At 76.2% G+C, this 55,978-nt stretch carries 58 protein-coding genes, 3 tRNA genes and 1 riboswitch (2 of these 62 cut by a window edge); of the genes, 42 read left to right on the forward strand and 19 right to left on the reverse strand.

The window, feature by feature from the left end:
- From HC251_RS10085 to rpoD, 4 genes are all read left to right on the forward strand, one after another.
- A protein-coding gene (locus tag HC251_RS10085) for an MFS transporter (protein WP_219945163.1) crosses the window boundary here: on the forward strand, window positions 1-762 show its end. The gene continues 2,301 nt to the left of window position 1, outside the view; only the last 762 of its 3,063 coding nucleotides appear in the window; its start codon lies beyond the left edge, outside the window; it ends in the stop codon at window positions 760-762.
- Window positions 763-855: 93 nt separating this feature from the next.
- A complete protein-coding gene (locus HC251_RS10090) occupies window positions 856-2,559 on the forward strand; it encodes an ABC transporter substrate-binding protein (protein ID WP_219945164.1) in 1,704 nt (567 codons plus the stop codon).
- 137 nt (window positions 2,560-2,696) lie between these two features.
- Window positions 2,697-4,469: a DNA primase gene (gene dnaG, locus HC251_RS10095; protein WP_219945165.1), complete on the forward strand. Its 1,773-nt coding sequence runs from the start codon at window positions 2,697-2,699 to the stop codon at window positions 4,467-4,469.
- Window positions 4,466-5,635: an RNA polymerase sigma factor RpoD gene (gene rpoD / locus HC251_RS10100; RefSeq protein WP_255566669.1), complete on the forward strand. Its 1,170-nt coding sequence runs from the start codon at window positions 4,466-4,468 to the stop codon at window positions 5,633-5,635. The genes dnaG and rpoD overlap by 4 nt, the downstream gene beginning before the upstream one ends.
- Before the next feature lie 167 nt (window positions 5,636-5,802).
- Here rpoD and HC251_RS10105 read toward each other — a convergent pair whose 3' ends face one another.
- Window positions 5,803-5,961 (reverse strand): hypothetical protein, encoded by a 159-nt coding sequence (locus HC251_RS10105; protein ID WP_219945166.1) that lies wholly within the window; start codon window positions 5,959-5,961, stop codon window positions 5,803-5,805.
- Window positions 5,962-6,028: 67 nt separating this feature from the next.
- Between HC251_RS10105 and HC251_RS10110 the strand changes: the two genes are divergently transcribed.
- From HC251_RS10110 to HC251_RS10125, 4 genes are all read left to right on the forward strand, one after another.
- Window positions 6,029-6,104 (forward strand) — tRNA-Asn (locus HC251_RS10110).
- A gap of 140 nt (window positions 6,105-6,244) precedes the next feature.
- Complete coding sequence (locus HC251_RS10115; protein WP_219945167.1) at window positions 6,245-7,093, forward strand: DUF4352 domain-containing protein; 849 nt, start codon at window positions 6,245-6,247, stop codon at window positions 7,091-7,093.
- Window positions 7,094-7,278: 185 nt separating this feature from the next.
- A tRNA-Ile gene (locus HC251_RS10120) sits at window positions 7,279-7,352 on the forward strand.
- Window positions 7,353-7,402: 50 nt separating this feature from the next.
- Window positions 7,403-7,636: a hypothetical protein gene (locus tag HC251_RS10125; protein WP_219945168.1), complete on the forward strand. Its 234-nt coding sequence runs from the start codon at window positions 7,403-7,405 to the stop codon at window positions 7,634-7,636.
- On the opposite strand, the gene HC251_RS10130 is transcribed toward HC251_RS10125, so the two are convergent.
- Window positions 7,633-8,202 carry a hypothetical protein gene (locus tag HC251_RS10130; protein ID WP_219945169.1) on the reverse strand — a complete coding sequence of 190 codons (570 nt, stop codon included), beginning with the start codon at window positions 8,200-8,202 and terminating at the stop codon, window positions 7,633-7,635. The genes HC251_RS10125 and HC251_RS10130 overlap by 4 nt on opposite strands.
- A gap of 89 nt (window positions 8,203-8,291) precedes the next feature.
- Between HC251_RS10130 and HC251_RS10135 the strand changes: the two genes are divergently transcribed.
- The 4 genes from HC251_RS10135 to HC251_RS25975 all read left to right on the forward strand — a co-directional run bounded on the left by HC251_RS10135 (window position 8,292) and on the right by HC251_RS25975 (window position 11,137).
- Window positions 8,292-9,065: an inositol monophosphatase gene (locus tag HC251_RS10135; RefSeq protein ID WP_219945170.1), complete on the forward strand. Its 774-nt coding sequence runs from the start codon at window positions 8,292-8,294 to the stop codon at window positions 9,063-9,065.
- 9 nt (window positions 9,066-9,074) lie between these two features.
- Complete coding sequence (locus HC251_RS10140) at window positions 9,075-9,593, forward strand: NUDIX hydrolase (protein WP_219945171.1); 519 nt, start codon at window positions 9,075-9,077, stop codon at window positions 9,591-9,593.
- A 55-nt stretch (window positions 9,594-9,648) separates the two neighbouring features.
- Window positions 9,649-9,725 (forward strand) — tRNA-Val (locus HC251_RS10145).
- 107 nt (window positions 9,726-9,832) lie between these two features.
- Complete coding sequence (locus HC251_RS25975) at window positions 9,833-11,137, forward strand: diguanylate cyclase (RefSeq protein ID WP_304608309.1); 1,305 nt, start codon at window positions 9,833-9,835, stop codon at window positions 11,135-11,137.
- Between the two features lie 68 nt (window positions 11,138-11,205).
- Here HC251_RS25975 and deoD read toward each other — a convergent pair whose 3' ends face one another.
- Both deoD and HC251_RS10160 read right to left on the reverse strand, forming a co-directional pair.
- Window positions 11,206-11,919 carry a purine-nucleoside phosphorylase gene (deoD, locus tag HC251_RS10155; protein ID WP_219945172.1) on the reverse strand — a complete coding sequence of 238 codons (714 nt, stop codon included), beginning with the start codon at window positions 11,917-11,919 and terminating at the stop codon, window positions 11,206-11,208.
- 92 nt (window positions 11,920-12,011) lie between these two features.
- Window positions 12,012-12,209, reverse strand: a complete 198-nt coding sequence (locus HC251_RS10160; RefSeq protein ID WP_219945173.1) for a hypothetical protein — start codon at window positions 12,207-12,209, stop codon at window positions 12,012-12,014.
- 104 nt (window positions 12,210-12,313) lie between these two features.
- Here HC251_RS10160 and queG point away from each other — a divergent pair, with 104 nt between their 5' ends.
- From queG to HC251_RS10210, 10 genes are all read left to right on the forward strand, one after another.
- The gene (gene queG / locus HC251_RS10165; protein WP_219945174.1) at window positions 12,314-13,516 is read left to right on the forward strand and encodes a tRNA epoxyqueuosine(34) reductase QueG; all 1,203 of its coding nucleotides are present in this window, start codon (window positions 12,314-12,316) and stop codon (window positions 13,514-13,516) included.
- Window positions 13,513-14,643 carry a glycosyltransferase family 4 protein gene (locus tag HC251_RS10170; RefSeq protein WP_219945175.1) on the forward strand — a complete coding sequence of 377 codons (1,131 nt, stop codon included), beginning with the start codon at window positions 13,513-13,515 and terminating at the stop codon, window positions 14,641-14,643. The genes queG and HC251_RS10170 overlap by 4 nt, the downstream gene beginning before the upstream one ends.
- Before the next feature lie 67 nt (window positions 14,644-14,710).
- The gene (locus tag HC251_RS10175; RefSeq protein ID WP_219945176.1) at window positions 14,711-15,886 is read left to right on the forward strand and encodes a hypothetical protein; all 1,176 of its coding nucleotides are present in this window, start codon (window positions 14,711-14,713) and stop codon (window positions 15,884-15,886) included.
- Entirely contained in the window at window positions 15,883-16,416 is a 534-nt protein-coding gene (locus HC251_RS10180; RefSeq protein ID WP_219945177.1) for a hypothetical protein, read from the forward strand. Before HC251_RS10175 ends, HC251_RS10180 begins: the two co-directional genes overlap by 4 nt.
- The gene (locus tag HC251_RS10185; RefSeq protein ID WP_219945178.1) at window positions 16,409-16,888 is read left to right on the forward strand and encodes an SRPBCC family protein; all 480 of its coding nucleotides are present in this window, start codon (window positions 16,409-16,411) and stop codon (window positions 16,886-16,888) included. The genes HC251_RS10180 and HC251_RS10185 overlap by 8 nt, the downstream gene beginning before the upstream one ends.
- Window positions 16,885-18,105: an ArsA family ATPase gene (locus HC251_RS10190; protein WP_219945179.1), complete on the forward strand. Its 1,221-nt coding sequence runs from the start codon at window positions 16,885-16,887 to the stop codon at window positions 18,103-18,105. Before HC251_RS10185 ends, HC251_RS10190 begins: the two co-directional genes overlap by 4 nt.
- Window positions 18,102-18,428 (forward strand): hypothetical protein, encoded by a 327-nt coding sequence (locus tag HC251_RS10195; RefSeq protein WP_219945180.1) that lies wholly within the window; start codon window positions 18,102-18,104, stop codon window positions 18,426-18,428. Before HC251_RS10190 ends, HC251_RS10195 begins: the two co-directional genes overlap by 4 nt.
- Window positions 18,429-18,437: 9 nt before the next feature.
- Window positions 18,438-21,116 carry a DUF4766 domain-containing protein gene (locus tag HC251_RS10200; protein WP_219945181.1) on the forward strand — a complete coding sequence of 893 codons (2,679 nt, stop codon included), beginning with the start codon at window positions 18,438-18,440 and terminating at the stop codon, window positions 21,114-21,116.
- Window positions 21,117-21,262: 146 nt separating this feature from the next.
- Window positions 21,263-22,381 (forward strand): hypothetical protein, encoded by a 1,119-nt coding sequence (locus HC251_RS10205; RefSeq protein WP_219945182.1) that lies wholly within the window; start codon window positions 21,263-21,265, stop codon window positions 22,379-22,381.
- A 23-nt stretch (window positions 22,382-22,404) separates the two neighbouring features.
- Window positions 22,405-23,373: an ROK family protein gene (locus HC251_RS10210; RefSeq protein WP_255566719.1), complete on the forward strand. Its 969-nt coding sequence runs from the start codon at window positions 22,405-22,407 to the stop codon at window positions 23,371-23,373.
- 32 nt (window positions 23,374-23,405) lie between these two features.
- On the opposite strand, the gene HC251_RS10215 is transcribed toward HC251_RS10210, so the two are convergent.
- Entirely contained in the window at window positions 23,406-23,906 is a 501-nt protein-coding gene (locus HC251_RS10215; RefSeq protein ID WP_219945184.1) for an inorganic diphosphatase, read from the reverse strand.
- A gap of 65 nt (window positions 23,907-23,971) precedes the next feature.
- Between HC251_RS10215 and HC251_RS10220 the strand changes: the two genes are divergently transcribed.
- Window positions 23,972-25,150 (forward strand): aminotransferase class I/II-fold pyridoxal phosphate-dependent enzyme, encoded by a 1,179-nt coding sequence (locus HC251_RS10220; protein WP_219945185.1) that lies wholly within the window; start codon window positions 23,972-23,974, stop codon window positions 25,148-25,150.
- A gap of 254 nt (window positions 25,151-25,404) precedes the next feature.
- Here HC251_RS10220 and HC251_RS10225 read toward each other — a convergent pair whose 3' ends face one another.
- Window positions 25,405-26,037, reverse strand: a complete 633-nt coding sequence (locus HC251_RS10225; RefSeq protein ID WP_219945186.1) for a TetR/AcrR family transcriptional regulator — start codon at window positions 26,035-26,037, stop codon at window positions 25,405-25,407.
- Between the two features lie 147 nt (window positions 26,038-26,184).
- On the opposite strand from HC251_RS10225, the gene HC251_RS10230 reads away from it, so the two are divergent.
- On the forward strand, window positions 26,185-26,868 hold the full coding sequence (locus tag HC251_RS10230) for a hypothetical protein (RefSeq protein WP_219945187.1): 684 nt from the start codon (window positions 26,185-26,187) through the stop codon (window positions 26,866-26,868).
- Window positions 26,869-26,908: 40 nt separating this feature from the next.
- Window positions 26,909-27,034 (forward strand): hypothetical protein, encoded by a 126-nt coding sequence (locus tag HC251_RS25565; RefSeq protein ID WP_255566670.1) that lies wholly within the window; start codon window positions 26,909-26,911, stop codon window positions 27,032-27,034.
- A gap of 47 nt (window positions 27,035-27,081) precedes the next feature.
- On the opposite strand, the gene glpK is transcribed toward HC251_RS25565, so the two are convergent.
- Window positions 27,082-28,575, reverse strand: a complete 1,494-nt coding sequence (glpK, locus tag HC251_RS10235) for a glycerol kinase GlpK (protein ID WP_255566671.1) — start codon at window positions 28,573-28,575, stop codon at window positions 27,082-27,084.
- A gap of 142 nt (window positions 28,576-28,717) precedes the next feature.
- Between glpK and HC251_RS10240 the strand changes: the two genes are divergently transcribed.
- Complete coding sequence (locus tag HC251_RS10240; protein ID WP_219945189.1) at window positions 28,718-29,746, forward strand: 6-phosphofructokinase; 1,029 nt, start codon at window positions 28,718-28,720, stop codon at window positions 29,744-29,746.
- 19 nt (window positions 29,747-29,765) lie between these two features.
- Here the strand turns inward: HC251_RS10240 and HC251_RS10245 are convergent, their stop codons facing one another.
- From HC251_RS10245 to HC251_RS25980, 5 genes are all read right to left on the reverse strand, one after another.
- Window positions 29,766-30,329: a GerMN domain-containing protein gene (locus HC251_RS10245; RefSeq protein ID WP_219945190.1), complete on the reverse strand. Its 564-nt coding sequence runs from the start codon at window positions 30,327-30,329 to the stop codon at window positions 29,766-29,768.
- Window positions 30,326-31,744, reverse strand: coding sequence for a HAMP domain-containing sensor histidine kinase (locus tag HC251_RS10250; protein WP_219945191.1), 1,419 nt, complete (start codon window positions 31,742-31,744; stop codon window positions 30,326-30,328). Before HC251_RS10250 ends, HC251_RS10245 begins: the two co-directional genes overlap by 4 nt.
- Window positions 31,745-32,425 carry a response regulator transcription factor gene (locus tag HC251_RS10255; protein WP_255566672.1) on the reverse strand — a complete coding sequence of 227 codons (681 nt, stop codon included), beginning with the start codon at window positions 32,423-32,425 and terminating at the stop codon, window positions 31,745-31,747.
- A 77-nt stretch (window positions 32,426-32,502) separates the two neighbouring features.
- Window positions 32,503-33,303, reverse strand: a complete 801-nt coding sequence (locus tag HC251_RS10260; protein WP_219945193.1) for an inositol monophosphatase family protein — start codon at window positions 33,301-33,303, stop codon at window positions 32,503-32,505.
- Entirely contained in the window at window positions 33,300-33,674 is a 375-nt protein-coding gene (locus HC251_RS25980; protein WP_219945194.1) for a hypothetical protein, read from the reverse strand. Before HC251_RS25980 ends, HC251_RS10260 begins: the two co-directional genes overlap by 4 nt.
- 111 nt (window positions 33,675-33,785) lie before the next feature.
- Between HC251_RS25980 and HC251_RS10270 the strand changes: the two genes are divergently transcribed.
- The 5 genes from HC251_RS10270 to HC251_RS10290 all read left to right on the forward strand — a co-directional run bounded on the left by HC251_RS10270 (window position 33,786) and on the right by HC251_RS10290 (window position 37,614).
- Complete coding sequence (locus tag HC251_RS10270) at window positions 33,786-34,556, forward strand: polyprenol monophosphomannose synthase (RefSeq protein ID WP_370651278.1); 771 nt, start codon at window positions 33,786-33,788, stop codon at window positions 34,554-34,556.
- Complete coding sequence (locus HC251_RS10275) at window positions 34,553-35,125, forward strand: NUDIX hydrolase (protein ID WP_219945196.1); 573 nt, start codon at window positions 34,553-34,555, stop codon at window positions 35,123-35,125. The genes HC251_RS10270 and HC251_RS10275 overlap by 4 nt, the downstream gene beginning before the upstream one ends.
- A 99-nt stretch (window positions 35,126-35,224) precedes the next feature.
- Window positions 35,225-35,764, forward strand: a complete 540-nt coding sequence (locus HC251_RS10280) for a hypothetical protein (RefSeq protein WP_219945197.1) — start codon at window positions 35,225-35,227, stop codon at window positions 35,762-35,764.
- Window positions 35,728-37,098, forward strand: a complete 1,371-nt coding sequence (locus HC251_RS10285) for a DNA polymerase IV (RefSeq protein ID WP_255566673.1) — start codon at window positions 35,728-35,730, stop codon at window positions 37,096-37,098. Before HC251_RS10280 ends, HC251_RS10285 begins: the two co-directional genes overlap by 37 nt.
- A gap of 132 nt (window positions 37,099-37,230) precedes the next feature.
- Window positions 37,231-37,614 (forward strand): DUF3040 domain-containing protein, encoded by a 384-nt coding sequence (locus tag HC251_RS10290; protein ID WP_219945199.1) that lies wholly within the window; start codon window positions 37,231-37,233, stop codon window positions 37,612-37,614.
- A 258-nt stretch (window positions 37,615-37,872) separates the two neighbouring features.
- Here HC251_RS10290 and HC251_RS10295 read toward each other — a convergent pair whose 3' ends face one another.
- Genes HC251_RS10295 through HC251_RS10305 form a run of 3 tightly spaced genes read right to left on the reverse strand, consistent with a single transcriptional unit; the run spans window position 37,873 to window position 42,406 of the window.
- Window positions 37,873-40,212, reverse strand: a complete 2,340-nt coding sequence (locus HC251_RS10295; RefSeq protein WP_219945200.1) for a DUF3488 and transglutaminase-like domain-containing protein — start codon at window positions 40,210-40,212, stop codon at window positions 37,873-37,875.
- Window positions 40,209-41,402, reverse strand: a complete 1,194-nt coding sequence (locus HC251_RS10300; protein ID WP_219945201.1) for a DUF58 domain-containing protein — start codon at window positions 41,400-41,402, stop codon at window positions 40,209-40,211. The genes HC251_RS10295 and HC251_RS10300 overlap by 4 nt, the downstream gene beginning before the upstream one ends.
- Window positions 41,399-42,406, reverse strand: a complete 1,008-nt coding sequence (locus HC251_RS10305; protein ID WP_255566674.1) for a MoxR family ATPase — start codon at window positions 42,404-42,406, stop codon at window positions 41,399-41,401. Before HC251_RS10305 ends, HC251_RS10300 begins: the two co-directional genes overlap by 4 nt.
- Before the next feature lie 101 nt (window positions 42,407-42,507).
- Between HC251_RS10305 and HC251_RS10310 the strand changes: the two genes are divergently transcribed.
- On the forward strand, window positions 42,508-43,371 hold the full coding sequence (locus HC251_RS10310) for an ROK family protein (protein ID WP_219945202.1): 864 nt from the start codon (window positions 42,508-42,510) through the stop codon (window positions 43,369-43,371).
- A 164-nt stretch (window positions 43,372-43,535) separates the two neighbouring features.
- Here HC251_RS10310 and HC251_RS10315 read toward each other — a convergent pair whose 3' ends face one another.
- Window positions 43,536-43,805: a hypothetical protein gene (locus HC251_RS10315; RefSeq protein ID WP_219945203.1), complete on the reverse strand. Its 270-nt coding sequence runs from the start codon at window positions 43,803-43,805 to the stop codon at window positions 43,536-43,538.
- A gap of 55 nt (window positions 43,806-43,860) precedes the next feature.
- Here HC251_RS10315 and HC251_RS10320 point away from each other — a divergent pair, with 55 nt between their 5' ends.
- A complete protein-coding gene (locus tag HC251_RS10320) occupies window positions 43,861-44,100 on the forward strand; it encodes a hypothetical protein (RefSeq protein WP_219945204.1) in 240 nt (79 codons plus the stop codon).
- Here the strand turns inward: HC251_RS10320 and HC251_RS10325 are convergent.
- Genes HC251_RS10325 through HC251_RS10335 form a run of 3 tightly spaced genes read right to left on the reverse strand, consistent with a single transcriptional unit; the run spans window position 44,054 to window position 47,588 of the window.
- A complete protein-coding gene (locus HC251_RS10325) occupies window positions 44,054-44,887 on the reverse strand; it encodes an ECF transporter S component (RefSeq protein WP_219945205.1) in 834 nt (277 codons plus the stop codon). The genes HC251_RS10320 and HC251_RS10325 overlap by 47 nt on opposite strands.
- The gene (locus HC251_RS10330; RefSeq protein WP_219945206.1) at window positions 44,884-46,488 is read right to left on the reverse strand and encodes an ABC transporter ATP-binding protein; all 1,605 of its coding nucleotides are present in this window, start codon (window positions 46,486-46,488) and stop codon (window positions 44,884-44,886) included. The genes HC251_RS10325 and HC251_RS10330 overlap by 4 nt, the downstream gene beginning before the upstream one ends.
- On the reverse strand, window positions 46,485-47,588 hold the full coding sequence (locus HC251_RS10335; RefSeq protein ID WP_219945207.1) for an energy-coupling factor transporter transmembrane component T: 1,104 nt from the start codon (window positions 47,586-47,588) through the stop codon (window positions 46,485-46,487). Before HC251_RS10335 ends, HC251_RS10330 begins: the two co-directional genes overlap by 4 nt.
- Before the next feature lie 124 nt (window positions 47,589-47,712).
- A riboswitch (cobalamin riboswitch) is annotated at window positions 47,713-47,784 on the forward strand.
- Window positions 47,785-47,876: 92 nt separating this feature from the next.
- On the opposite strand from HC251_RS10335, the gene HC251_RS10340 reads away from it, so the two are divergent.
- The 9 genes from HC251_RS10340 to HC251_RS10380 all read left to right on the forward strand — a co-directional run.
- On the forward strand, window positions 47,877-49,610 hold the full coding sequence (locus HC251_RS10340; RefSeq protein WP_219945208.1) for a hypothetical protein: 1,734 nt from the start codon (window positions 47,877-47,879) through the stop codon (window positions 49,608-49,610).
- The gene (locus HC251_RS10345; RefSeq protein ID WP_219945209.1) at window positions 49,607-50,665 is read left to right on the forward strand and encodes a hypothetical protein; all 1,059 of its coding nucleotides are present in this window, start codon (window positions 49,607-49,609) and stop codon (window positions 50,663-50,665) included. Before HC251_RS10340 ends, HC251_RS10345 begins: the two co-directional genes overlap by 4 nt.
- Window positions 50,666-50,799: 134 nt before the next feature.
- Window positions 50,800-51,294 carry an HNH endonuclease gene (locus tag HC251_RS10350; RefSeq protein WP_219945210.1) on the forward strand — a complete coding sequence of 165 codons (495 nt, stop codon included), beginning with the start codon at window positions 50,800-50,802 and terminating at the stop codon, window positions 51,292-51,294.
- Window positions 51,291-52,400, forward strand: a complete 1,110-nt coding sequence (locus HC251_RS10355; RefSeq protein WP_219945211.1) for an enolase C-terminal domain-like protein — start codon at window positions 51,291-51,293, stop codon at window positions 52,398-52,400. The genes HC251_RS10350 and HC251_RS10355 overlap by 4 nt, the downstream gene beginning before the upstream one ends.
- Window positions 52,382-53,065 (forward strand): hypothetical protein, encoded by a 684-nt coding sequence (locus HC251_RS10360; protein WP_219945212.1) that lies wholly within the window; start codon window positions 52,382-52,384, stop codon window positions 53,063-53,065. Before HC251_RS10355 ends, HC251_RS10360 begins: the two co-directional genes overlap by 19 nt.
- 225 nt (window positions 53,066-53,290) lie before the next feature.
- A complete protein-coding gene (locus HC251_RS10365) occupies window positions 53,291-53,803 on the forward strand; it encodes a division/cell wall cluster transcriptional repressor MraZ (RefSeq protein ID WP_219945213.1) in 513 nt (170 codons plus the stop codon).
- Window positions 53,804-53,807: 4 nt separating this feature from the next.
- A complete protein-coding gene (gene rsmH, locus HC251_RS10370; RefSeq protein WP_219945214.1) occupies window positions 53,808-54,818 on the forward strand; it encodes a 16S rRNA (cytosine(1402)-N(4))-methyltransferase RsmH in 1,011 nt (336 codons plus the stop codon).
- Window positions 54,819-54,821: 3 nt separating this feature from the next.
- A complete protein-coding gene (locus HC251_RS10375) occupies window positions 54,822-55,328 on the forward strand; it encodes a hypothetical protein (protein WP_219945215.1) in 507 nt (168 codons plus the stop codon).
- Window positions 55,325-55,978 carry the 5' end (the start) of a penicillin-binding transpeptidase domain-containing protein gene (locus tag HC251_RS10380; RefSeq protein WP_219945216.1) on the forward strand. The gene runs 1,566 nt beyond the window's last position, so the window shows 654 of its 2,220 coding nt (coding positions 1-654); it begins with the start codon at window positions 55,325-55,327; its stop codon lies off the right edge, out of view. Before HC251_RS10375 ends, HC251_RS10380 begins: the two co-directional genes overlap by 4 nt.

Below are 55,978 nucleotides of genomic sequence, written 5' to 3' on the forward strand. Positions count from 1 at the left end.
GGCATCAAGGCCGTCGACGGCGTCACCCTCGAGGTCGCTCCCGGCGAGGTCGTGGGCATCATCGGCCCCAACGGCGCCGGCAAGACCACCCTGTTCGACCTCATCAGCGGGTTCACCCCCTCCGACGGCGGCCGGGTCGAGGTCCGCGGGCGCGACGTCACCCGGCTCTCGGCCAGCGCCCGGGCCCGGGCCGGGCTGGGCCGCTCGTTCCAGGACGCCCGCCTGTTCCCGGCCCTCACCGTGGAGGAGGCGATCGCCGTCGCCCTCGAGCGGTGGGTCGAGGTGCGCGACCCCCTGAGCGCCGCCCTCCACCTGCCGGCGTCGTTCGACTCCGAGGAGGCGGTCCGGACCCGGGTGGACGCCCTGATCGAGCTCCTCGGGCTCGAGGCGTTCCGGTCGAAGTTCGTGCGCGAGCTCTCCACCGGTTCCCGCCGCGTCGTCGACCTGGCGTGCGTCGTCGCCCACCGTCCCACCGTCGTGCTCCTCGACGAGCCCTCCAGCGGCATCGCCCAGCGCGAGACCGAGGCCCTCGCCCCGCTGCTGCGGCGCATCGCCGACGAGGTTGGGGCCGGCGTCGTCGTCATCGAGCACGACATGCCGCTGATCACCGCCGTGTCGGATCGCCTGGTGGCCATGGACCAGGGCTCCGTCATCGCCGTCGGCGCCCCCGACGAGGTGCTCCACGACCCCGCGGTCGTGGCGTCGTACCTCGGCACCACCGCCAGCGTCATCGCCCGCTCCGGGGACCTGGTCGCACCGTGAGCGAGCGCAGCGAACGAACCGACGAGACGACCGGGCCCCGCCCCACCCCTCTCCAGCCCCCGACCACCGTTCCCCGATCCAGGAGGACCACCGATGTTGCCCAGCAGTGACGGACCCGAGGCCGACCGGAGCAAGCTGCTCCGGCGATGGGGGCCCCTGGCCGCCCTCGCCGTGGTGGCGGTGATCGTCCTCGCCGTGCTCGTGGTGGGCGGCGGCTCCGACGACGACGAGGAGGCGGCGGGCGACGACACGCCCGCCAGCGAGGCCGAGGCGCCCACCGGCGCCGTGTCGTGGAGCCAGGCCGAGGAGGAGGGCACCACCGACGAGCTGACGTGGCCCGAGACCTGCGACCAGGAGACGGGGCGGGTCGCCATCCCGTACCTCCTCGCGTCGGAGTGCTACGCCGACGTCGAGGGCGACAACGGCGGCGAGACCTCGCCCGGCGTCACCGCCGACTCCATCAAGGTCGTCGCCTACGTGTCCCCCGAGAGCGACCCGGTGATCGAGTACGTCACCCAGGCCATCGCCAACGACGACACCGTCGAGCAGGTCAGCGAGACCGTCCAGGGCTACATCGACATCTTCAACGCGACGTACCAGACCTACGGGCGCCAGGTGGACCTCGAGATCCTCGTGGGCACCGGCTCGGCCAACGACGAGGTCGCGGCCCGGGCCGACGCGGTGACCGCGGCCGAGGACATGGGCGCCTTCGCCGTGCTCGGCGGGCCCACGCTCACCAGCGCCTTCGCCGACGAGCTGGCGGCCCGGGAGGTCGTCTGCATCGGGTGCACCGGGGGTGACCCCGAGTTCTTCGACGAGCGCTCGCCCTACCTGTACTCGACGGGTCCGAACTCCGACCAGGTCCTCATCCACCTGGTCGAGTACATGACCAAGAAGCTGGCCGGGAAGCCGGCCGAGTTCGCCGGGGACGAGGCCCTCACCGACCAGGAGCGGTCGTTCGGCTACCTGTGGATCGAGTCCAACGACACCTCGGCCGCCCAGGCCGAGCGGTTCGAGGACCTGCTCGGCGAGGAGGGCATCGAGCTGACCGAGAGCGTCTCCTACACGCTCGACCCGGCCCGCCTGCAGGAGCAGGCCACCAGCGTCATCACCCGGCTCAAGCAGGCGGGGGTGACCACCGTCGTCTTCTCCGGCGACCCCGTCGCCCCGGGACCGTTCACCACCGAGGCCACCGCCCAGGACTTCCACCCCGAGTGGGTCCTCGGCCCCCAGGTCCTGGTCGACACGGTGGCCTTCTCCCGCACCTACGACCAGGAGCAGTGGGCCCACGCCTTCGGGCCCAGCCCGCTGACGGTCAAGCCGGACCAGGCCCAACGGTCGCCGTTCGTGCTCTACGAGTGGTTCCACGGCGAGCTGCCGCCCGCCGCCGACACCAGCGCCGTCATCGTGCCCAACCCGTCGCTGTTCTTCTCCGCCGTGTCCGCCGCCGGTCCCGAGCTGACGCCCGAGACGCTGCAGGCCGGCCTCTTCGCCCGGCCGCCGACGCCGTCGTACGAGTCCGAGCCGTCGCTCTCGTTCGGCGACCACGGCTTCTGGCCCTACCCGGACTACAACGGCGTCGACGACGTCACCGAGATCTGGTGGGACCCGGAGGCGACCGGCGAGGACGAGATCGGCCGCGAGGGGACGGGGATGTGGCGCTACGTCAACGGCGGCCAGCGCTACCTGCCGGGGGAGTGGACCGAGGACCTGACGCTCTTCGACGAGGAGGGCACCGAGACGATCCTCGACGCCCCGCCCGAGGGTGAGGTCCCGCCCGAGTACCCGTCCCCCTGAGGGTCACGCGGGCGTGGAGGGGCGGGAGGTCCGGCCGGCGGAAGCCGGGCCTCCCCCCGTCCGGCGTCCCGCCGGGGTGTCGTGGGGCGCTGGTACCTTCCGAGCCATGAGCGTGACGTCGGCGGTCGGGGCCTGACATGGGCATCACCGACGAGACGGTGGCCGAGGTGCGGGCCAAGGCGGACATCGTCCACGTCGCCCAGAACTTCATGCAGCTCAAGAAGGTCGGGCGCCGCTACAGCGGCCTGTGCCCCTTCCACGGCGAGAAGACCCCCAGCTTCTCCGTCAACGCCGAGGACGGGCTGTACTACTGCTTCGGCTGCCAGGCCAAGGGGGACACGATCACGCTGGTGCGCGAGCTCCAGCACCTCGACTTCGCCGAGGCCATCGAGTGGCTGGCGGCCCAGAGCGGCGTGCAGGTCCGCTACACCGAGAAGGGCCAGGGCGAGCAGCGCCAGCGCAAGACCCGCCTGACCGAGGCCGTCGAGCGGGCGGTCGACTGGTACCACGACCGCCTGCTGACCGGGCGGGACGCCGGCCCGGCCCGGGCCTACCTGCGCCACCGCGGCTTCGACGGCGACACCGTCCGGCGCTACCGGCTGGGGTGGGCGCCCGACGACTGGGACCAGCTGTGCCGCCACCTCGACCTGCCCGACAAGGTCCTCGTCGACACCGGCCTCGGGTTCATCAACCGGGCCCGCCGCCAGCAGGACTTCTTCCGGGGCCGGGTCCTGTTCCCCATCTTCGACGCCCAGGACCGCGCCATCGGCTTCGGCGGCCGGATCATGCCGGGACAGGAGGGGCCCAAGTACCGCAACACCGGGCAGACCCCGCTCTACGACAAGAGCAAGGTCCTCTACGGGCTCAACTGGGCCAAGAGCGACGTGGTGAAGGCCGAGGAGGTCATCGTCTGCGAGGGCTACACCGACGTCATCGGCTTCGCCGACGTCGGCGTCCCGCGGGCGGTCGCCACCTGCGGCACGTCGCTCACCGAGGACCACGTCCGCCAGCTGCGCCGCTTCGCCCGGCGGCTGGTGCTGGCCTTCGACCCCGACGCCGCCGGGGCGGCCGCCGCCGAACGGGTGTACGCTTGGGAGCAGGCCCACGAGCTGGAGGTGGTGGTGGCTGACCTGCCCCCGGGCCTGGATCCCGGCGATCTCGCACGCTCCGACCCGGACCGCCTCCGCGCCGCCGTCGAGAACCCCACCCCGTTCCTCGGGTTCCGCGTCGAGCGGGCCCTCGCCGGCGGTCGGCTCGACACCCCCGAGGGGCGGGCCCGGACGGCCGAGGCCGCCCTCGACGTGATCGGCGAGCACCCCAGCGACTTCGTCCGCGACCAGTACGTGATGGAGGTGGCCGACCGCTGCCGCATCGACGTCGAGCGGCTGCGGGCCTCGCTCCGCCCCGGGGGACGGCCGAGCGTCCGGGTGGCCGAGGCCCCGCGCCGGGCGGCGCACTCGGAGGACCCGGAGGTGTCGGCGCTGCGGCTCGCTGTGGACGCCGACCACCGGTCCGAGATGCTGCCGCTCCTGCACGAGGTCCTCTTCGCCGACGATCGCCACGCCGTGGCCTTCCGGGCCCTGCGCGACGCCGAGGGCGACCTGCACCGGGCCATCGACGACGCCGACCCCGACACCGCCGAGCTGCTGGCGCGCCTCGCCGCCGAGGACGATCCGGGCGACCCCTCCGACGTGCGCCGGATCCTGCTCCGCGCCCAGGGCCAGCGGGAGGTCGCCCTGCTGCGCCGGCAGCTGCGGGGTGCGTCCGACCAGACCGCGGCCGAGCTCAACCCGATCCTGGCCTGGCTGCTGACCCGCCTCCAGGCCGTCGCCCCCGATGCGCGAACCGGGAGAGATGTCGAGGACCAGTTGCTAGCGTGGCTCGCCGAGAGGGCCGAGGAGAGGTCATGACCGGAGCCACGGGGGCCGTGCCCCCTGATGTCGCTCCCGATGTGGAGCCAGAGGCACCGGACGAGGCCGCCCCGGCACCGATCGCAGCCGCCCCCGACCTGATGGCCCCCGAGGCGGTCGCCTCCCGACCCGCCCTCGACGCCCGGGTCATCGATGCCCGGCCCCGGCCGAACGTGCACCCCGGAACCGGGAAGCGCCCGGCGGTGCGGGCGCCGACCACCGACCGGGGGAGCGGGTCGGCCGACTCGGTGCGCATCTACCTGCGCGAGATCGGCCGGGTGCCGCTGCTCACCGGGCCCCAGGAGGTCGACCTGGCCCAGCGCATCGAGCGCGGCGCCGAGGCCGCCCTCCGGCTCGCCGACCTGGCCGCGGCCGACGGCCTCGACGCCCTCGGGTTCGCCGAGCGCCGCCGTCTCGAGCGCCAGTGCCGCGACGGCGAGGAGGCCAAGTCCCAGCTGATCCAGGCCAACCTGCGCCTCGTCGTCTCGGTGGCCAAGCGGTACGTGGGCCGGGGCATGCAGCTCCTCGACCTCATCCAGGAGGGCAACCTCGGGCTGATGCGGGCGGTCGAGAAGTTCGACTGGACCAAGGGCTTCAAGTTCTCGACCTACGCCACCTGGTGGATCCGCCAGGCCATCACCCGGGCCATCGCGGACCAGTCCCGCACCATCCGCATCCCGGTGCACATGGTCGAGTCGATCAACAAGGTGCACCGCATCCAGCGCCAGATGCTCCAGGAGCTCGAGCGCGACCCCACCGTCGAAGAGCTGGCGGCCAAGGTCGACATGTCGCCGTCGCGGGTGCGCGAGATCCTCCGCATCGCCCAGGACCCGCTGTCGCTCGACTCGCCCGTGGGCGAGGCCGACGACTCGAACCTGTCGGACTTCATCGAGGACCTCCAGGCCGAGGCCCCGGCCGACGCCGCCGCCCGCACGATGCTCGTCGATGCCGTGGTCGAGGCCATGAGCGAGCTCAACGAGCGCGAGCAGCAGGTGGTGCGGCTCCGCTTCGGTCTCGAGGACGGGCAGTCCCGGACGCTCGAGGAGGTGGGCAAGGAGTTCGGTGTGACCCGCGAGCGGATCCGCCAGATCGAGTCCAAGACGCTCGCCAAGCTCCGCCACCCGCACCGCAGCCAGAAGCTGCGGGACTACCTCGAGGCCGACTGAGCCCAGGCCGGCCGGGTCGGGCGGCGATGGCGCCGCTCGGTTCTGTCGCGATGAGCGGTCACGGGTGACGCCTGGCCGCGACAGAACCGACGGGAGGTCGGGCCAGATCGGTTCTGTCGCGGCACGCGGTCATGGGTGACGCCTGGCCGCGACAGAACCGGGTGGGCTCAGTCGGTGAAGGCGCTGACGTCGACGGCGACGCGGTCGGGCCCGGGGTCGGCCGGGGCGGGGGAGCCGGCGCTGAGGGCCGGCCCTCCGGGGCGCACGAGGCGGATGGCGGCGGCGCCCGCGAGCGCACCGGCGACGAGGGCGAGCAGGACCTTCACCCCGCGAGCATCGCGCGCCGAAGGAGGTGGGGCGGCGGCGGGGGCCCCTGCTACGTTGGCGATTCCTTCCGGGGTAGCTCAGCTGGCAGAGCAGCTGACTGTTAATCAGCTTGTCGTGGGTTCGAGCCCCACCCCCGGAGCCACGCTGGCGGCGGCAGCAGCGGAACGAGCACCACCGCTCTGCCCGCTGCCTGCCGCCTCGGCCATCCCTCGCGAGGTCGAAGGTCCCGGCGCCGCACGTCCGATGGCCCCTGCCCCCCGCCGGTCCGGGCCGTCACGATGCGTGAGCGGGCCAGTCCTCAGAGGGAGGGGTTCAGAGATGCTGACCTACGAACGACAGATGCCGCCCGGGTGGTACCCGGACCCGATGCAGGCGGGGCACCAGCGGGAGTGGAACGGGCAGCAGTGGATCGGCCCGTCCGTGCCCGTCGGTGGTCAGGAGAAGCGCGGGTTCCCGAAGGTCCTCATCCCGGTGTTCGCCTGCCTGGCGCTGGCGTTCGTCGCGGTCGTCGGTGGGGCGCTGGCGGGGACGCCCGAGGACGAGGTGGCCACCGTCCGCGCCGATCAGCCGACCACGACCGAGCCGGCGACGACCACATCGCCAGACGAGGCGGCAGCAGAGACCGAGGAACCGGCCACCGAGCCGGCCACGACCGAGCCGGCCACGACCGCAGCCCCCACGACCGAGGCACCGACGACGGCGCCGCCGGTGACGGAGCCCGAGCGGGAGCAGTACGAAGGGCAGGACCTCTACCGGGTCGGCGAGACGGCGACGTCCGGTGACTTCGACATCACGGTCCACACGGTGGAAGACCCGTACATCTCGACCAACCAGTTCGAGGTGCCACCCGACGGTCAGCGGTTCGTCGCGGTCGAGATCACGATCACCAACAACACGAGCGAGGCCGAGCCGTTCTCCTCGCTCCTGAACGTCGAGGTGAAGGACAGCGAGAACAGGGTGTGGGATGCGGCGTTCGCCGGGTTCGATCGTCCGCAGCTCGACGGCCAGGTGGCGCCCGGCGCGAGCGTGCGGGGTTGGGTCACCTTCGGTGTGGGTTCCGACGTGACGGGCCTCGTCATGCGGATCCGCGGGAACCTGACCGCCACCGGGTCGGTGTTCGCACTCGGCTGATCCCCCACCCGAGGGCGTGACGTCACGGGCACGCACCCATCTCGCGGTGCGTGCCCGTGCGCGGTCTGACCCCGGCAGCTGCGGGCCTCTGTCCGTCGCCCGTGTCTCCACCCCGACCAGGACCGTTCCGCGAGCGGGTACCGTGCGCCGGTCGACCATCGGACCATCGCGAGACGGGTCGACCCGGGGCTGTAGCTCAGTTGGTCAGAGCAGGGGACTCATAATCCCTCGGTCGTGGGTTCGATCCCCACCGGCCCCACCGAACCGTCCGCGGGCGTGCCGACCCGGGGGTGGGGTAGGCAGCCACCGATGGGCCCGCTCCGCGACCTCGACGATCCGGCGTTCCTGCGGTGGCCGAACCTGCAGATGGTGCTGGCGGTCGGGCTGGCGGCGGGATCGGCCAACGGGCTGTGGGACGCCCTCACCCACGGCTGGGCCGGCGTGAACGTGCCGTGGATGGTCGGGACGGCGCTGTGGGTGCCGCTGGCGCTGGTGGGGCTCCACCTCGTCCTGCGCAGGCGGGCGGGCCGACGGACCCGCTAGTCCTCGGTGGGGAGCCAGCCCTCGCAGCGCTCGAGGAGCCAGCGGCTGACCTCCATGGCCCGGTCGAGCTCGTTGCACAGCAGCTCGCGCTCGCCGACGAAGACCTCCGACAGCGACACCTCGACCCGACCCACGATGCCCACGCTGCGGTCGGGGGCGTCGGTCACCGACGCGAAGGAGTCGATGGCCGACACCTCCAACGGCAGGTCGGTGCCGCCGACGCCGGCCAGGTCGGTGGCCAGCACGAGCAGGTCGGGCCCGCTGGCCAGAGGGGGGAGCGACCACGAGAAGTGCAGCGGGAAGTGGTGGAGGTCCGGTGGGTCGGCGCCCTCGTCGAGCTCCATCACCAGGTCCTCGAACGAGAGCAGGACCCGCGGGTCGACCTCGAGGGCGAGGTGGATGTCGAGCGGCCCGCCGCAGGCCTCCTCGGGGTGGAGGTCGACCTCCCACGCCTGGCGCAGCGAGTAGGTCTCCACGAAGTGCCGCTCGTCGTGCACGTGGAAGCCGTGCGCGATGGCGTGCTCCTTCTGCTCGGCCACGAAGCCGGCGACATCGATGACGGCCACTCGGGTCCTTCCTCGGGGAGGGCCCAGCCTGCCATGCCACCGGCGAGGCCCGGAAGCCGTTCCCCCGGCCCCGGCTACGGTCGCACGCCGTGACCGACGACGAGCTGCTCGAGGTGCTGGTCGCGGCGTCGGCGGCGATCGCCGAGGCCCTGTCCTCGACCGACGACTGGGGTGTCGCCGACACCGTGCCGGGCCAGCACCACAGCGACCTGGCGGCCGACGCCGCCGCCCTCGACGTGCTGCAGGAGGCCGGGCTGGCCGTCTACAGCGAGGAGAGCGGCTGGACCGACCGGCACCAGGGCCTGACCGTCGTGATCGACCCCCTCGACGGCAGCACCAACGCCTCCCGGGGCATCTCGTGGTGGGCCACGTCGCTGTGCATCGTCGACGAGGAGGGCCCCCGGGTCGCCGTGGTGGACGACCTCGTGCACGGTTCCCGGGCCGTGGCCATCCGGGGCCAGGGCGCCCACGTCGACGGTGACCCGGCGGAGGCCAGCGGCTGCGCCGACCTCCGGAGCGCCATCGTCGGACTGAACGGGCTGCCGGCCCGGCACCTCGGCTGGGCCCAGTGCCGCGCTCTCGGGGCGGCGGCGCTCGACATGTGCGCGGTGGCGGCGGGCCGGCTCGACGCCTTCCTCGACTGCAGCGGCGACGGCCTGGCCCCGTGGGACTACATGGGGGCGCTGCTGATCTGCCGCGAGGCCGGGGCCACCGTCGTCGCCTTCGACGACCGGCCGCTCCACGACCTGACCGCACCGGTCCGCCGCCCGCTGGTGGCCGCCGCGACCCCCGCCCTGGCCACGACGCTGCGCGACCGCTACCGCTCCGTCGGCCCGCTGCCCTGGGGGGGATGGGAGCCGTAGGCTGCCCCGATGCACCCCGGCCTGCACCGCACCCTGCTCAGGCTGTTCCGCGCCCTGCCCACCGGGGCCCGTCGGCGGGTCGTCCGCACCATCGCCCCGTCGTTCACCGTCGGCTCGATGTGCTTCATCGAGAGGCCCGACGGAGCCCTGCTGCTGGTCCGCCACGTCTACCGACGCCGCTGGGGCGTGCCCGGGGGCCTGCTCGAGCGCGGTGAGGAGCCGGCCGAGGCCGCCGTGCGCGAGGTGCGCGAGGAGGTCGGCCTCGACATCGTCCTCCTCGGCGAGCCCGCCGTCGTGGTCGACCCCGAGCCCCAGCGGGTGGACATCGTCTACCGGGCGCGCGTCGCCCCCGGCGTCGACTGGCGCGACGCCGCGCCCCGCAGCCCCGAGATCGGCACGGTCGAGTGGTTCCCACCCCGCGACCTGCCCGAGCTCCAGCACGAGACGGCCGGCGCCTTCGTCGCCCTCGCCCGGGTGCGCGGGGCCGGCGAGGGCGAGCAGCCGCCCCGCGTCCCGTCGGCCCGCTGAGCGCCCGATCGGGGAGGCGACCGCCGGCGCCGTCCCGTAGCGTGCGGTGCTCCGAGGGGGCGTAGCTCAGCTGGAGAGAGCGTCCGGCTTACACCCGGAAGGTCGTCGGTTCGAGCCCGGCCGCCCCCACCACGGTCCCCGCCGGCGCGTCCGGTGGGCCGGCCCGTCGCGGCTACCGTCGTCGCCGATGCTCACGGCGCCACCCAGGGTGCCGATGGGTGGTCCCGATGGGTGAGGCAGTGGGTGCAGACACGGGTGACGCGCACGGGGGCGACCGAGCGCACCCGGGGCCGCCCGCACCGGCGTCCCGGCCGCCGGGCATCGCCGGGACCGGCGTCGACGCCCCTCTGCTCGAGGCCCTGCTGCCGCACCTGACCGAGTCGCTTATGGTGCTCGACAGGGCGTGGAACGTGAAGGCCAACCTGGCCCCGCCCGGGGGGCTGATCGGTCGCGGCCTGGGCCTCGGGCTCCACACCCTCGAGGACATGCACCCCGACGACGCCGTGCAGATCCTCGACCTCGGCACGCAGGCGTTCGCGACCGAGCCGGGCTGGGAGGGGTCGATGGTCGTGCGCATGCAGCGCGGCGACGGCACCTACGGCCGCTACGAGGTCACCGCCATCAACCGCCTCGACGACCCGGCGGTCGCCGGCATGGTGGTGCGCACCCGGGAGGTGGTGGGTGAGATCGAGCCGCACGTGCCGGGCCTGGAGAACCGTCTGGCGGCCGAGGTGCTGGCCGAGCTGCTGCCGACCGGCGTGCTGGTGCTCGACCCCAGCGCCCGACCGGTGTACGTCAACGGTGCCGCCTGCGCGACCCTCCGCCGGGAGCCGGCGGAGGTCAAGCGGGACGGGGTGCTGGCGCTCGTCGCCGAGGAGGATCGCGACCGGATGGCTGCAGTCTTCGGCCGGGTCACCTCGGTGCGCGGCAGGGAGTCGTGCACGGTCCGGCTCGCCGACCGCGACGACGTGGTGGAGTGCCGGATGATGTCGCTGGGCGAGCCCGACGTCAGCATCGTCGTGGTGACCCTCGACGACGTGACGGCGCGCCAGGCCGCCGAGGCGGCGCTCGAGCGTCGGGCCAACCACGACGGGCTCACCGGTGTGCGCAACCGCTCCTCGATCATCGACCTGGTGCGCGACCGCCTCGACGCCGAGGTCCCGACCGCGGTGGCCTACCTCGACCTCGACGGGTTCAAGCGGGTCAACGACGTCGGCGGCCACGCCGAGGGCGATCGGCTGCTGGTGGCGGTGGCCCACGGGCTCCTCCACGGCCAGCCCGACGCCGTCGTGGGACGGATCGGGGGCGACGAGTTCGTGGTCGTTGCACCGGCTCTGGCCGCCGACGTCCTGGTCGACCAGGTCCGCGGCCTCGTGGCCGGGGTCGAGCGGGCCCGCCTGGCCGGGGTCACCGCCAGCGTCGGCGTCGCCGTGGCCCGGCCGGATGACGGTCCGCGCGACGTCCTCCACCGGGCCGACGAGGCGATGTACGCCGACAAGCGGCGGCGCTCGGCCCGCATGGCCCCCGACCAGGTGGGGGGCTGACCGAGCGGTCGCTGCGCCCTCGGCGAGGGGCCGGGCCTGGTGGGCGCGGCCGTCGGTCGGGGCGGGGGTCAGGCGTCGGCGATGGCGGTGGCCAGGGCGATGCGGACCATGTCGTCGAAGGTGTGCTGGCGGTCCTCGGGGCTGAGGTGCTCGCCGGTGACGATGTGGTCCGACACGGTGAGGAGGGTGAGGGCCCGGGCGCCGGTCTCGGCGGCGACGCCGTACAGGCCGGCCGCCTCCATCTCCACGGCCAGGATCCCGAGCCCGGCGGCGACCTCGTTGATGGACGGGTCGGGGGCGTAGAAGAGGTCGGAGCTGAAGACGTTGCCGACCTGCACCGGCACCTCGAGGGCGGCGGCGGCGTCGACCGCGGCCCGGGCCAGGGCGAAGTCGGCCACAGCGGCGAAGTCGTAGCCCCGGAAGCGGGTGCGGTTGACCATCGAGTCGGTGGAGGCGCCCAGGGCGACCACGACGCTCCGCAGCGGCAGGTCCTCGCGGATCGAGCCGCAGGAGCCGACGCGCACGAGGGAGCGCACGCCGTAGTGCTGCACGAGCTCGGTGGCGTAGATCGAGCAGGAGGGGATGCCCATGCCGTGGGCCATCACCGAGACGGGCCGACCCTCGAAGGTGCCGGTGAAGCCCTCGATGCTGCGCACGTCGGTGACGAGCCGGGCGTCGGTGAGGAACGTCTCGGCGATGTGGCGGGCCCGGCGGGGGTCGCCCGGCATCAGGCAGACGGGCGCGAAGTCGCCGTCGGCGGCGTTGATGTGAGGGGTCGGCACCGGGCCAGTCTGGCCTGCGGAGCCGGGACCGGGTGTCCCGCGCCCCGACGGGGGTGGGCGCCGTCGGAGGCACGGGCGGAGGGGCCACGGCGCTACCCCGTGTGGCGGAGGCCGGGGAGGAGGCCGCCGGCGTTGAGGGCCCGGATGGCACGAAGCTCGTCGACCTCGACCACGACGGCATCGTCGGGGTCGCGCCGGAGGATGAAGGTGACGACGCATTCGTCGCACGCGTCGGTGTGCTCGAGCGAGCAGTCGGTGCAGCTGATGCGGAGCGGCGAGGACGTGGCCACGGGTGCCTCCGAGGGCGGTGTCGGCGGGGGACGAGGGCCATCATGCGGAGGGGGTGTGACAGTGGGGCGTGACAACGAGGGTGCGCACCACCCACCATGGGGCCGTGCCCGCCTCCTCCGTCGCCACCTCGTCGCGGGCGCCGGCCGCCGACCTGGCGGCGCGCCTGGCCGCCGCAGGCCGCGACGGCGGGCTGGACGCCGTCGGCATCACCACGGCCGAGCCCTTCGCCGAGACCCGTGAGCACCTCGAGACCCGCCGCCGCGCCGGTCTCCACGGCGGGATGGCGTTCACCTACCGGAACCCGGCCCGGTCGACCGACCCCCGCGCCCTGCTGCCCTCGGCCCGCGCCCTGGTCGCCGGGGCCCGGGCCTACGGCGCCGGCCCCGTCCCACCGCCCCCGGGGCCGCGGCCCCACGGGCGCGTCGCCCGCTACGCCTGGGGCGACCACTACGCCGAGCTCGAGGCCGGCCTCGGCGCCGTGGCCGACGTCCTGCGGGCCGACGGGTGGAGGGCGTTGGTGGTGGCCGACCAGAACCACCTCGTCGACCGGGCCGTCGCCCACCGGGCCGGGCTGGGCTGGTACGGCAAGAGCAGCCTGCTCCTCCTCCCCGGCGCCGGCAGCTGGTTCGTGCTCGGCGCCGTCGTCACCGACGCCCCGCTCGCCCCGACCGCCTCCGAGCCGGTGGCCGACGGCTGCGGGTCGTGCACCCGGTGCTCCGACGGGTGCCCGACCGGCGCCATCGTCGCCCCCGGGGTCGTCGACGCCCGCCGGTGCCTGGCCTGGGTGGTCCAGGCGCCCGGGCCGCTGCCCCGCCCGCTGCGGGTGCCCCTGGGCGATCGGATCTACGGCTGCGACGAGTGCCAGGACGTGTGCCCGCCGAACCGGGTGGAGCTGCGCCGCCACCGCCGGGGCGAGGCCGCCCCCGATGCCCACGACCCCCGCCACGCCCACGACGAGCGCTCCGACCGGCCCTGGGTCGACCTGCTCGACCTGGTGGCGGCGTCGGACGCCGAGATCCTCGATCGCCACGGGCGGTGGTACATCGCCGGCCGGGACCCCCGCTGGGTCCGGCGCAACGCCCTGGTCGCCCTGGGCAACGTGACCGACCCCCGGGACCCGGCCGTCGCCGCCGCCCTGCGGGCCACCCTGACCGGCCCCGACGACCTCCTCGCCGCCCACGCCGCCTGGGCCGCCCGCCGGCTCGGGCGCGACGACCTCCTCGAGGGCCTCGACGCGGGCGACCGCCCCGACCTGGCGGCCGAGCTCCTCGCCCCCGCCCCACCCCGGCGCACCGCGACCCGATGAGGCACCTGCTCGTCACCAACGACTTCCCCCCGAAGGACGGCGGGATCCAGCAGTACCTGTGGGAGCTGTGGCGCCGGCTGCCGGCCGACGAGGTCACCGTCCTCACCACCCCCCACCCCGACGCCGCCCGCTGGGACGCCGAGCAGGCGTTCCGGATCGAGCGGGCGTCGGCCTCGGTCCTGCTCCCGACGCCGGGCCTGGCCGACCGGGTCCGGAGCCTCGCCGACGAGGTCGGCGCCGACCTCGTGCTCCTCGACCCGGCCCTCCCGCTCGGCCACCTCGGACCCCGCCTCGGACGGCCCTACGGGATCGTGCTCCACGGCGCCGAGGTGACCGTCCCGGGCCGCACCGTCCTGGCCCGGCGGTCCCTGGCCAAGGTCCTGGTGGGCGCCGAGATCGTCGTGGCCGCCGGCGGGTACCCCGCCGACGAGGGCGAGCGGGCCGCCCGGCGAGGCCTCCCGGTGGTGGTGGTGCCGCCCGGCGTCGACACCGAGCGGTTCCGGCCGGCGTCGGCGGCGGAGCGGGCCGCGACGCGCGACGCCTTCGACGTCGCCCCCGATGCCGAGCTGGTCGTCTCCATCAGCCGGCTGGTGCCGCGCAAGGGGATGGACGTCCTCATCGACGCCGCCGCCCGGCTCCGGGACCGGCGCCCCCGGCTGCAGGTGCTGATCGCCGGCGCCGGGCGGGACGCGACTCGCCTCCAGCGGCGCATCGACAGCACCGCGGCACCGGTCCGGCTGGTGGGCCGGATCGCCGAGGACGACAAGCCCCGCCTGCTGGCCGCCGCCGACCTGTTCGCCATGCTGTGCCGGGACCGGTGGGCCGGGCTCGAGCAGGAGGGCTTCGGCATCGTGTTCCTGGAGGCGGCGGCCTGCGGGGTGGCCCAGGTCGCCGGGGCCAGCGGGGGAGCGGCCGAGGCGGTGGCCGACGGGATCACCGGCCGGGTCGTGGCCGACCCGACCGACGTGGGGGCGGTGGCCGCCGCCGTCGAGGGCTTCCTGGACGACCCGGCGGCGCGGGCCGCGGCCGGCCGGGCCGCTCGGGTGCGCGCCGTGGAGGAGTTCTCCTACGACGGGCTGGCCCGGACCCTCGGGTCGGCCCTCGACGAGCTCCGCCGGCCCGTCTGATCGACCGGGCCCGGCGGCGGGACGGCCGGACTCGACGGCGCCGGGGCCGGCGGGCAGGATCGGCGCCGTGCTGACCCCGCCGACCTTCGCCGCCGCCCTGGTCAGCGGGCTGCGCGCCCACGGTGACGGCCCCGCCGCGCCGGACGGGCGGCGCTGGTCGGCACAGGCCGACGACGCCCGGACTCTGGCGCTCGGGTTGGCCGAGGCCGGGATCGGGCCCGGCACCGTCGTCCGGGTCGCGGTCGGCCCCGCACCGGCGGCGCGGGTGGCCGCCGAGACCGCCGTCCTGGCCGTCGGGGCCGCGCTGGCCACCGACGATGCCGTCGACCGCGACGTCGAGCTCGACGACGCCGAGGTGCGCGGCGCCGGGCCCGACCGGCCGCTCGCCGAGGTCCGCGCCGCGGGGACCGAGGTCGACCGGCGCCGCCCCGACGCCCACGAGGTGCGGCTCGCCTCCGTCGCGCCCGACGAGGTGGCGCTCCGGGGCGCCGGCCTCGTCGTCACCCAGGCGCAGGCCGTCTGGGCCCTCCGCAGCGTCGCGGCCTGGGTCGGCCCCGCCGTGCCCGACGGCCCCCGCGTCGTCGTCGCCCCGCCCGTCGACGCGACCCCCGCCGCCGCCCTGGTCGGCCGGTGGTGGCCGGCCACGGCCGGGGCGGTGCTCGCGGCACCGGCGACCGACGTGGCCGCGACGGCCCGCCGCCTCGACCCGGACATCATCGTCGGGGACGCCGCCCTGTGGGCCGCCCTGGCCGACGCCGTCCGGGTCGCCGCCGCCCGCACCCGCCCCGGGACCGCCCTGCTCCGGCGGGGGCGGGCGCTCGCCGCCGGCGAGGCGTCGGGAGCGGTCGAGCGGCTCGGGCGCGGCCTGGCCGAGCGCCGGGCGGGGGAGCGGGTGCGGGTCGCCGCCGGGCTCGAGGGGCTCGCCCTCGGGATCTGCCTCGGTCCGCTCGACCTGGGCACCGGGCGGGACCTGGCCGCCGTGGGGCTGCCCGTCGTGGCCACCTGGGTGGAGCCCGGCGTGCTGGCCCCGGTCGCGTCGGGCCCGCGCGCCCGCCCGACGCCGGCCGAGCCCTGGGCCCGGCCCCTGCCCGGCCGCACCGTCGCCGTCGGCCCGCCGCCGGTGGTGCACGGCGGCGACCTGGGCGCCGAGGGGGTCGTCGCCGTGTCGGCCGTCGAGGTGGACGGCCGGGGGCGCGTGCGCCTGCCCCGACCCGTGCCCCCGACCGGCGGGCGCAGGCGATGAGCGACGCGACCGTCGAGGGGGGTGACCCGATGCCCGCCGCGCTCCCCGGCCGGCTCCTGGTCCGGCTGTCGTGGGCCGGCACCGCCGTCACCTGCGTCACCTCGGTCGCCAACGCCCTCACCGGCGACCGGGACCACTACGCCCTGTCGGCCGTCCCCGCCCTGGTGCTCCTGGGCCTGGGCTGCGTCGCCTTCGTGGCCGCCTTCCTCATCGCCGTCGAGCGCAGCCGCACCGAGGAGATCGGCGTCGGCGGGCTCTTCTTCCTCGAAGGCTGCGCCCCCCGCCGGGTCCAGGTGGTGATGATGGCGTCGGTGGCCGTGCAGGCCGTGGTGCCCCTCGCCGTGGCCGTCGTCCGCCCCTTCACCGCCTTCGCCGTCCTGGCCCCCGTGTGGTCGCTCGGTCTGGCCGGCCTGTGGGGCGCCCGGCACGGCACGTTCCCGCCCCGCCGCCGACGCGACGGCGACGATGGGCCAGACTCTCGCCAGGACGCGACCGTCGACGACCGAAGGGAGGCCCCCGGCCATGGGTGATTCGGTCCGGGAGCACACGACCATCGCCGCCCCCATCGGGGACGTGCTCAGCGTGCTCCACGCCATCGAGAGCTACCCCGACTGGGCGCGCGACCTGAAGGAGGCCACCGTGCTGGCCCGCGACGCCGAGGGGCGGGCGACCCAGGCGCGGTTCCGGGCCGCCGGGTTCGGCTACAGCACGCACTACACGCTCGACTACGACCACTCGGTGCCGGGTCGGTTGGCCTGGCGCCAGTCCTCGGGCGAGGTCACCCGCAAGCTCGACGGCCACTACGACCTGGTCGACAACGGCGACGGCACCACCGACGTGGCCTACGAGCTCGAGGTCGAGCTGATCATCCCCGTGCCCGGGTTCGTGAAGCGCCGCACCGCCCACAAGATCACCCACACCGCGCTGCCGGCGCTCAAGGCGCGGGTCGAGGGCGATCCCGAGCCGCCCGCGGTGACCAGCGAGCCCGACAGCGCCCGATGAGCGGGGGGCGCCCGGGCGACCGGGCGAGCCGGACCCTCCTCTTCACCGGCAAGGGTGGCGTGGGCAAGACGACCGTCGCCGCCGCCACCGCGGTCCGCTGCGCCGACGCCGGCGCCCGGACCATCGTCCTCTCGACCGACCCGGCCCACTCGCTGGCCGACTCGCTCGACGTCGAGCTGGGCTCCCACCCGACGCCCGTCGTCGACGGCCTGTGGGGCCAGCAGCTCGACGCCCGGGAGCGGATGGAGGAGTCCTGGGGCGACATCAAGGGCTGGCTCGCCGACGTCTTCGAGTGGGCCGGCGTCGACGGGGTCGAGGCCGAGGAGCTGGCCCTGCTGCCGGGTCTCGAGGAGGTCTTCGGGCTGGTCGACATCAAGGGCTACGTCGACGGCGGCGAGTGGGACGTCATCGTCGTCGACTGCGCGCCGACGGCGGAGACCATCCGGCTGCTGTCGCTGCCCGACGTCCTCCGCTGGTACATGGAGCGGGTCTTCCCGACGAGCCGGCGCCTGCACCGGGCCGTCGGCCCCGTCCTGTCGCGGGTGACGTCGCTGCCGGTCGCCGGGGATGCCGTGTTCGGCTCGGCCGAGCGGTTCTACGCCCGCCTGGACGGCGTCAAGGAGATCCTGGCCGACACCGAGCGCACCAGCGTCCGGCTCGTCGTGAACCCCGAGCGCATGGTCGTCGCCGAGGCCCGGCGGACCGCCACCTACCTGTCGCTGTTCGGGTACGGCGTCGATGCCGTGGTCGCCAACCGGTTGCTGCCCGACGGCATCACCGACCCGTGGTTCGACCGGTGGAAGGAGAGCCACGCCGAGCACCTGACCGCCATCGACGAGGGGTTCGCCCCGCTGCCCGTGCTGCGGGCCGACCTGGCGGGGGAGGAGGTCGTCGGGCTGGAGCGGCTCCGGGCCTTCGGTGCTGCCCTGTACGGCGAGCAGGACCCGGCGACCCGCCTGCACGACGGGTCCCCGCTGCGCATCGAGACCCGCGACGCCGACGTCGTGCTCCTCCTCGACCTCCCGTTCGCCGACCACGACGAGCTCGACCTGGGCCGCCACGCCGACGAGCTCATCGTCACCGTCGGTCCCTACCGCCGGGCCATCGTGCTGCCCGACTCGCTGCGCGGCCGGTCGGTGACCGGCGCCAAGCTCGACGCCGGAACCCTCACCGTCACGTTCGGGGCGGCGCGCCCCCCGACCCGGAGGTCATCGTGACCGACGACGACGCCGCCGAGGCCCCCGACGGGGGCGGCCCTCAAGAAGGGGCCGCTCGCGACCGATCAGAGCAGGGTCGGTCCCCCGGGGTCGACGCCCTGCAAGCTGCGGCACGGGAGGCGATCGACGCCACCCGCGCCCTCCTCGACGTCGCGGAGGCCCTGGTGAACGATCCCGAGATGGCGGACCGGCTCGGCTCCGTCGTGCGCGCCGCCACCGGTGCCGCGGCGCGGGCGGCCCGGGCCGCGGGGACCGACCGGAGCGCCGCGACCGACGGGCCGGACGACGATGGCGACGGGGTGCAGCGCATCCCGGTGTCCTAGGAGGACCCAGTGAAGATCCTGCGCCTGACCGGCTCCCAGCCCCGCCCCTGGGCGGTCGACCTGCAGCCCCGCCTCACCGTGGTGCACGGCCTGGCCCCCGAGGTGGCCGGGCCGGTGCGCGCCGCCATCGACGCCCTGGTCCGCGCCCGGCTGACCTCGCCGGAGCTGGCGGCGTCGGGCCTCGGCGGCCTCGTCGCCGTGGCCGGCGAGCATGCGAGTGGCCCAGGGGGAAGTGCCGGCGAGCATGCGAGTGGCCCAGGGGGAAGTGCCGGCGAGCATGCGAGTGGCCCAGGGGGAAGTGCCGGCGAGCATGCGAGTGGCCCAGGGGGAAGTGCCGGCGAGCATGCGAGTGGCCGGGGGGGCAGTGCCGGCGAGCGCGAGGTCTCGGTGGCCGAGATCGCGGGCTGGACCCCGGGCCTCGTGCCCGCCGGACCGCTCCGCGGGTCCGACCTCCGCGACGGCGTCCTCGCCCTGGCCCAGGGCCGGTCCCGGGCCCTCGACTCCGAGCTGGCCGCGGCCGAGGCCGAGCTGGCCGCCGCCGAGGCGGCCCTCGCCGAGGTCCTGCGGGCCGACACCGCCACAGCCGACCGCAGCCGGCCCGCCGCCGATCGCTGGCGCGACCGCGAGGAGGCGGCCACGGCGCTGCGGGCCGCCCGCCGGCGCCTGGCCGACGCCGTGAGCGCCGCCGCCGAGTCCGACGCCGCCCAGGCCGGACCCTCCGGACCGACGCCCGAGCTGGGTCGCCTGCTCGCCGAGCAGGACCGCCTGGCGACCGAGCGCATCACCTCCGCCCAGGCCGCCCGGGCCGCCGCCATCGCCGCCCGGGACGACGCCGAGGCCGAGCGGGCCCGCCTCGCCGGGGCCACCGCCGCCGAGCTGGCCGACCTGCGGGCCGAGCTGGCCGAGGTCGAGCGACGCTGCGTCGAGATGGCGCCCAGCGCGGCGCCGGCGGCCCCGGACCGCCAGGCCCTGCTCGACCGGCGGGCCTTCCTCACCTCCGAGATCGAGGCCCTCACCGCCCAGCGATCGGACCAGGTCGCGGCGGCGCTCGCCGCGGCCGAGGCCCACCAGGGCATCGCCGTGGTCGAGGCGGCCCGGGTGGCCGTCGAGTGGGAGCGGGTCCGTGACCTGGTCGCCGAGGCGGCCGCCGCCCCGCCGCCGCCTCCGCGCCCGACGGCGCCGGCCGCGCCGGTGCAGATGTCCGAGGTCAGCTCAGCCCGACTGGCCCGCGCCCACGACGAGGTGACCTCGGCCCGACGGGCCGTGGCCGAGGCCAACGGCGCCTCGCCCCTCGATCCCAACGACGTCGAGGCGCTCGAGGCCGCCCACGCCGAGGTCCTGTCGGCCTGGGAGGGCAGCGAGCGCCGGATCGGCGTGGGCCGGGCCCGCCGCCGGCTGGAGGACGCCCAGCTGGCCGAGCGGGAGATCCTCGCCCGCATGGGGTTCGCGTCCTACACCGAGTTCATGGTCTCGGGTCGGGCGTCGGGCACCCACTCCCAGCTCGACGCCGAGGAGGCCCGCCGCAACCTGCGCGACGCCGAGGCCCGCCTGGCCCAGGTGCAGGCGACGATCGAGCAGGAGCTCGAGGCGGCGCGCGCCGCGGCTGCACCGGCCGACCCCGCCGGCAGCTGGGACGCCGCCGCCGCCCAGGGACGCCTGTCGGCGACCCTCGCCGCCCTGCGCGCCCGAGCCGTCGACCTGCTCGGCGAGGACCCGGGCGAGGACGTGGCCGGCGCCCTGCGCGACCGCATCTCCACCGACCCGCTGCCCGACCTGCGCCTGGCGCTCGACGAGGTCGGCGTGCCGCTGGGTGAGGTCCTCAGCCGGGAGGCGGTCCTGGGCCGGGCCCGCGACTGGATCGCCCGGACCCGCGCCGACGCCACCCGGCGCGACGGCCTCGAGGCGGCCCTCGCCGAGATCGACGCCCAGATCGCCGCCCACGACGCCGCCGACGCGGCGCGCCGTTCCTGGGAGGACCTCGTCGCCCGGCGCGACGCCCTGCGCCAGCGGGTCGCCGCCTCCGAGATCTCCTCCGATGCCATCGAGGCGGCCGACGAGCGCCTGGCCGTCGACCGGGCCGAGGTCGAGCGGGCCGAGCAGGCCCTCGCCGAGGCCGAGGCCGACGCCCGCCGCCGCGCCCTGCCGACGACCTGGGGCGACGAGCCGGCGCCGAGGGCGACGCCGACCGACCCGTCCGTCCTGGCCGGCCTGGAGGGCGACGCCCGCGACGCCCAGACCGCCCTCGACGTCGCCCTGTCGCACCTCCTGTCGCCCCGCACACCTGCGGGCGACGACCCCGACGCCGCCATCGGCCGGGCCGAGGCCCGGGTGGCCCTGGCCCGGCTCGAGGTGGACTCGCTCCGGTCGATCCAGGCCTCCCGCCCCGCCGTCCCCGACGACGAGGTCGACGTCGACGCCCTGGTGTGGCGGGTGCTGTCGGTGCTGGCCAGCCACCAGGCCGCCGCGGTCCCCGGCGGCCCCGGGCCCGCTCCGCTGGTGCTCGACGAGCCCTTCGGCGACCTCGACCCCGACGACGCCACCGCGCTCTGCGACGCCCTCGTCGGACCCTCGCACGCCGTGCAGGTGATCATCGTGACCGATCGGGACGACGTGGCCGACTGGGCCCGGTCCACCACCGGAGACGGGGTCGGCCTGGCCGCCGCCGACCTCACCCGCAGCCCCGTCTGAGCCGGCAGGTCGTCCGGCCCGACGGGGTCGGGTCCTTCGGCCCTGCGCACCGTCCGCCGGGTGCCTACGATCGGGCCACCGAGCAGTCCGCCTCGACGCTCCGACGCCGGCGGCGGCCCGCTCGGCCCGCCACCAATGGAGGTTCCGTGACCGCGATCACCGAGAGCACCTTGCGCACCCTGTCGGGCTTCGAAGCGGGAGGTGAACCGGTCACGACCTGCTACCTCGACGTGGACGGACGACGATTGCTCACCCAGCGCGACGTCGAGCACGAGCTCGACGGGGTCCTGCGCCAGGCGCGGAACCGGGCCAACGGGACCTCGTCGGTGCACGCCGACCTCGATCGCATCGAGGGGTTCGTCAAGGGTGGGTTCGACCGGTCCCGGGTGCGGGGCCTGGCCCTCTTCTCCTGCGCGGCCCGGGACCTGTTCGAGGTCGTGCCCCTCCCGGTGCGGGTCCGGAGCCGGGTGGTCGTCAACGAGCAGCCGGCCGTCGGCCAGCTCGAGGCCATCGCCGAGGAGAGCCGGCGCTTCGGCGTCCTCCTCGTCGACCGCCAGCGGGCCCGCATGTTCGTCTTCGAGCTCGACGAGCTGGTCGAGCACACCGAGCAGGAGGACGAGCTGCCCCGCGACTACGACACCCGCGGCGAGCGCGAGCGCGGTGGCGTCACCCCGCACGTCGACGCCATGGCCTCGCAGCACGTGCGCAACGCCGCCGCCCTGGCCTTCAAGGTGTACCAGGACAAGGGGTTCGACCACATCTGCATCGGTGCGTCCGACGACCTCGTCGGCGACGTCGAGGCCGCCCTCCACGCCTACCTGCGCGAGCGTCTGGTCGGGCGCATCAACGTCACCCCGCAGGCCAGCCTCGACACCGTGCAGAAGGCCGTCGTCGAGCTGGAGGAGGCGACCGAGCGGGCCCGCGAGGCGGCCCTCGTCCACCGGCTGCTCGACACCGTCGGCTCGGGCGGCAAGGCCGTGACCGGGCTGGGGCCCGTCCTCGGGGCGCTCAACGAGCGTCGGGTCGAGCACCTCGTCGTGTCGCACGAGTACGAGGCCGAGGGCTGGCGCTGCGAGGCCACCGGCGCCCTCCACGACGTCCGGCCGCACCGCAGCGGCGACGGCGAGCCCGGGCTCCGCCCGATCCAGGACGTCGTCGAGGAGGCCATCGACGACGCGCTGGCCCAGGGGGCCAAGGTGGAGATCTGCGTGGGCAACGCCGATCTCGACGTCCACGGGCGCATCGGCGCCCTCCTCCGCTACTGACCGCCGACGCGCCCGGCGGCCCGCTGGTCGTCGGTCTCGACCTCGGCGGCACCAAGCTCCTCGGCGTGGCCCTCGACCCGGGCCACCAGGGGAGCGAGGCGGTCGTCGAGGGCAAGGTGGCCACGCCCACCGGCACCGACGAGGTCCTGGAGGCGATCGCCGGGCTGGTGGCCGACCTCCGCCAGCGCGCCCACGAGGCCACCGGTCGCGACGTGCGGGCCGTGGGCCTCGGTGCCCCGGGGCTGGTCGACCGGGCGGGCACCTTCCGCTACGGCCCCAACCTGCCCGGCGTCGTCGGGGTGCCCCTCGCGGCCGAGCTGGGGGAGCGGTCCGGGCTGCCCGTGGTCGTGGACAACGACGCCACGTGCGCGGCCTGGGGCGAGCACGAGCGGGGTGCGGCCCGGGGCCGGAACCACTCGCTCGTGATCACCTTGGGCACCGGGATCGGCGGGGGCATGACGGTGAAGGGCGAGCCCCTGCGCGGGGCCTACGGCTTCGCCGGCGAGCCCGGGCACATGGTGGTGGACCCCACCGGGCCCGAGTGCCCCTGCGGGCGGCGAGGCTGCTGGGAGCGGTACGCCTCCGGGACCGGGTTGGGGTGGCTGGCCCGCGAGGCGGTCCGGACCGGCCAGGCGCCGAGCGACACCGACTTCGTCGCCCGGGCCGGGGGTGACCTCGCCGCCGTGCGGGGGGAGCACGTGGTGGCCGCCGCCCGTGCCGGCGACGGTGACGCCGGTGCCGTCCTCGACACCTTCGGCGACTGGCTCGGCCTCGGCGTGGCCAACCTGGTGAACGTGCTCGACTCCGAGATCGTGGTGGTCGGCGGGGGCGTGTCCGAGGCGGCCGACCTGTTCCTCGACCGGGCCCGCCAGCGGGTCCGGGAGATGGCGCTGGGCGGCGAGCGGCGACCCCGCGTCCCGCTCGTGGCGGCCAAGCTCGGCGAGCAGGCCGGGGCGGTCGGCGCCGCCCTCCTCGCCGCCCTGCGCACGTAGACCGCGCCCGGCGGCGGGACCGCCCCGTCGGATCAGCTGGGGTAGTAGTCCTCGTCGATGGCCCGCTGGATGCTGGCCGTGATCTCGGCCTTGGCCTCGTCGGCGCCCTCGAAGCCCCGGACGTCGGCCCACTTGCCGGGCTCCAGGGCCTTGTAGATCGTGAAGAAGTGCTCGATCTCCTGGGTGAGGTGGCTCGGGAGGTCGCCGATGTCCTGCACGTGGTCCCAGCGGGGGTCGTCGCCCACGACGCAGATGATCTTGGCGTCGGGGCCGGCGTCGTCCTCCATCCAGAACACGCCGACGGGGCGGCACCCGATCACGCACCCCGGGAACGTCGGCTCGTCCAGGATGACCAGCGCGTCGAGCGGGTCGCCGTCCTCGCCGAGGGTCCGGTCGACGAAGCCGTACTCCGCCGGGTAGACGGTGGCCGAGAACAGTCGTCGGTCGAGGCGGATGCGTCCGGTGGCGTGGTCGAGCTCGTACTTGTTGCGGGTTCCCCGGGGGATCTCCACCACGACGTCGATGCGGTCCATGGGTCGATCCTGCCACCGCTCGGATGCCGCTGGGGGTGGCGGGGGGCCAGCAGTAGGGTGCCGCCATGGAGTTCCGCCGGATCACGGGCCTGCCCCCGTACGTCTTCACCATCATCGACGGGTTGAAGGTGGAGGCCCGGCGAGCCGGTCAGGACGTGATCGACCTGGGGTTCGGCAACCCCGACCTGCCGTCGCCGACGGTCGCCGTCGAGAAGCTGGCCGAGGCGGCCCGCAACCCCAGGAACCACCGGTACTCGTCGAGCCGGGGCATCCCGAAGCTGCGCGAGGCGGTCGCCGACCTCTACATCCGACGCTTCGGCGTCGCCCTCGACCCCGAGCGCGAGATCCTCACGACCATCGGGGCCAAGGAGGGCTTCAGCCACCTGATGTGGGTGCTGCTGGGCCCGGGCGACTCGGCCCTCGTGCCGGCGCCGTCGTACCCGATCCACATCTGGGGGCCGCTGTTCGCCGGGGCCGGCGTGCAGTACATCCCCATGGGCGGCGGCGACCGCGACCTGATCGGCGAGATCACCGAGGCCATCGACAGCTCGTGGCCCCGCCCCCGCGTCCTGGTCGTCTCGTTCCCCCACAACCCGACCACGACGTGCGTGGACCTCGACTTCTTCCAGCGCCTGGTCGACCTGGCCAAGGAGAAGGAGATCGTCATCGTCCACGACAACGCCTACGCCGAGCTGGGCTTCGACGGGTACCAGCCGCCGTCGATCCTCCAGGCCGACGGGGCCAAGGACGTCGCCGTCGAGCTGTACTCGATGACCAAGTCGTTCTCGATGGCCGGCTGGCGCGTCGCCTACCTCGTCGGCAACGCCGAGATCGTGGCCGCCCTCCAGAAGCTGAAGTCGTACCTCGACTACGGCGCCTTCCAGCCGGTGCAGATCGCCGCCACCGTCACCCTCAACGAGGACACCGAGCACCCGGCCGAGGTCCAGCAGATCTACCAGAAGCGGCGCGACGCCCTCTGCGACGGGCTGGCCCGCATCGGCTGGGAGATGGAGCCGCCCCGGGGCACGATGTTCGCCTGGGCGCCGATCCCCGAGCCCTACCGCGAGATGGGCTCGGTCGAGTTCTGCTCGTTCCTCGTGCGCGAGGCGCACGTCGCCACCTCGCCCGGGGTCGGCTTCGGCCCCGGCGGCGAGGGCCACGTCCGCTTCGCCCTCATCGAGAACGAGCAGCGCATCGGCCAGGGCATCCGCAACCTCAAGCGGGCCCTCACCAAGCTCGGGTAGTCCTTCTCGTCACTCGCTCGCTGGCGCTCGCTCCGTTCCTCGAGCTGACGGTGCCTCGCTGCGCTCGGCGCTGAACACCTTCCCGGCGGCGGACGGCTCGTTCCTCGCCGACACGCTCGCCTCTGCGGAGGGAGACCGCCCGCACCCCCCAGCGGCTGCGCCGGGCCGGGACGCGTCGCGGGTCATCTGGCGGCATCGCGTGCACGCGGCCTCTGATGGCTCGCCTGCGGGCTCTCGCCGGCCTCGTCGGGGGGCTAGGCGAGGGTGCCGGTGGGGGCGCCGAGGATGCCGCCCATGCAGAAGCGCACGGCGGCGTCGATGACCGGCGTGGGGTCGCTGTCGGGGTCGGCGTGGATCAGCGAGGCGCACAGGTGCTGGGTGACGCCGACGATCGAGCGGGCCAGCAGGTCGGGGTCGGCCTCGGGGATGCGGCCCTCGGCGATGGCCCGGCGGAGCGGGGCGGCGGCGTCGGCCGCGGCGATGTCCTCGCCCTTGCGCAGCCCGGCGGTGAAGCGCTCCTCGGTGGCGGCGAAGCGGATGAGGGTGACGAGGTCCCGGTGCGCCGCCATCCACTCCATGCCCGTCCTGATGCCCCGCTCCATCTGCTCGACGGGGTCGTCGACGTCGGCGATGGCGTCGCGCTGGATCCGCCGGCGGGCCTTCTGCCCGGCCCGGAGGATCTCGGCCAGCAGGGCCTCCTTGGACGGGAAGTACCAGTAGAAGACGCCCTTGCCCACGCCGACGGCCTCGACCACGTCGGCCACCGAGGTCGGGTGGTAGCCGTCCTTGGCGAACAGGTGGGTGGCGACGTCGATGATCTGACGCCGCCGCTCCTCGCCGCGAGCGGTCAGACGCCGATCGTCGCTCTTGACGTCCTCGCTCTCCACCGACCCGAGGCTACTGCCTTGACCGTCCAGTCAAGGGCACCCGTGCCGACGTGCACCCGCCAGGCCCCCCGGGCGGTCGTCGGATGACAACACTGCCGTCCCGCGGAGGAAACACCGAGTTCACACGCCCTCCGTAGGTTCGTCGCCATGGAGACCTACGTCGTGCGAGTCTGGCTCCCCGACCGACCGGGTGCGCTGGGTGCGGTAGCGAGCCGCATCGGGGCGGTGCGGGGGGACGTCATCGGCATCGACATCCTCGAGACCGGCGACGGCGTGGCCGTCGACGAGCTGGTCGTCCGGTTGCCCCAGGGCTCGCTGGTGGACCTGCTGGTCACCGAGATCCAGGAGGTCGACGGCGTCACCGTCGAGGACGTCAAGGCCGCCGACGCCACCGGGCGGGACCCCCGCCTCGACGCCCTCGAGACCGCCGCCATGATCTGCGGCGCCGACACCATGGACGAGCTGCTGCGGGCCCTCGTGGTCCACGGCAGCCGCACCCTCGGCGCCGACTGGGCGGCCGTGGTCGACCTGGCCTCGGGCGAGGTCCGGGCCACCGCCGGGTCGACGCCCACCGAGGCCTGGCTCTCGGCGTTCGTCACCGGCGCCCGGGCGGGCGGCGACGACCAGCAGGCCGTGGGCGGTGCGGATGTCGCCTGGGCCCCGCTCCCCGGCGTCGACCTGGCCCTCGTGGCCGGGCGCACCGGGACCCCGTTCCGGGCCAAGGAGCGCCGGCAGGTCGCAGCCTTGGCCCGCGTGGCCGGCACCCGGGCCCGCGAGGTCGGCCGCGCTCGCTCGCTGCGGGCCCACCCGAGCGTCACCAGCACGCCCTAGCCCGCCTCCGACCCGACCCGCCCGCACGAGAGGCCGCACCATGAAGAGCCCCACCCCCTCGACCATCCTCGTGAAGCGGGGTCTGGTCCGACCGCCGGCCCCCAAGCCCAGCTCGCCCGCCATGAGCCGGCGCGGCCGCTGGTCACCGCCCCTGCCCCAGGACTGACCGGCGGCCGGCGCCGGTGCGGTCCGCCGGGTCGGCGTGGTCGGCGGTCAGTCGGGGGGCTCCCAGGCCCGGCTGCGGGCCACGGCCTCGAGCCAGCGGGCGTGCGACGCGTCGGCGGTGGTCCGGTCCGCCGCCGGGGCCACGGGCTCGTCGCCGGCCCACAGCTCGGCCAGCTCCGCGGTCGAGCCCCACAGGCCCTCGGCCAGCCCGGCCAGGTAGGCGGCGCCCAGCGCCGTGGTCTCGGGCACGGCGGCCCGGGTGACGGGCACGCCGAGCTGGTCGGCCTGGAGGCGGAGGAGCAGGTCGGCGGCCGAGGCGCCCCCGTCGGCCCGGAGCTCGGCCACCGGGTGGCCCGAGGCGGCGGACATGGCGTCGACGACGTCGCGGGTCTGGAACGCCATGGCCTCGACCACCGCCCGGGCGACGTGGGCCCGGGTCGTGCCCCGCGTGAAGCCGACGAGCAGCCCCCGGGCGTAGGGATCCCACCAGGGGCTCCCCAGGCCGGTGAAGGCGGGGACGAGGTACACGCCGTCGGTCGAGTCGACCGTCTCGGCCAGCGGCCCGACCTCGGCGGCCTCGCCGATCAGCCCCAGCCCGTCCCGCAGCCACTGGACGGCCGAGCCGGTGGAGAAGATGGCGCCCTCGTAGGCGTAGTCGGTGCGGGGCGGCTCGCTCGCCGTGCCGCCGAGCGTCCACGCCACGGTCGTCAGCAGGCCCTCGACCGGGTCGGGGCAGGTGGGGCCCACGTTCATGAGGACGAACGAGCCGGTGCCGTAGGTGTTCTTGGTCATGCCCGGGGAGAAGCAGGCCTGGCCGAAGAGGGCGGCCTGCTGGTCGCCGGCGATGCCGCTGATGGGGATGCCCGAGGGCAGGCCGGTGTCGCCGACGGTCTTGCCGAAGCGCCCCGACGACGGCAGGACCTCGGGCAGGGCCGACCGGGGCACCGAGAACAGGTCGCACAGCTCGTCGGACCACTCCAGGGTGCGGATGTCGTAGAGCATCGTGCGGCTGGCGTTGGACGGCTCGGTGGCGAACACGTTGCCCCCGGTCAGGTTCCAGAGCAGCCAGGCGTCGATGGTGCCGATGCACAGGTCGGGACCGGCGGGCACGCCCCCCTCGGTGAGGAGCCACTCGGCCTTGCTGGCGGAGAAGTACGGGTCGAGGACGAGCCCGGTCGCCGGCCGCACGGTGGCGAGGGCGCCGTCGGCGGCCAGGGCGTCGCAGCGCGCCGCCGTCCGCCGGTCCTGCCACACGATGGCCCGGTGGTACGGCCGCCCCGTCCGTCGGGACCAGGCCACCACCGTCTCCCGCTGGTCGGTGATGCCGATGGCGGCCACGGGCTGCTCGAGGTCGGTGATGAGCCGGTTGGTGACGGCGACCACCGAGGTCCAGATCTCGGTGGCGTCGTGCTCCACCCACCCCGGACGGGGGAAGTGCTGGGTGAACTCCTGGTACCGGTACCCGACGGGCGCCCCGGCCTCGTCGACGGCGAAGGCGCGGACACCGGTGGTGCCGGCGTCGAGGGCGATCACGACGGCCACGACGGGAGGATAGGCCGGCGCGACCGCCACCCTCGGGCTGGTGGGCGGGGTCGGAGGAGGGGAGCGCCTCCCTCGCCGGGACGGGTCGGCGGGCCTCGTCGCGCCGGTCCGGGCGGTCGGGGGAGCCCGGTAACGTGGCCCGATGCGACTCGGAGTGCTGACGAGCGGTGGCGACTGCCCGGGGCTGAACGCCGTCATCAGGGCGGTCGTGCGCAAGGTCGAGCGGGACCTCGACGGCACCGTCATCGGCTTCCGCGACGGCTACCTGGGGCTCATGGAGGACCGCTACGAGGTGCTGACCGTGGACCGCTGCCGGGGGATCCTGCCCCGCGGCGGCACCATCCTCGGCACCAGTCGCCACCAGCCCTACGGCGTGGACGGCGGGGTCGACATGGTCCGGCGGACGGTGGCCAAGCGCGGCCTCGACGGCCTGGTCGTCATCGGCGGCAACGGCAGCCTGGGCGCCGGCCGCGACCTCCAGGACGACGGCGTGCCCGTGGTCGGGGTCCCCAAGACGATCGACAACGACCTCGGCTGCACGGAGGTGACCTTCGGGTTCGACACCGCCGTCACCACCGCCACCGAGGCCATCGACCGGCTCCACACCACCGCCGAGTCCCACGACCGGGTGATGCTGGTCGAGGTCATGGGCCGCCACGTGGGCCACATCGCCACCTGGAGCGGCATCGCCGGCGGGGCGTCGATGATCCTCGTGCCCGAGGAGCCCTTCGACCTCGACGAGGTGTGCGCCGCGCTGGTCCGCCGGCACGAGTCGGGGCGCTTCGCCTCGATCGTCGTGGTGGCCGAGGGGGCCGTCCCCGTCGAGGGCACCTTCACCCTCCCCGACCCGGGCATCGACGAGTTCGGTCACCAGCGCCTGGGCGGCATCGCCCACCTCCTCGCCCCCGAGATCGCGGCCCGCACCGGTTTCGACACCAAGGTCGTGGTGCTGGGCTACCTCCAGCGGGGCGGGACCCCGACGCCGGCCGACCGGGTCCTGGCCACCCGCTTCGGCGTCGCCGCCGCCGAGGCCGCGTCCGACGGGGACTGGGGGACCATGGTCGCCATCCGCGCCGGGCGCATCATCCGGGTGCCGCTCACCGAGGCCGTCGCCGAGCCCAAGGTCGTGGCGCCCGACATCCACGACGTGGGCAAGATCTTCTTCGCCTGAGCAGGCCCGGTGCGGTCGGTCAGCCGGCCTCGAGGGTGGCGTAGTCCTCGGCCTCGACGACCTCGGTCGGCGTCTCGTTCACGGTGGGGGCGGCGTCCACGGGCTGGCCCTCGACGAGGAAGCGCACCCCCTCCACGCCGGGCAGCTCGGTGAGCGTCAGGACCACCTGGGCGTAGGCGTACAGCGCGTCGGGGACGAGGAGCTCGCCCCACTCGGCGCTGAGGTCGACGGCGAGGATGCCGTCCTCCTCGGTCACCCCCACGATCGTGGTGAGCGCCGGGATCTGCGTCTGCAACCCATCGGCCTCCTCCTCCTCGCTGGTGGGCAGGAGGAGGGCCTCCAGCACCGTCACCGGCGTCTTCGCCCCCTCGAGGGCTCGCGGGCGGGGGACCAGGCGCTCGTCGTTGTTGACCAGGTACACCTGGGCGGTCGTGTCGCCCAGCTCGGGCTGGGGGTCGGCGGCGGGCGGCGTCGCCTCGTCGGCCAGCGGCCGGGGCTCCCCGTCGGTGGGGATGCCGCACCCGGCGAGCAGGGCGACGAGGAGGGCCAGGAGGGCGACGGGGGCGGAGCGGGCGCGGATCATGCCCGGGCCACCGGCAGCTGGACGACGAAGCGGGCCCCGGGCTCGCCGTCGGGCCGGTCCTCGACCCAGGTCCGGCCCCCGTGGAGGCGGGCGTGCTCGGCCACGAGGGCCAGGCCCAACCCGACGCCGTCGCCGGTGGCGCTGCGCCGCCCGGCCCCGGCGCCGCGGGAGAAGCGGTCGAAGATGCGCTCCCGGTCCTCGGGGGCGACGCCCGGACCGCTGTCCTCGACGGCGATCAGCACGCTGTCGCCGGCCGACTCCACCGCCACGCGGCACGCCCCGCCGCCGTAGGCGTCGGCGTTGCCCAGGAGGTTGTCGAGGATCCGCACCAACCGCCGCTTGTCGGCGCGCACCACCATCCCGGCCAGGGCGGCGTCGATCTCGACCGTGGGCGGGTCGTCGCTGCGGTGCAGGTTGACCGCCTGGCGGACCAGCTCGGGCAGCCGCACCTCCTCGAGCGACAGGCGGGCCACGCCGGCGTCGAACCGGGAGATCTCGAGCAGGTCGTCGACGAGCTGCTGGAAGCGGGCGACGTCGGCCTCCATCAGGTCGAGGGCCGAGCGGGAGGGGTCGTCGGGCATCTCGTCCCGCCGCGACGCCAGGACGGAGACGGACGCGGCCAGCGTCATCAGCGGGCTGCGCAGCTCGTGGCTGACGTCGGAGGCGAACCGGCCGTCGCGGTCGATGCGCTCCTCGAGGGCCTGGGCCATGTGGTTGAACGACGAGACGAGCACGTTGAGGTCGGGGTCGTCGGTGCCCTCCAGCCGGGTGTCGAGGCGGCCGCCGGCGATGGCCTCGGCGGCCAGGCCCACGTTGGCCAGCGGGCGGAGGGTCCGGCGGCTGAGCCAGTAGCCGAGCGTGCCGCCGACGAGGGTGGTGACGACCGAGGCCCCGAACAGGGAGACGGCGAGGGAGCGGAGGGTGTCCTCGAGCTCCTCGAACGACACGACCTCGTAGTAGGTGGCGGTGCCGTCGCTGATCGGGACGCCGAGGATCAGGTTCGGCTCCCCGCCCACGGTGACGAGCATGCGGGCCGCCTCGCCCGCCTCCACCGTCCGCCGGAGCTCGTCGGGGATCACGTCGACGCCGGTGCTGGGCTGGATGATGATCGGGTCCTCGCCCTCGATCTCGAGGACGGGTCGGGCGCTGGTCTGGGCCCGCACCGACTGGAGGGCGAGCTCGAGGTCGGCGTTGCTGTTGATGGCGCCGGCGACGGTCTCGGCGTCCTGGCGCACCTGGCGGGTGGCGGCCGCCTCGCGCTGGTTGACCAGGTTCTCCCGGGTGAGCCCCCAGGTGGTCCCGGCCATCAGCGCCGACAGCACCGCGGTGGTGGCGGCGAAGGCGAAGGTGATGCGCGCTCGCAGGCCGAGCCGGGCCGGGAGGGGCGGCCCGAAGCGTCGACTCCGTGGGGCCACCTACGTCTGCAGCTTGTAGCCGAGGCCCCGCACCGTGACGACGTGGCGGGGGTTGGCCGCGTCGGCCTCGACCTTGGTGCGCAGCCGCCGGACGTGGACGTCGACGAGACGGCCGTCGGCGAAGTACCCGTGGCCCCACACCCGCTCGAGCAGGACCTCGCGCGACAGCACCCGTCCGGGGCTGTTGGCCAGCTCCAGCAGCAGGCGGAACTCGGTCTTGGTGAGGTGGACCTCCTCGCCCCCCCGCCGCACGACGCCCTCCTCGGGGACGATCTCGAGGTCGCCGAAGCGGAGGTGGGTGGCGCCCGAGTCCGTGGTCCGGACCCGGCGGAGGAGGGCCCGGATCCGGGCCGAGAGCTCCTTGGGCTGGAACGGCTTGGTGAGGTAGTCGTCGGCGCCGGCCTCGAGCCCGGCCACGATGTCGTGGGTGTCGTCGCGGGCGGTGACCATGATGATGGGCACGTCGCTGATGCGGCGGATCGACCGGCACACCTCGAACCCGTCGACGCCCGGCAGCATGATGTCGATCAGCACCACGTCGGTGGGGGCCTGGGAGAACCGCTCGAGGGCGTCCTCACCGGTCTCGGCCTCGTCGACCTTCCAGCCCTCGTCCTCGAGGGCGAGCTTCACCGCGGTCCGGATGCGTTCGTCGTCTTCGACCGTCAAGATGCGGGTCGCCACCCCTGCATCGTGCCTCATGGAGGGTGGTCGCGTCGCGCACCGTCCGTTTCCCGGCCGTGCTGCGCCGGCGTTGCGCCTTACGGGAGCTCGCCGGCGGCGTCGAGGAGGTCCCGCAGAGGGCCGAACAGGGCCGGCCCCGAGGCCACGATCGTGGCCTCCGGCAGGGAGGCGGGGAGGGGGCGATCGCCGACGGTCCCCACCACCGCCCCGGCCTCGGACGCCACCAGTGCCCCGGCGGCCCAGTCCCACGCCTTGAGGTTGCGCTCGTAGTAGCCGTCGAGGCGCCCGCACGCGACCCAGCAGAGGTCGATGGCGGCGGCGCCGACCCGGCGGATGTCACGGACGCGGGGGAGCAGGTGGGCCAGGACGGCGGCCTGGCGGGTCCGCTCGACCGGGTCGTAGCCGAAGCCCGTCCCCACCAGGGCGAGGCCCAGGTCGGCGACACCGGTGCAGCGGATCGGGTGGCCGTTGCGGGTGGCCCCCTCGCCCCGGGCGGCGGCGAAGGTGTCGCCGTGGAGCGGGTCCACGACCACCCCGGCGACGACGGTGCCGTCGACGGCGGCGGCGATGGAGACGTTGCAGCCGGGGATGCCGTACATGAAGTCGACGGTGCCGTCGATGGGGTCGATGATCCAGCGGACCCCCGAGGTGCCGGGCCGGTCGGCCCCCTCCTCGCCCAGGACGCCGTCGTCGGGGCGGGCGGCGAGCAGCGACGAGACGATGAGGGCCTCGACCTCCTGGTCCACCTCGGTGACGGGGTCGGTGGCGGTCGACTTGGTGGTGATCCGCAGGTCGGCGGCGCCGGCGCGGGCGGCGACCCGGGCCCCGGCCTCGGTCGCCACCGCCAGAGCCAGGTCGCGCAGACCGGCGGGGGTCACGTCCGGCGGCCGGAGACGTTGCGCGACGGGGGCGGCTCGCGCCCCTCGGCCCGGGCCCGCTCCTCGATCGTCTTCCACTCGGTCATGGCCCGCAGCACCAGCACCGCCACCACGGCCACGCCGACGGCCGCGAGCACGGCGCCGACCACGCCGCCGACGACCGGGGCGAGGCCGCCGCCGCCGTCGGCGTCGGGCCCGGCGTCGGCGGAGGCCTGGAGGTCGACGACCCCGTAGCCGATGAGGCCCCCGCAGATCCCGGCCACGACGATGGCCACGACGGCGAGGGCGCGGGCGGCCGTCGGGGGGGCGGCGGAGGGCAGTGCCGTCGATCCCGGCGGCCGCTCCGGTGGGGTCGTGGACGGGGCGGGCATGGTGCGTCCGACGGTAGCGGTGGGCCCTCGTGCCGGCGCAGCCGGAGCGTCCGAGGCCCGCGCCCGGGGGATGCGAGACATGTGCGGGCCGACGGCAGCGGCCTCCTAGAGTTGCCCGTCGTGCCGGTCCTCGTGATCATCCCGACCTACGACGAGGCGGAGAACATCGCCGACGTCATCGGTCGGGTCCGCGCCGCCGTCCCCGAGGCCCACGTGCTGGTGGTCGACGACAACAGCCCCGACGGCACCGCCGACCTGGCCGAGGCGGCCGGGGCCGAGGTCGGGCAGGTCGACGTGCTGCGCCGGGCGGAGAAGGGCGGGCTGGGACCCGCCTACCGGGCCGGGTTCGCCTGGGGGCTCGCCCGCGGGTTCACCGTGCTGGTCGAGATGGACGCCGACCTCTCCCACGAGCCCGAGGCCCTGCCCGACCTGCTGGCCGCCGTCGACGCCGGCGCCGACCTGGCCATCGGGAGCCGGTACGTCCCCGGCGGCGCCGTCCCCGGGTGGCCCCGCCACCGGTTGGCCCTGTCGCGGGCGGGCAACCTGTACGTCTCGGCCGCCCTCGGCATCAAGGTCCGCGACGCCACCGCCGGGTACCGGGCCTACACCGCCGACGCCCTGCGGAGCCTGGACCTGGCCGCCATCACCAGCTACGGGTACGGCTTCCAGATCGAGATGGTCTACTCCCTGATCCGCAACGGCCACCGGGTGGTCGAGGTGCCGATCACCTTCCGCGACCGGGTGCGGGGCACCTCGAAGATGTCCCTCAGCATCGTGGGGGAGGGGCTGCGCCTCGTCGCCTGGTGGGGGCTGCGCGACCGGGTCCTCAGCCGCCGTCGGGGCCTGGGTGGCCGGGCCCCCGAGGAGGGGCCGGGGTCATGACGTCCGACCACGACCCCGGGCGCCCGCCCGAGGCCCCCGAGCCCCGCCGGTGGCTCGTCGGCGGGGGACTCGTGGTCTCCGGGGGCGCCGTGCTCCTCGTCCAGAACCGCCGGCGCGACGGCCGGCTGGACTGGTCACCGCCGGGGGGCGTCATCGACGCCGGCGAGGGCCTGCTGGCCGGGCTGACGCGCGAGGTCGAGGAGGAGACCGGCCTCCGCATCGGGGCCTGGTCCGGGCCGGCGTACCGCATCGAGGCCGAGGCCCCCGACATGGGCTGGCACCTCACCGTCGAGGCCCACGTGGCCGAGGTGGTCGAGGGTGACCTCGTCGTCGCCGACCCCGACGGGATCGTGGTCGACGCCCGGTTCGTCGACCCCGACGAGTGCGTCGCCCTGGTCGGCGGGTCGCCGCAGTGGGTGCGCGAGCCCCTCTGCGAGTGGCTCCGGGGCGCGGCGGACCGAGGGGCGTCCTGGTCCTACCGGGTCACCGGGGCCCTCGGGGGCGAGCGCCGGATCGCCGTCGAGCGCCTGTCCGGGCCGACGCCCGGACGCCCCACCGACGCCGGCTGAGGTCGGCCCCCGGGTGGGCCACCCCCGGCGGTCGCAGGGTGGGGGCGCGCCGCACCCGGCTACCGTCGACACCGTCCCCCACCCGGAGGTACGGCGACTGTGCGCGCCCCCCTGACCCCCGCCCGCCGGCGTCGCCGGACCGCCCTCATCGCCCTGGTCGCCGCCCTGACCCTCGTCGCGGCCGGGTGCGGCTCCGACGACGGCGACCAGGAGCGCACCGGCGACGACGCCACGACGACCAGCACCACCGAGGCGGCGACGACCGAGGCCGAGTCGTCGACGGCCTCGACGGCCCCGGGCACCACGGAGGCCTCCCCGACCACCCCGTCCGACGACGGGGACGGCGACGAGGGGGAGGCGACCGCGCCCGGGTCCACCGCCGGCGGGCTGGACCCCGGCGACCCCTGCTCGCTCGAGGAGGGCGACCCCGACTGCATCGACCCCGACGGCGACGGCGAGGGCACCTACCTCGTCGACGGGGCCGAGTGCGCCGCCACCGCCCCCGACATCAGCATCTGCGAGGACCTCGACGGCGACGGCGTGGCCGGCTACCCCGACGAGTACGCCGACCTGCCCACCTGCTCGGCCGACGTCCCGCCGCCGTGCAACAACGCCCCCGGCTCGAGCGACGAGGAGTAGCCACGACGAGCAAGGACGGCCCGCCGGCCGACCGGCCGGGGGCGCGGACCATCCTCCACCTCGACATGGACGCGTTCTTCGTGTCCGTCGAGCTGCTCCGCCGGCCCGAGCTCCGCGGCCAGCCGGTCGTGGTCGGGGGCAGCGGGACCCGGGGCGTCGTCGCCGCCGCGTCCTACGAGGCCCGCTCCTACGGCGTCTTCTCGGCCATGCCGTCGGCCCGGGCTCGCCGCCTGTGCCCGGACGCCGTGTTCCTGCCGGGCGACCACGCCCACTACGCCGAGGTCAGCGAGCGGGTCATGGCCATCCTGCGGTCCGTCACGCCGCTGGTCGAGCCCCTGTCGCTGGACGAGGCCTTCCTCGACGTCACCGGCGCCCGTCGGCGGGCCGGCGACGGTCCGACCATCGCCCGGGCGCTCCGCCGCCGGATCCTCGACGAGGAGCGCCTGACCTGCTCGGTCGGCGTGGCGCCGGTGAAGTTCCTGGCCAAGCTGGCCACCAACGACGCCAAGCCCCGCCCCTCCCGCACCGGCCCCGTGTTCGGCCCCGGCATCTCGGTGGTCGAACCCGGCGGTGAGCTGGCCTTCCTCCACCCCCTGCCGGTGGAGGCCCTGTGGGGCGTCGGGCCGGCGACCCTCGGCCGTCTCGAGCGCTACGGGATCCGCACCGTCGGTGATCTGGCCCAGATGCCCCTCGCCACCCTCGAGGGCGCCGTCGGCAAGGCCCACGGGCGTCACCTCCACGACCTGGCCCACGCCGTGGACCCCCGGTCGGTCGAACCCGCCCAGGAGCTGAAGTCCATCAGCCACGAGGAGACCTACCCCACCGACCGCTTCGACCCCGCCGAGCTCCGCACCGAGGCCGTCCGCATGGCCGACGCCGTGGCGGCCCGCCTGCGGCGCCACGGGACGGTGGCCCGGACCGTCACCGTCAAGGTCCGCTTCGGCGACTTCCGCACCATCACCCGCAGCGCCACCCCGCCCGACGCCGTCGCCACCGGCCCGGCCGTGGCCCGGGTGGCCAAGGACCTCCTCGCCCTGGTCGACGTCAGCCCCGGGGTCCGCCTCCTGGGGGTCGGGGTGTCGAACCTGGTGTCCCCCGGAGCGGGGACCGGCACCCAGCTCAGCCTGCTCGACGCCCTCGGGGAGGGCGGCGCCGACGGCCCGGCCCCGGCCGAGCCGGACGCCGCCGCCTGGGCGGCCGCCACCGACGCCGTCGACCGGGCCCGCGAGCGCTACGGCGCCGACGCCGTCGTGCCCGCGTCGCTGGCCAGCCCCACGGGCATCCACGTGCGCCGCCGCGGCGACCAGCAGTGGGGGCCTGACCAGGAAGGGTGACCCCCCTCTGGGCCGGACGGGGGACCCGTCGTTTCACCCGCGGTGCGCGTTGTCGGTGGTGCTCGGCTGTGCGAGAGTAGGGGCACTCGTCAGGGCCGACGCCGTCCGGTGGGGATGGGTGAAGGGAACGACATGCCGCTCTCGGAAGACGAACAGCGGATCCTCCAGCAGATCGAGCAGCAGTTCTACGACCAGGACCCCGACCTCGCCGGGGAGATGGGTCGGGCCAGCAGCCACGCCCGCCACCTGCGCGCCATGCGGTGGGCCGCCCTCTCGTTCGTCGCCGGCCTCGCCGTCCTCCTCGTCACCCTGGCCTGGGAGCACAGCTTCGTCGTGGCCCTCCTCGGCTTCGTGGTCATGCTGGGCTCGGCCCTGTGGTTCGAGCGCAGCCTCAGCGCGATGGGACGGGCCGGCATCGACCACCTGACCCAGACCCTCCGCGACCGCGGTCTCGGCGACGGCCTCCGCGGCGCCACCGAGCGCGCCCGCGAGCGGCTGCGGCGACCCGACGAGTGAGTCTCAGTCACTCGCTGGCGCGGTCTCAGTCACTCGTTCGCTGGCGCTCTCTCCGTTCCTTCGAGCTGAACGGCCCTCGCTCCGCTCGGGTCTGAAGACCTCCCCGGAGCCGGAGCCCTCGTTCCTCGGGCACACGGCTCCTCTGCGGGGGGAGACCCCCCGCCCCCCCAGCGGCTGCGCCGGGCCGGGCCTGGTCGCGGGCCATGTCCGGTCTCGTCGTGCTCGAGCGTCGTCTGCTTCGCGCTCGGTGCTCCCGTCTCAGGGGGACTTGAGGGTTCTCGGATCGAGGGCGGCCCTCAGGCGGGGGGTCCAGCCGGCGGTGTCGTGGACCTGGCGGGCGATGGCGTGGGCCAGGGCGTCGGCCTGGCCGGTGAGGTCGCCCGGGGCCCGAGCCGACGCCGGGGCCCACGTGGTGGCGGTGACCATCCCCGCCAAACGGGTGAGCGCCGGGCCCGCCTCCCCCAGGTCGCCGCTGGCCCGGCGGGCGAACTCCCGGGCCGTCTCGGCTGGCACCGGGGTGATGCCCACGAGGCGCAGGGCGTCGAGCGCCCGCGCCCACGCCGCCCGGACCCGGCCGGCCACGGTGCCGTCGGCACCGTGGCCCCGGCCCCGCCGGGCCCGCACCGCGGCGATCACGGCGGCGTCCAGCCCCAGCAGGACCAGCCCGGCCAGCAGGACCAGCGGGGGCACCACCAGCCAGAGCGGCGTCCCGTCGTCGCCGGCCGGGGTGGCCCCGACCGTCTCGGCGCCCTCGCGCTCGCCGGGCGGGACCGTGGCCGGCCCGTTCGCCGGGGCCGTGGTCGGTGCCGGCTCGGTGGCGGCGGGCGCGGTGGTGGGGGCGGGGACCGCCTCCTCGCCCGACTGCTGGGCGGGGACGCCCGTGTACTGCTCGGCCCCCGGGATGCCCCGCCCCGGCGTGGGCTCGAAGGGCACCCAGCCGGCCTCGGCGATCCACACCTCGGGCCAGGCGTGGGCGTTGCGGCCCCGGACCGTGAAGCCGGTCCCGTCGGCGCGGGGGTCGCCCATGGTGAACCCGACGGCGACCCGGCTGGGGAGGCCCAGGGTGCGGGCCATCGCCGCGAAGGTGCCGGCGAACTGCTCGCAGTAGCCCCGCCGCGCGGCCAGGAACGCCTCGATGGCCGTGCCGCCGTGCCCGGCGCCGACGCCGTCGAGGTCGTAGGTGAACTCGGACCGGAACCAGTCCTGGAGGGCCAGGGCCCGGGCGTAGGGGGTGTCGCCGGCGTCGGCGACGATGGCGGCGGCCGTCTCGGCCACCACGGCGGGTAGGTCGGGTGGCAGCCGGGTCGCCTCCGCCACGTCGTCGGGAAGGTCCTCGGGCTGCGGGCGGTCCAGGTCGTCGGGCGTGAACGAGGGGACGGCGGACTCGACGGTGTAGGTGACGCCGTCGATCGTCGGCGTGTCCCGGGGCACGATCAGGGTCGCCAGCTCCCCGTTCCACCGCAGGTCGGTCGAGCTCTCGACCAGCCGCGTCGGCGTCGTCGCCGCCGGCGCCCAGATCGAGCCCAGCCGGCGGATGGTGAACTCCTGGCGCACCGTCTCGGTCGTCGCCTCCGGCGGCTCGCTCGGCAGCCCGCCGTCGGCCTCGCCGAAGCGCTCGCTCGACGACCACACCTGCCCGTCGAACTGCGGCAGCGAGGTCATCCGCCAGTAGTGGCCCTGCGGGGCCCGCACCGTGAAGACGGTGTGGTTGCCCTGCTCGACGAGCCGCGACCGGATGTCGACCAGCGGGCTGACGGTCGTGCGCCCGTCGGGTCCGTCCTCCCCCCGCCAGTCGACGAGGGCCTCGTCGCCCGCCGTCGGCAGGTGCGGGCCCAGCAGCCCGCTCACCAGGGCCACGGCCAGGGCGACCAGGGCGCCGGACCGGGCGAGGGCGACCGTCCCGGCGCGGGCCCGCCCGCCGACCCACGCGTCGTCTCGCCCCGAGCGGCTGCCCCGCTGGGCGGCGGCGAAGGCGAGCACGGCCGCCACGAGCAGAGCGGTGAGGGCCACGCCGCCGCCGCCCCGGCCGAGCAGGGTGGTGAAGACGAACACGGCGGCCGCGGGCAGCACGGCCTCGGCCACGGTGCGGAGGCGGAAGGCGGCCCAGTCGGCCAGCCCCACCGCCACCCACAGGGTGAGGCTCGACGCGACCAGGAACCCCCGGGAGCGGGGCGCCGGCGCCCGGACCTCGCCGAAGAGCTCCCAGGCCCGGCTGAGGTCGTGGCCGACGGCGTCCAGCGTGGCCGGGGTGGGCAGGCCGTAGGCCGACGTGTGGGGGTACAGGACGACCGACACCTGGAGGACGAAGGCCCCGACCGAGAGGGCGACCGTCCGGCCCGCACCCCAGCCGAGGCGGCGGCTCGCCGCCCCGGCCAGGTGGGCACCGACGGCGGCGACGAGGAGCGGGAGCACGACGGGGCGGTCGGCGAAGAGCCGGGCGAAGCCGGCCACCGCGACCAGGGTGACGGCGAGCAGGAGGAGCTCGGTGACCCACAGCCCCTCCGGCCGGCGGACGGTCCGCCCCGGCGGGGCCCCCGGCGCCGGGGCCGTGGGGGGTCGGGGCGCGGCCGGCGGGGGCGGGGCGAGCGTCGTCGTCACGGCCGGCTCCCCACCGGCGTCCGCCGGCGGACCCGGGCGTCCTCCCAGACCAGGGGGAAGGGTCGGCTCGGGCCCACGTCGACGATCCGGACGCCCCGGATGCCACCGACCCGGTCGGCCGGGGCGTGGCCGAGGAAGCGCACGACCGTCATCCCGGCCCGGTGGCCGGCGCGCCGGGCCCGGTGGCCGGCGAGGGTGGCGATGTCGGCGTCGGGCCGGCCGCCGGTCACGACGACGATGGCGTGGGCGCCGGCGTCGGTGAGGCCCAGGACCCGGTCCAGGTCGGCCCGCGCCGAGCGGGCGGCCACGGCCAGCACCTCCATCAGGTTGTCGTAGGCGGCCACGCCCGTGGCCCAGCCGGTGTCCTGGTGGTCGCTGGTGAGGAGGCGGACGATGTCGCCCCGCTGCCAGTGGGCGGCGGCGATGCTCGCCGCCGCCGAGACCATGCGCTCGAAGCCGTCGGTCGAGGTGTGGGCCGAGGTCACGTCGAGCACGACGGTGAGGCGGCCCTGCCGGGGCTCGTCGTCCTGGCGCACCACCAGGTCGTCGGACCGGGCGCTCATCGGCCAGTGCACCCGACGGATGTCGTCGCCCACGACGTAGGGCCGCAGCGTGTGGAACTCGTCGCCCGACCGCCCGAGGCCGGGGCGGCCCTCCTGGCCCGACAGGGGCTCGGCGCCGGCCGGTGGGGGGAGGGGCCGGATCGGGTCCACGTGGGGGAGGACGACGAGGCGCACCTTGTCCGCCACCACCTGGCGCCGGTGGGCCAGGCCGAACGGGTCGGCCACCTCGACCTGCAGCGGCCCCACCGACACCTCGCCCCGGGTGCGGGTCGGGAGCCGGTAGGCGGCGCGGACGGTGCCGCCGACCGGCAGCGGGGCGAGGCGGAGGCGGGCCCCGGCCCGGTCGCCGATCGGGTCGACCAGGGTCAGCACCGGGGTCGCCACCCGGCCGACCGAGGCCACGTCGATCTCGACCCGCGCCGGCGTGCCCACGTGGACGCGCTCGGGGCGGACCGAGCGCCGGACGCGGAGGCGGGGCTGGAGCACGAGGACCTGCGCCACGGCGACGATGACGAGGAGGCCACCGGCGGCCGCGAGCACGTAGGCCTCGACCAGGCCGAGCAACCGGCCGGCGACGGCCAGGGCCACCGATCCGGCGAGGACCAGGGCGCCGGGCCGGGTGATCACCGGCGGGGGCCGGCCGTGGTGGGGACGGGGACCCGGTCGAGGAGCTCGGCCACGATGTGCGATCGCGACGTGCCCGAGAGGGCCGCCTCGGGGGCCAGCTGGAGCCGGTGGGCGAGGGCCGGGACGGCCAAGGCCTTGATGTCGTCGGGCACCACGAAGTCCCGCCCGGCGACCAGGGCCCGGGCCTGGGCCGCCCGCTGCAGGCTCAGCGTCGCCCGGGGGGACATGCCGAGCGCCAGGCGGGGGTGGGACCGGCTGGCCGTGGCCAGGTCGACCAGGTAGTGCTGGAGCCCGGGGGCGATGTGGACGCCGCGCCCGGCGGTGCCGAGGGCGGCCACGGCCGCGGTGCTGGCGACCGGCTTGAGGTGGGGGATGGCGTCCTCGGCCCCGTCGCTGGCGAGGATGGCCACCTCGGCGTCCTCGGACGGGTAGCCCACCGAGACCCGCAGCAGGAAGCGGTCGAGCTGGCTGTCGGGGAGGGGGTAGGCGCCCTCGTGCTCGGCCGGGTTCTGGGTGGCCAGCACCACGAAGGGCTGCTCGAGGCCGTAGGTCTCCCCGCTGACGGTCACCTGGCCCTCGGCCATCGACTCGAGCAGGGCGGCCTGGGTCTTGGGCGAGGCCCGGTTGATCTCGTCGGCCAGGACGACGTTGGCGAAGACCGGGCCGGGCCGGAAGTCGAACGTCGCCGACCGCCGGTCGTACACGCTCACGCCGACCACGTCCGACGGGAGCAGGTCCGGCGTGAACTGGATGCGCCCGAAGCTGCCGTCGATCGAGGCGGCGAGGGCCTTGGCCAGGCTGGTCTTGCCGACCCCGGGCACGTCCTCGATGAGCACGTGGCCCCCGGCGACGAGGGCGAGCAGGATCATCCGGGTGACCTCGGCCTTGCCCTGGATCACCCGCGACACGTTGGCGACGATGGCGTCGAACGTCCGGGCCGCGTCCTCGGGACGGAGCCCGCCGGGGGCGCCGTCTGAGCGATCGATCGGTGACGCGTCGGCCACGGGCCCTCCTCAGGTCGACGCGCCAGGGTAGGCCCTCGGTCACGCCGGTTCCGCCGCGCCTGGGTCGCAGCGGCCGGCGGGGCCTCTGGTAGGACGGGGGCGTGGACGCGGAGGTGGTGCTGGCGCTCGACGTCGGGGGGACGAAGCTGGCGGCGGGGACCGTCGACGCCGCGGGCGGCCTCGCCGGTCGCCGGCAGGTGGCCACCCCGGCCGGGGACGACCCCGAGGCGCTGTTCGCCGTGGTCACCGGGCTGGTCGACCAGGTCCGGGCGCAGGCCTCCTCGGCCCCGGTGGCGGTGGGGGTGGGCTGCGGCGGGCCCATGACCGCGACGGGCGTGTCGCCGCTCAACATCCCGGCCTGGCGCGGCTTCCCGCTCCGGGACCGGTTGGCCGCTCACACCGGCCTGCCCGTGGTGGTCGACAACGACGCCAAGGCCCTCGCCCTGGGTGAGGGGTGGGTCGGCGCCGCTCGCGGCGTGGACGACTTCCTCGCCATGGTCGTCTCGACCGGCGTGGGCGGCGGGATCGTGCTCGACGGGCGCATGCTCGACGGGGCCGACGGCAACGCCGGCCACATCGGCCACCTCATCGTCGAACCCGGGGGCCGGACCTGCGCGTGCGGGGCGCGGGGCTGCCTCGAGGCCGAGGCCTCGGGCACGGCGATCGCCGCCGTCACCGGCGGGCACCCCCGGGACGCCCCGCCGGCGGTGCGGGAGCGCACCGGGACCCTGGTCGGGCGGGCGGTGGCGTCGGTGGCGAACCTGCTGGACCTGCGCCTGGCCTGCGTGGCCGGCTCGGTGGCCCTCGGCTACGGCGACGTCTTCCTCGACGCCGCCCGGGCCGAGCTGGCGGCCTGCGCCCGGATGGACCACAGCCGGGGCACCGAGATCCGCTTCGGGGCCCTCGGCGACGCCGGCCCCCTCGTCGGCGCCGGCGCCCTCGGCTGGCGCGCCCTCGGACGCTGACGGAACCGTTTCTGTCGCGGCAGGCGCTCACGGGTGAGCGCTCAGCGCGACAGAACCGGAGCGGGCTCGGCGGGTGCGGTTCTGTCGCGGCAGGCGCTCGCGGGCGAGCGCTCAGCGCGACAGAACCGAGTCGGCGGCGAGCGTCTGACCCGGCTTCGGACCCGTCAGCCGGTGCGGGGGTCGGCGTCGGCGGGGGTGACGTCCTCGGCGACGGGGGCGGCGTCGACCGCGGGGTCGTACTCCTCGTAGTCCTGGCGGAGGGCCTTCTCGGCCTCCTCGACGTCGTCGTCGCCGGTCTCCCCGCCGTGCTGGCGGACCTTGCCCTTGGCCTCGGCCTCGCGGTCGGCGGTCAGCCAGCCCACCTTCTCCTGCACCTTGCCGACCAGTCCGTCGCGGCCCGTGGCGGTGTCGTCGTGGGTGGTGTCATCGCTCATGGGGCCGGCCCTGCCCACCGGCTCGGCCCGGACACGGGCCCGGTACGGTGGCGGCGTGGATCGCGACCTCCCGCAGGCGGCATCGGCCCTCGCCCGCCGGCCCGGGCTGTGGGGCACGGCGGCCCGCGCCGGGGTGCGCCACCTGCCCCGCCGGGGACGGGGCGCCCGCGCCGCCGAGCCCTGGCTGCGCTTCCGGATCGAGACCGCCTACGGGCGGGAGCGCTCGACGCCGACCGGCGCCGACCTCGTCACGTGGCTGCGCTGGCTCCGGTCCTGGCCCCGGGCCCGGGGCTGATCGAGGGCTCCAGGACCACCACCGGGTCGAGGCGGTGCGAGAACCGTCGCAGCGTCCGCAGCACCGGCACCCCCAGGAGGGCGACCACGACGAGGTTGGCCGTGGCGCCGGCCGCGTCCCAGGCCAGAGAGGTGGCCACGTAGAACGACCAGTAGTGCTCGAGCGTGCCCTGCAGGCCGAGGCCGGGACGCCACTGCAGGTCGCCCGGGCCGGGGGTCAGCGGCCACGACCACAGGTTGATGATCGCCCCGTACCCGAAGCCGACCGCCCACGACCAGGCGGCGAGCACCGCCACCTCGACCCGGGGGCCGAGCCGCCGGGTGATGCGCCCGAGCCCGCCCGTCGCCGCCGCCATCCACGCCAGCACCAGCATCTGGAACGGCAGCCACGGGCCGATGCCACCGGTGATGACCGCGCTGAGGGCCATGGCGAACAGGCCGAGGAGGAACCCGAACCGGGGCCCGAAGGCGGCGGCGGCGAGCAGGACGAGGAAGAAGATCCCGCTGCCCCCGCCGGGCAGGTCGATGAGCCGCAGCAGGCCGGCCATGGCCGAGAGCATCCCCAGCAGGGCGACGTCGGCCCCGGCCATGGTGCCGACCTTGACCTCGATGAGCACCGCGGCCACGGCCAGCGCCCCCACCAGGCCGGCGACGAGCGGGGCGTCGCCGCCGCGGGTCACGGCGTCGGCGGACTCGGTCGGCAGCCAGAACGGGTACAGGAAGGCGCCGAAGCCGACCACGCTGGCCAGCAGGTAGGCGGCCCGCACCCGCAGGCCCCGCCAGGTCATCGCACCTCCTCGTCGCGGGGAGCGCGGGCGGCGGCGACCTCGGCCACGGTGAGGAACGGGGGGACGACCCGGAGGATCTGCGGGGCGAAGAGCGAGCCGGACAGGACCTCGCGGGCCGGCCCGTCGGCCACGACCTCGCCGCCGCCGAGGACGACGACCCGGGTGGCGCAGCGGGCGGCCAGCTCGACGTCGTGGGTCGCCACCACGACCGCCCCACCGCCGGCGGCGTGGTCGGTCGCCGCCGCCTCGAGGGCCGAGCGGGACGCAGCGTCGATCCCGCGGGTCGGCTCGTCGAGCAGCAGGACGGGTGCCCCGCCGACGGCCACGGCGGCGACGGCGACGCGCTGGCGCTCGCCGGTCGAGAGGCTGCGGGGGTGCCGCTCGGCCAGGGGGCCGAGGGCGAGCCGCTCGAGCCACGGGTCGACGCCGGCGCGGTCGTGGCCCAGCAGGCGGCAGGTCTCCTCGACCTCGGCGCGCACGGTGGGGGAGAAGAGGAGGCTCGACGGGTCCTGCGGCACGAGGGCGGTGCGCACCGCCCGCTCGACGGTGCCGCCGAGGGGCGGGGCCAGGTCGGCCAGCGCCCGCAGCAGCGTCGTCTTGCCCGCCCCGTTGCGGCCCAGCAGGGCGACGACCTCGCCGGCCCGCAGCTCCAGGTCGACGCCCGCCACGACGGGCGCGCCCCCGCCGGGACCCACCGCCAGCCCGCGCGCCGCGAGCAGGACGTCGCCCGGGACGGCGTCCGGAAGATCGGGCCGCCCGGCCCCGCAGCCGGCGAGCGGGTGGAGGTCGACGGGCGCACGCCGCCAGGCCCGGCGGGCCTCCCGGACGGTGAGGGGGACCGGGTCCCACCCGAGGAGGCGGCCCAGGTGGGCGACGGGCGGTGCGCCGGCGAGCGGGCCGAGCACCGCCCCCGGCGGGCCGACGGCGGCGATCCGGCCCCCGGCGAGCACGGCGGCCCGGTCGGCCATGGGCCCGGCCCGCTCGAGGCGGTGCTCGGCCATCAGCACCGTCGTGCCCAGGTCGTCGGCGACGCGGGCCACGGCGGCCAGCACGTCGTCGGCGCCCTGGGGGTCGAGCATCGACGTCGGCTCGTCGAGCACGAGGACGGCCGGGGCGGCGGCGAGGGCCCCGGCCACCGCGGCCCGCTGGCGCTCGCCGCCCGACAGCGTGGCCGGGGAGCGGTGGCGGAGGTGGGCGATGCCGACGGCGTCGAGGACCTCCTCGACCCGGCGCCGCATCTCGGGGGCGGCGACCCCGAGGTTCTCGAGGGCGAAGGCCACGTCGTGCTCGACCTCGTCGACGACCACCTGGGCCTCGGGGTCCTGGTGGACGAAGCCCACGGTGCCGGCCATGTCGCGGGGTCGGCGGTCGCCGACCTCGAGCCCGCCCACGACCACGCGGCCCCGGAACCGGCCCCCGGTGCCGCGTGGCACCAGGGCGTTCACCGTGCGCAGGAGGGTGCTCTTGCCCGACCCGCTGTCGCCCACGAGCACGACCACCTCGCCGTCGTCGACCTCCAGGTCGACGCCGTCGAGGACCGGTGGGGCGTCGTGGTAGGCGAAGCCGACGTCGTCCCAGCGGACCGAGCCCGGCGCGGTCACGGCGCCGAGGTCCGGGCCGGCCCGGCCTCATCCGGACCCGCGGCGCGAGGCGCGGGGCGCACGGCGGCGGGGAGGGCCAGGCCGACGAGGGCGGCCGCCGGCAGCAGGGGGAGGGACGGCCAGCGCAGGGGGATGAGCGACGGGTCCCACGCCAGGTCGCGGACGTCTGCCGCCGCGCAGGCGGCCAGCACGGCCGGCACGGCGAGCACCCCGGCCATCACCAGGACGTCCCGTCGGACCAGGCGGCGGGGCCGGTACCGGGTGGGCGCCGTCCGGCCGCTGACGACGACGGCGGCCACGAGGGCGACGACCCCGGCACCGGCGAGGCCGGTGGCCAGGCCCGTGGCCCGGCCGACCAGCGCCACCACGGCGGCGGCCAGGGCCACCAGGGCGCCGGCGGACAGGGCGGCGGCGGCCCGGTCCGACGGCTGGGGCCGCTGGCGCCCGTAGCCCCGGGCGTCCATCGACTCGGCCAGGTGGACGGCCCGCTCGAGGCCGGTCTCCAGCACCGGCAGGGCGAGGCGGAGGGTGCGGCCCCGGCGGACCCGCACCCCGCCGGTCCGGGCCCGGTCGGCCTCGCGGGCGGCGCTGGCGGCGTCGAGGGTCGAGGGCACGAAGGCCATGGCGACGGTGAGGACGAGGCCGGGCTCGTGGAAGGCCCGGGGGGCGGCGCCGAGCAGCTCGTGGTGGGACGCCACCGCGTTGAAGGCGCCGAAGGTGGCCATGATCCCGACGACCACGAGGCTGTCGATCGCGGTCTGGAGGACGACCGACTGCGACACCGTCCCGCCTACCGAGAACCCGCCCAGGGCGGTGGGCAGCGTCGCCTGTGGGAGGCTCAGCAGGGCGCCGTCGGCGCCGGGGTCGAGCGGTGTGGTCAGGCCGATGAGCACCACCCGCAGCAGCCCGAACACGACCGCGACGGCGAGCAGGACGGGGAAGGCCCGGGCCAGCGACCCGGGGCGGCGGTGGGTCTCGACGACGAGCCACACCACGGCCAGGGCGATGGCCACGAGGAGCGGGTTGCGGGCCAGCTGGAGCGAGACCGTGACGGCGACGGCCCAGACCAGCCAGGTCACCGAGTGGAGGGGGGCGGACACGATGCGGTGGACCCGTCCTTTGACCGGCGAGGGGGCCGTCCGTAACCTACGGCCCCAGCAGGACTCGCCCGCAACCCCGGATGGTGCGGCGGTCGACCTCGGGACCAGACAACCCGGGCCGATGGGGGAAGCCGGTGAGAGACCGGCGCTGACCCGCAGCTGTGAGCGGCCCACGGGGCCGTGAGCCAGATGACCCACCCTGTCGCCGGTCCGCCCGGCTCCCTGTTCCCGTCGCGGCTCGTCCGCGGCATCACCGCTCCTCGAGGTCTCGGGAGCACAGGAGGTCCCATGCGCGTGCGCACCCGTCTCTTCACCGCTGCTGCCGTCGGCGGTGCCCTGCTCGCACCGTTGGTGCCGGTGGGGTCCGTCCCGGCGGGCGCCGTCTCGACGCCCGCCCTCGACCACGCCCGGGCGTGGCTGGTCGACCAGCAGCAGGACGACGGCGGCTTCGAGACCGTCGGCTTCCCCGGCTTCGAGACGCCCGACGCCGTCCACGCCCTCGCCGCCGCCGGCCAGGCCGACGCCACCTGGAGCACCGACGAGGCGCTCGCCGCGGTCGAGGTGGTGCAGACCGGTGACGGCAAGGACCCCCTCGACGCCGTCGACGACTGGGTCGACAGCGTCCAGGGCGACGCCGGGGCGTCGCCGGCGGCCAAGGCGTCGCAGGCGGCCAAGGTCATCGTCCTGGTCACCGCCCCCCTGGGTCTCGACGAGACCGACTTCGACCCGTCCGACGACACCGACGACCCGGTCGACCTGGTCGGCGCCCTCGTCGCCGCCTCGGGGACGGGCAGCTACCCCGACCTGCTCTTCGGCGGCAAGGTGTACGCCGCCTGGGCCCTGTCGGCGCTGGGCGCCGGGATCCCGGACGGGCTCCTGGACGCCATCGCCTCGGCCCAGCAGCACGACGGCGGCTTCGCCTTCGAGGGGGACCCGGCCGGTGTCATCCTCGACCCCGACCTCACCGCCGCGGTGGTCCTGGCCCTGCGCGAGGAGACCTCGCCCGCGGCCCGGGCCGTCAGCCGCCGGGCCATCGTCGGCCTGGCCCTCGCCCAGCGCCCGTCCGGGGCGTGGGCCGGGGCCTTCGACGACGGCAACGCCAACTCCACCGCCATGGCCATGCTCGCCGCCGCCTCCCAGGGCGCGGACCCCGACACCCCGTGCTGGCGCGACCAGCCCCTCGGCCAGACCCCGACCTCGCTCGTCGGCGTGCCCTACCCGTCCCCGGTCGCCGCCGTCGAGGCCGACCAGGACCCGACCGCGGGCTACATCCGCGGCCCGTTCGACGGCCCCGGCGACCCCAACACCTTCGCCACCTCGCAGGCGATCCAGGGCCTGGCCGCGGCGGAGGGAGCGGCCTTCTACGGCTCCGGCGTGCCCTGCGTGGCGCCGGTCGCCACGCCGAACCGCCGGCTCGTCAACCTCATGTACGCCGACCTGCTGCGCCGCCCGGCCGAGGAGGCCGGCGCCGTGTACTGGACCGGCCAGTTCGACGCCGGCACGTCGCCGTCGTACCTGTCGCGGGCGTTCACCGGGACCGTCGAGTTCTCCCGGGTGGTGCTCACCGGCCTGACCGTCGAGCACCTGGGACGGGTCCCCACCGCGACCGAGGTCCAGGACCTGGCGCCGGTGGTCCGGGCCGGGCGGCGCTTCGACGTCGCCGCCACCCTCCTCGGCGGGTCCGAGTTCTACGCCGCCGCCGGCGGGTCGCGGCCGGCGTGGGTGCAGGCCGTCGTCCCGGCCACCCTGGGCCGCCCCGCCCTGTCGAGCGACGTCGCCTACGTCAACAGCCTGCTCGACGCCGGCCGCACCCGCGCCCAGGTCGCCCGCACGCTGATCAGCACCCAGGACGGGCGGTCCCACTTCGTCCGGACCACCTACCTCACCCTGCTGCGACGGGCGGCTGACGCCGGCGGGCTGGAGTTCTGGACCGCGGAGCTGCGGACCTCGAGCCCCGAGTGGCTCGTGCGCCGCATGATCAACACCACCGAGTACCGGGGCCTTTCCGCCCCGCCGGCGTGATCGTCGGGGCGCGGCTCGCCCGGGCCCTCGTCGCCGGTGTCGCCCTGGTCGTCGCCCTCGGCGTCGCCGCCGGGCCGGCGGGGGCCCAGGCGGCGCCGGGCGGACCGCGGGCCCAGGCCGGCCTCAGCTGCGTGACCGGCGAGGGCGAGGTGGCCACCAGCGCGGTGCTGGTGGTCGTGGCCTTCCCGTCGGGCACCTTCACCCGCTGCGTGAGCCCCGGAGGCTCGGGCCTCGACGTCCTGCGCGCCGCCGGGCTGGCGCTCGAGGTGCAGTCCTTCGGGGCCAAGGGTGGCGCCGTGTGCGGCATCACCGACCCCAACGGCACCTTCGTGGGCTGCGCCGACGGCCCCGACTGCCTGCGCTGCCCGGCCACCGAGGGCGGCTCCCGCTACTGGGGCTACTACCGGTGCTACGCCTACTCGCACCTCGGCGCGGGGTCGACGACCCCCGCCGGGGGCACCGTCGAGGCCTGGCGGTTCGCCGGCGGTGGCGGGTGGGGCGGCTCGCGACCGGCCGAGTGCGACGACGGCGTGGCCGAGCCGGCGCCGACGGTGCCGCCGGCACCGCCCCCCGGTGGGGGCGGGCCCCCCGGCGGTGGCTCCTCCGGCGGCGGCTCGCCGGGCGGCGGCGGGGGAGGGGCGGCACCCGGCGACGGGGCTACCGGTGGCGGCGCGCCGGCCGCCCCCGACGGCGCCGCCGGGCCGGGGGCGACCGCCGGCCCCGAGGCGCCGGGCTCCACCGCGCCCCCGACGACCACCGCCGATGCGTCCTCCACGACGACCACCACCGACGAGGCAGGCGCCGACGCCGCGACCGACGAGGACGACGCCGAGGCCGCCGAGGCGCGGGACGGCGACCGGCGCGACCAGGCGTGGGAGCCGACCGAGGGCGGCGACGAGCGGGCCGACGGCGTCCCGGCCTCGGCCCGATCCGACGCCGGCGGCGGTGCCCCCGTGGTGCCCCTCGTCGTCACCGCCCTGGTGGTGGCCGGCGTCGCCGCCCTCGCCCTCCGCGCCCGGCGCCACCGCGCCGATCGGCCGCCCACGCCCGCCTGACCGTCCGGTCCGCGCGGCCCCGTGCCGTGGTGCGTCGGCGACGATGCACCACGGCGCGGGACCTCCGACCGGTCGGCCCGGCCGCCGGGCAAACGCCTCCTCCGGGGGGCGTTCCAGGGGTAGCGTTCCCGCCCATGATCCGGGCGCTGGTGCTCAACGTCACCTACGAGCCGCTCAGCGTCGTCGCCGGGCGGCGGGCCGCCGTGCTCGTGCTCACCGAGCGGGCCGACATCGTCCACGAGGGCGACGAGGTCCTCCACTCCGAGCGCCTCAGCCTGCCCGTGCCCTCGGTGGTGCGCCTGCGCACCCTGGTGAAGGTGCCGTACCAGCGCCACCTCAGCGTCAGCCGTCGCGGCGTGCTGGCCCGCGACGCCCACCGCTGCCAGTACTGCGGGTCGCGGGCCGAGACCGTCGACCACGTCGTGCCCCGCAGCCGGGGGGGCGGTCACAGCTGGGACAACGTGGTCGCGGCCTGCCGCCCCTGCAACCTGCGCAAGGCCGACCGGTCCCTGCGCGACTGCGGTCTGCGCCTGCGGGTCGCGCCGGGACCGCCTCGCCGGACGCTGTGGGTCACCACCGCGGTCGACGCCGTGCCGGCCCTCTGGGAGCCCTACCTGACGGCCGCGTGAGCGGGGCGCCGCCGTCGGACCCCCCGACGATCGCCGCCGCCGGCGTCTGGAGGGTCGCCCTCCCGCTCCGGGCGGCCCACGTGGCCGCCCACGGCACCGAGCGCGACCGCCAGGTCCTGCTCGTCCGGGTGGTCGCCGCCGACGGGGCCGTGGGCTGGGGGGAGTGCCCCACCCTCAGCCGGCCCGGGTACACCGCCGAGTGGACCGACGGGGCGTGGGACCGGCTCCGGGCCGACCTCCTCCCCGCCCTGCTGGCGGGGGAGGAGCCGGGTCCGTCGGCACCGCCCATGGCGGCCGGGGCGGTGCGCGACGCCCTGCTCGACCTGGCCCTGCGGCGCGAGCGGAGGCAGCCGTCACCGTCGCCGCTCGGAGCGTCGTCGACGGCGGTGCCGTTCGGCGTCGCCGTGGGGCTGGGGGACGACCCCGGCGTCGTCGTCGACGAGGTCGACCGGGCCGTCGCCGCCGGGGCCCGGCTGGTCGTGCTCAAGGTCCGACCCGGCTGGTCGGTGGTGCCCCTCGCCGCCGTCCGGAAGCGTCGGCCCGGCGTGGCGGTGGCCGTCGATGCCAACGGCAGCTTCGGCCTCGACGACCTCGACGAGCTGCGGGCCGTCGCCGCCGAGGGCCCGGCCTTCGTCGAGCAGCCGCTCCCGGCGGCTGACCTGGCGGGGAGCGCCCGCGTCGCCGCCGCGATCGGCGCCCCGGTCGCCCTCGACGAGGGGGTGGCGACGCTCGCGGACCTGGCCGCGGCCGTCGCCGCCCGGGCGGCCACCATGGTGACGGTGAAGCCGGCCCGCATGGGCGGTCACCTCGTCGCCGCCGAGGCGGTGGCGCAGGCCCACCGGGCCGGGTGGGGCGTGCACGTCGGCGGGATGCTCGAGAGCGGCCTGGGGCGGGCCGCCGCCCGCCGGCTGGCCGCCCGCCCCGAGGTCGGGGGGCCCTCGATGGTCGGCCCGACCGAGCTCTTGTTCACCGCGGACGTGGTCGCCCCCGTCGGCGTCGACCCCGAGGGCGCCGTGGCCGTCCCCGTCGGACCGGGCCTGGCCCCGCCCCCTGACCCGGACCGCCTCGCCGCCCTCACCGTCGACCGGTGGGAGGCCCGGCCGTGACCGGGTGGGCGGTGGAGACGTCGGTGGGCTCGGCGGCCGCGCACCACGGGCGCGACGTCCTCGCCGGGTCCGGCCGCCAGGTGTGGGTGCACCGGGTCGAGCGGCCCGCGCTCGTGCTCGGCAGCACCCAGCCCGAGGAGCTCGTCGACCGGGCCGCGGCCGCGGCGGCCGGTGTGGAGGTCGCCCGGCGCCGGAGCGGGGGAGGGGTGGTGCTGGTGGAGCCGGGTGGGACGGTGTGGGTCGACGTGGTGGTGCCGCCGGGCGACCCGCTGTGGGACGACGACGTGGGCCGGGCCACCCACTGGGTGGGGGAGGTGTGGGCCCGGGCCCTCGCCCGGTGCGGCGTCGCCGACGCCGTCGTGCACCGGGGCGGGCTGGTGGCGACGCCCTGGTCCCGCCAGGTGTGCTTCGCCGGGCTGGGCCCGGGCGAGGTCACCGTGGCGGGCCGCAAGGTCGTGGGGGTGGCCCAGCGGCGGACCCGCCACGGCGCCCGGTTCCAGGTCGCCGCCCTGCTGCGATGGGACCCCGCCGCCCTGGTCGCCCTGCTGGCCCTGGCCGACGAGGACCGGGCGCCGGCGGTCGCCGACCTGGCCACCCGGGCCGCGGCCCTCCCCGTGGCCGAGAACAGCCTGGTCGCGGCCGTGCTGGACGCCCTCCCGGGCTGAGCCGCCCCGGGCGGCGACGCCGTCGGCGCCGGCGCCGAGGGTGCCCAGGCCTCCTCCCGTGGCGGCCGGGCCGGGCGGGCGCGAGGTTGCGCCTGAACACACGTTCCCCTATGGTGGTGGGGGTAGGTGGGGGAGAAACCCATTCGAAAGTATCGAAGTGGGTTGACCGAACCCCACAGTGGGGCGTACGGTCACCACCCTATGGGGCAGGTACCGGCGAGCGATGTGGCAGAGGCGAGCGCGTCCAGCGCCGTCGCCGCGCCCGTCGCCCCACCCTCCCGGCCCCGATTCACGTGGGAGTACCGCAACGGCGTCGACGCCAAGTCCCGCGCCGTCCTGCCCGCCCCCTACCGTGCGGACTTCACCGACGGGGGCTACCTCACGGTGTGGCAGGGCCGCTGCCTGGCCGCCATGCCGGTCGACGAGTTCGACCGCTACGTCGACCACCTGAAGGGCGCCCTCGCCGTCAGCCACGAGGTCGAGCCCGACGCCATCCTCCGGGAGCTGTGGCGCTCGACGTTGGACTTCCGGCTCGACATCCAGGGCCGCCTGTCGCTGCCCGAGGCGCTGCGCGGCGCCGTCGGCATCGGCAACGAGGTGCGCTTCGTCGGGTTCGGGAGCCGGGTCGAGCTGTGGCCGGCCGAGGTCACCGCCGCCGAAGAGGTCGAGCGCGAGGACCACCGCGCCACCATCTCGCTCCTCCAGAGCTCCTACGACGTCCCCCGGCAGGGGAGCTAGGGGGATGGCCCTCACCATGGTCGCTCCACCGCCACCGCCCGACCCGGACGGTCCCTCCTCCCGCCCGGCCCACCTCCCGGTCCTGGCCGACGAGGTCCGCGCCGTCCTCGCGGCCGCCCCCTCGGGCACCTACATCGACCTGACCCTCGGCCTCGGCGGCCACGCCGCGCTCCTGCTCGACGCCCACCCCGGTCTCCGCCTCGTCGGCATCGACCGGGACCGGGAGGCGCTGGCCGTCGCCGGGGAGCGCCTGGCCCGCTTCGGTGACCGGGTCTCGCTCCACCACGCCCGCTCCGACGAGCTGGCCGACGTGGTCGCGGCGGCGGGGGTCGACGACGTGACGGCGATCCTCGCCGACCTCGGCGTCTCCTCGCCCCAGGTCGACCAGGCCCGCCGCGGGTTCAGCTACCGCACCGAGCTCGACGGCCCGCTCGACATGCGCATGGACCAGACCCGGGGCCGCACGGCCGCCGAGCTCCTGGCCGACATCGACGAGGACACCCTCGCCCGGGCCCTGCGGGAGCTGGGCGACGAGCCCTTCGCCCGCCGCATCGCCCGCGCCATCGTCGACGACGAGCCCACGACCACCGCCGCCCTGGCCGAGACCGTCCGGACCTCGGTCCCCGCCGCCCGGCGCCGCAGCGGCGACCCGGCCAAGCGGGTCTTCCAGACCCTGCGGATCCTGGTGAACGACGAGATCGGCACCCTCGACCGGACCCTCGACCTGGCCCTCGACGCCCTGGTCCCGGGCGGACGCCTCGCCGTCATCGCCTTCCACTCGGTCGAGGACCGGATGGTCAAGACCCGGTTCCGCGCCGCCGCCGACGGCGCCTGCACCTGCCCGCCCGGCCTCCCGTGCGTGTGCGGGGCGACCCCGACGGTGCGCCTGCTCCAGCGCAAGCCGTGGGTGGCCTCGCCCGAGGAGGCCGCCGCCAACCCCCGCTCGACCAGCGCCCGACTCCGGGCCGTCGAGGCCCTCCCCGTCCTCCCCTTCGACCCCCCGGAAGGCCGCTGACCCATGGCTGCGACCCGCGCCGCCCTCGCCTCCTCCCACCGCTCGAGCACCGCCCTGCGCGTCGTCCGCCCGGCGCCCGCCGAGAGCGATGCGCCCACCCGGCCCGACCTGCGGGTCGTGCCGCCCCGCCGGGCCACCGGCCCCATCGTGGTCGCCGCGGTGGTCGTCGTGTTCGGCGTCCTCCTCGCCACCGCCGCCCTCAACACCATGCTCGTGTCGGGCCAGCGCGACCTCGACCGCATCGAGGCCGAGATCCGCGAGGGCGACCAGCGCAACCAGGCGCTGGCGGTCGAGGTGGCCCGGCTGGAGTCGCCCGAGCGCATCGTCGAGGCGGCCGAGGCCCAGGGGATGATCGTCCCCACCGACCCGACCTGGCTCACCATCCGCCCCGACGGGGGCCCCGACGCCACCACGACCTCCGAGGAGGGTGCCGACGACGTCCGGGCCGACGGCGACGGCGAGCCCGGCGACGAGCGCGCCGACGGCGGGCCGGGCGGAAGCGGAGGATGAGCGGCCGCACCCCCGTCACCGGCGCCTTCGAGGCCTACCGGCGCGAGCGCTCGAGCCCCCCACCCTCCCCGTCCCGCCGCGCCGCCGGCACGGTCCGGAACCGGACCGCGGCGCGGACCTCGTCCCGCCCGCCGGCCGCCCGATCGTCGGCCCGCGCCGGCACCCGTCCCCACCGGTCCTCCGAGCCCCGCCGGGCGACGCAGGCTCCTGCCCGTCGCCCGGCGCCGGGCCGGGGGGTCCACCCGTCCGCGCCCCGCACCGTCTCGGCGGCCGTCCGCCGCCACCCCTCGCAGCGCCCGGCCGGGCCCACGGCGGGCCGGCCCGCGCCCCCGCACGTCCTGCGCCGCCGGCTGGCGGCCATCCCGATCCTGGCCGTCCTCCTGTTCGCGGCGGTGAGCTACAAGCTCGTCGACGTGCAGCTGCGGAACCCCGAGCGCTTCCTCGCCCAGGGCGAGCAGCAGCGGGTCGGCACCACCACCCTCGCCGCCGGCCGGGGCGCCATCCTCGACCGCAACGGCGAGGCCCTGGCCCTGTCGGTGCCCCGCCGGACCGTGTTCGCCGACCCCAGCATCATCGACGACCCCGACGAGCTGGCGCGCCGCCTGGCGCCCGTCCTCGACGTGCCCCGCCACGAGCTCGAGGACCTGATG

Source organism: Iamia sp. SCSIO 61187, from assembly GCF_019443745.1.
Taxonomy (GTDB): domain Bacteria; phylum Actinomycetota; class Acidimicrobiia; order Acidimicrobiales; family Iamiaceae; genus Iamia.

Coding starts and splice junctions, on each gene's coding strand:
- HC251_RS10230 (WP_219945187.1), top strand. CDS start 26,185: ATGGAGACCTACGTCGTGCGAGTCTGGCTCCCCGACCGACCGGGTGCG.
- HC251_RS10375 (WP_219945215.1), top strand. CDS start 54,822: ATGGCTGCGACCCGCGCCGCCCTCGCCTCCTCCCACCGCTCGAGCACC.
- HC251_RS10190 (WP_219945179.1), top strand. CDS start 16,885: ATGAGCGGGGGGCGCCCGGGCGACCGGGCGAGCCGGACCCTCCTCTTC.
- HC251_RS10170 (WP_219945175.1), top strand. CDS start 13,513: ATGAGGCACCTGCTCGTCACCAACGACTTCCCCCCGAAGGACGGCGGG.
- rsmH (WP_219945214.1), top strand. CDS start 53,808: ATGGCCCTCACCATGGTCGCTCCACCGCCACCGCCCGACCCGGACGGT.
- HC251_RS25980 (WP_219945194.1), bottom strand. CDS start 33,674: ATGCCCGCCCCGTCCACGACCCCACCGGAGCGGCCGCCGGGATCGACG.
- HC251_RS10185 (WP_219945178.1), top strand. CDS start 16,409: ATGGGTGATTCGGTCCGGGAGCACACGACCATCGCCGCCCCCATCGGG.
- HC251_RS10340 (WP_219945208.1), top strand. CDS start 47,877: ATGCGCGTGCGCACCCGTCTCTTCACCGCTGCTGCCGTCGGCGGTGCC.
- HC251_RS10245 (WP_219945190.1), bottom strand. CDS start 30,329: ATGATCCGCGCCCGCTCCGCCCCCGTCGCCCTCCTGGCCCTCCTCGTC.
- HC251_RS10350 (WP_219945210.1), top strand. CDS start 50,800: ATGATCCGGGCGCTGGTGCTCAACGTCACCTACGAGCCGCTCAGCGTC.
- HC251_RS10215 (WP_219945184.1), bottom strand. CDS start 23,906: ATGGACCGCATCGACGTCGTGGTGGAGATCCCCCGGGGAACCCGCAAC.
- HC251_RS10315 (WP_219945203.1), bottom strand. CDS start 43,805: ATGAGCGATGACACCACCCACGACGACACCGCCACGGGCCGCGACGGA.
- HC251_RS10325 (WP_219945205.1), bottom strand. CDS start 44,887: ATGACCTGGCGGGGCCTGCGGGTGCGGGCCGCCTACCTGCTGGCCAGC.
- HC251_RS10220 (WP_219945185.1), top strand. CDS start 23,972: ATGGAGTTCCGCCGGATCACGGGCCTGCCCCCGTACGTCTTCACCATC.
- HC251_RS10240 (WP_219945189.1), top strand. CDS start 28,718: ATGCGACTCGGAGTGCTGACGAGCGGTGGCGACTGCCCGGGGCTGAAC.
- HC251_RS10180 (WP_219945177.1), top strand. CDS start 15,883: ATGAGCGACGCGACCGTCGAGGGGGGTGACCCGATGCCCGCCGCGCTC.
- HC251_RS10140 (WP_219945171.1), top strand. CDS start 9,075: ATGCACCCCGGCCTGCACCGCACCCTGCTCAGGCTGTTCCGCGCCCTG.
- dnaG (WP_219945165.1), top strand. CDS start 2,697: ATGGGCATCACCGACGAGACGGTGGCCGAGGTGCGGGCCAAGGCGGAC.
- HC251_RS25565 (WP_255566670.1), top strand. CDS start 26,909: ATGAAGAGCCCCACCCCCTCGACCATCCTCGTGAAGCGGGGTCTGGTC.
- rpoD (WP_255566669.1), top strand. CDS start 4,466: ATGACCGGAGCCACGGGGGCCGTGCCCCCTGATGTCGCTCCCGATGTG.
- HC251_RS10090 (WP_219945164.1), top strand. CDS start 856: ATGTTGCCCAGCAGTGACGGACCCGAGGCCGACCGGAGCAAGCTGCTC.
- HC251_RS10125 (WP_219945168.1), top strand. CDS start 7,403: ATGGGCCCGCTCCGCGACCTCGACGATCCGGCGTTCCTGCGGTGGCCG.
- HC251_RS10275 (WP_219945196.1), top strand. CDS start 34,553: ATGACGTCCGACCACGACCCCGGGCGCCCGCCCGAGGCCCCCGAGCCC.
- HC251_RS10290 (WP_219945199.1), top strand. CDS start 37,231: ATGCCGCTCTCGGAAGACGAACAGCGGATCCTCCAGCAGATCGAGCAG.